Origin of the sequence: Martelella alba, assembly GCF_005217455.1 — a bacterium.
Lineage (GTDB): Bacteria > Pseudomonadota > Gammaproteobacteria > Enterobacterales > Enterobacteriaceae > Acerihabitans.
Map to the genome: position 1 here is coordinate 1 of NZ_SZPQ01000002.1, position 56,647 is coordinate 56,647.

Genomic DNA, 56,647 nt, shown 5'->3' on the forward strand with positions numbered 1-56,647 from the left:
CATCATAAATAATTTTATTTTATAACAAGGAGTTGTGTTCTTAGCGTACGTTTTCGTTCCATTGGCCCTCAGACCCCTAAACTGAGTCATGTGACATTTAGCGTAATTAAATCTGGTAAGGTATTTGATCAAACACTGCATCAGGTTTGATAAGCGCCACAGTGTCCATCCTGACACTGAGCTGAACAGTCTCCCTCAAACCACACAGATTGTTCAAGTACGCAAACACCCATGAGCTAAGGCTGGATCACTAAAGGTGAAACGATAATGGATGATTTTTTGACCAAGGAGCCCCGTGGGTTCATGCGGACTTCCATATGCACACCCGAGCTGATCGCGAGTTCGAGTACGCGGGTGATGGAAGCTATTACTACAGCATAATGGTCATAACCCTCGCTGAGGGCGTCAATCAACCCTATATGGACAGGAATAATCCAACTCACGTTGCGGCAGCCAGTATTCATCCCTGTGGCGTGGACGACCCTGTGACTTCAGTGAGCAAACGCCGTCAACCAAGAAGCCGTTTGCAATATATCGCGTACCAATCGCCATGTATCAAGGCGCCGACCGGGTGAGCAACACGAAGGCCACAGCGAAAAAATCCTCCAGCGGCTGCCGGCAACGGGCGATTTTCATGCGCACTACCGTCCCTTCCCAACTGTTGATAATAAAACGGGCCATTTTTTCCGCATCCAAGGTGGCGACAATGCTGCCGTCGTTCTGGCCTTCGCGCAGCGTTGCGGCGACGGACGCGGTCCATTTTTCCAGGGATTGGTCAATAGCCTGACGCAACAACGGCGTATTATCAGACATTTCGGCGGCCAGATTGGCGATCAGACAGCCTTTTTTATAACCGGATTCAGCGAAATGCGCCGCCATAAATTCGAAATGGCCACGCAGTCGTTCAAGTGGCGGGAGACGTTTATCGGACAGGATTTCCCGCTTGCAGTCATGCCCGTAGATGCCCAGCACTTCCAGCGCCAGTAATTCTTTGGCTTTAAAGTAATTATAAAACGAACCTTTCGGCACCCCGGCGGTATCGACGATATCCTGCACACTGCATGCGCTGAACCCGAGGGTGTGGAACCGCTCCAATGCCGCGCAAACAATCTTATCGCGAACGCTAGGTCTTGCCATGGAAAACACTTCTCTTGCAACCGGAAACGGCTTGATTATAGGAACGTCCCGCCGCATTAATCAAGAGCGGACCGCCCGTTCTGTCACAACCGCTTACCCTCGCCCCGGCTAATGTTCGGCACTCGGGACGGCGCCCTTTGCCGTATTGTGCATCAGCGGCACCAAGATGCACGCCAGGAGAAAGCACAGCATAATATCCATAAAAGTATCGCCGAAGGTCATGGTCAACGCCTCGCGGTAGGTCAGCGACCACAACGTTTTCAGCGCCGCGGTGGCCGCCGTCGCGGTATCGTCGCCAAACGCGATAAAACGCGATTGCAGCGTCTCCAGCAGACCATTCATGGCCTCATTAGGCGCGGTAAGCGATTCCGCCAGACGAAAAAAATGCACATTGGCGCGATCGTTTATCAGTGTGGCGCACCAGGCGATGCCGATGGCGCCGCCAAGATTGCGCATCAGATTAAATAGGCCGGAAGCCATCTTCAGGCGTTCCGGCGGCAAACTGCCCAGGCTCAGCGTCACCACCGGCGCGACGGCGAATTGCTGCGACAGACCGCGAAAGGCCTGCGGCAACAGCAATTCTTTCGCGCCCCAATCATGGGTTATCGGCATAAACGTCCACATGGACAAGGCGAAACCGGCCAAACCGACCAACAGTAACCAGCGTAAATCAATACGGTTGGCGCAATAGGCATAGAGGGGAATAGCCAGCAGTTGAAAAACGCCGGTGGAAAAAATCGCCCAGCCAATCTGCAAGGCGCTAAAACCCCTGACCTGACCGAGAAACAGCGGCGTGAGATAAATGGTGGAAAACATCCCCACCCCGACAATAAACGAAAAGAAACAGCCCAGGGCGAAATTCCGCTCCTTTAGCGCCCGCAAATCCACGATGGGCCTGGCATATGTCAGGGTGCGCCAGATAAACAGGATCCCCGCTACCGCGGAAATCCAGGCGGTGGCGGTGAGAGTCCTGTCGCTGAACCAATTCCAGCGCGGCCCTTCTTCCAACGTGTACTCCAGGCAACCGAGGAATACCGCCAGCAGGACAATACCTAAATAATCGGCGCCGCGCAGCAACGACAAATTGGGCCGGTCTATTTTGACCAACAGCGGAACGGTCACCGCCACCAGCGTGCCCGGCAGCAAATTCACGTAAAACAAGCCGTGCCAGGAATCATTGTCGGTTATCCATCCGCCCACCGTCGGCCCCATGGTCGGCGCCAACGAGGCGATGCCGCCGATAGTGGCGGCGGCGATGACCCGCTGTTTTCCATTGAAAAACACAAACGCGGTGGTAAACACCAGCGGAATCATCGAACCGCCGAGAAACCCTTGCATGGCCCGGAACAGAATCATGCTCTGGATATTCCAGGCCGAGCCGCACAAAAGGCTGGAAAAGGTAAAGCCGACCGCGGAAAAACAAAACAGCCAGCGGGTGGAGAGGACATGCGCCAGCCATCCCGACAGGGGAATAACGATAATTTCAGCGATAAGATACGCGGTCTGCACCCAGACGGTTTCATCGCTGCCCGCCGATAGGCCGCCGCCGATATCCTTCAGCGAAGCGGAAACAATCTGGATATCCAGCAAGGCGATAAACATTCCCAGACACATGGTGGAAAACGCGACGATTTTGCCCGCCAGCGTCAGACCGTCCGGCAGAGCGGCGGGCGGCAACGCCGCGGCCTGAACGCCGGCGCCGCTCACGGCCGCCCCCGCCTACGGCTGTCCACCACCGCGGTCACGGATAATCCCGGCCGCAGCAATCCCAGCGTACCGTCAGCCCTATCCAGAATGATGCGCACCGGCACCCGCTGGACAATCTTGGTGAAATTACCCGTGGCGTTTTCCGTGGGCAGCACGCTGAACTGGGCGCCGGTGGCCGGCGCGAGGCTGGCCACCCGACCATGGAAGACCGTGCCGGGCTGGATGTCGGCCCGAATCATGGCGCGCTGGCCGGGGCGAATGCCCGCCAGTTGATCTTCCTTGAAATTGGCGTCCACCCAGAGCCCGCGGGACGGGATGATATCCAGCAACTGGCTGCCGGCGGCGGCCCAGGCCCCCATCCTGGCCCGTCGATTGCCCACCACGCCGTCAATGGGGGCGCGGATAAGGGTATGCGCCAGATTCAGCCTCGCCAGTTCCCGGCCGGCGACGGCTTCCCCCAGCGCCGCCATAACCTGACCGCGCTGGGTATCAAGGACCGTCAATTGCCGCTGGGCCGCCAATAGCGCCGCTTTGGCCTGCTGGCCGTCGGCGAGCGCCTGGCGATAGTCCGCCTGCGCCTGTTGGAGGCTTTGCACCGATACCGCCGCGCTTGATTGCAATGTCCGGTAGCGGGCCAAATCATCGCGGGTGCGTTCGATTTGCGCCTCGTCGCCGGTAATGGCGGCCCGGGCCTGTTCGATCAGCGCTTCTTTCAAGCCGCGGGTCGCGGCCAGATTCGCCAGCGCGGCCTGTTGGGCGGCGACTTCGCCTTGCGCTTTGGCGAGCGCGGCCCGATAGTCACGGTCATCCAGACGCAACACGATTTCGCCGGTGGTGACGCGCTGGTTGTCCGCAACGTCCACCGCCGTGATGTATCCCGCCACTTTAGCGCTGATGGTGGTGATGTCGCCGCCCACGTAGGCATCGTCGGTGGTCTGTATGAACCGGCCATGGTTCCACCAATAGGCGCCGTAACCGATCATGAGCGCCACGGCCGCCGCCGCCAAGCCCAGCGCCATTGGCCGGCCTTTCCCGCCGGCGCGGCCCCCGGTATTCCGCGATGTCGCCGGCGCGTTCATTGCGCCTCACCGGGGAGACGTTTCGCCGGCGGCGCGAACCGGAAATTCTCGTCCCCCGAGGCGTGTTTCAACCACTGGAAATCCATGCGGTAACGCATCTGTTCGCTGGCCGCCGGCCCCGGTCCGAGACGGTAATCCGTCGGCGACATCCGTTGTCCGGTAACAGCGTCCACCAGCACCGGCTCGGCCGGCGCGCCGGTCTGGCGGTTAATCAGTATCGACGCCGGGCCTTCCGGGGAAAAATACGCGTTGCCCCAGGCCACCAACGCCCAGATTACCGGACGGAAAGCCCAGCCGGCCTCGGTAAGAAGATACTCGTAACGCAACGGCTTGCGGCTATAGGGCCTGCGTTGCAACAGCCCGTTTTTCACCAGGTCGTTCAGACGCCGGCTTAACATGTTGGGCGCGATATCCAGGCTGGCCTCGAACTCGTAAAAACGCGTCAGTCCATAAAACGCATCGCGCAGGATAAGGATGCTCCACCACTCCCCGACCCTGGCCAGGCTGCGGGCCACGGGACAAGACATTTCGGCGAAATCGGTTTTGTTCATCGGTCGCCCCATAGGATACTATCAACGTGATAGTATCCTATGCCACTCACTTGCATCATGCAAGTGAGTTATCTCAAAAGCGGCCTTAATGGCCCGTTGGCAATTCGATATCGCTATCGGTCAGCGTGCCCATATTGTTGTACATGGCGCAGGCGGCATCCACCAGATTCATGCCCAACGCCGCGCCGCTGCCCTCGCCCAGCCGCATCTCCAGATCGAGATAAGGATGAAGATCAAGGTAGGCCAAGGCGGTTTTCGCCCCTTTTTCCGCCGAGAGATGTGAGGGGATCAGATAATCCCGGACCTGCGGCGCCACCCGGCAGGCGACCAACGCGGCGGCATAGGACAGGAAACCGTCCAGCATAACCGGTAACCCTTCGGCGGCGGCCCCTAGCATCGCGCCCGCCATGCCGCCCAGGTCGAAACCGCCGACCTTGGCCAGCGTGTCGATACCATCCCGCGGATCCGGCCGGTTGACGGCGATGGCGCGTTCCACTACGGCGATTTTGTTGCGCAGCAATGCCACCGGAAGATTGGCGCCGCGCCCCACCACATCGCCCGGCGACGCTTCGGTCAAGACGCTGACCAGCGCGGCGGCCGGGGTGGTATTGGCCATCCCCAGCTCGCCCACGCCAAACAGGGTTACGCCCGCCGCCGCCTGTTCCGTCGCCAAATCCGCGCCAATGGCCAGCACCTGTGCCGCTTCGGCGCGGGTCATGGCCGGGCCCACGGCGATATTGCCGCAGCCCCGGCCCATGCGGCGGTCAATCAGCCCCGGCAACGGCCGTTCGCTATCAATGCCCAAGTCCACCGCCGTCACTTTCGCGCCGGCATTGGCCGCCAGCACGCAAACGCCGGTGATCCCCTTGACCATATTGGCCGCCTGGATGGCGGTGACGATACGCGGCGAGACCGCCACGCCTTCCTGGTAAACACCGTGATCGGCAATCATCACCAGGATGCTTTTATGCGCAAACGACAGCGGCCGGCGACCCATGATGCCGGCCAGTTGGACAGCCAGTTGCTCAAGTCGGCCGAGACTGCCCGGCGGCTTGAGCAATCCATCGATACGCCGCGCCGCGGCTGCCATGGCGTCCTGATCCGGCGGCCGGATGGCGTCGATAACCTGCTGGATATTTCTCATTTTTTCTCCTGAAAAGCGTATCAGCGGTCGGGTTGCCGGCCGCCGTCGTTCAAACAGGTCACGACGCAAAACCCGTCGGCGAATCGCAACCGGCTATAGGCGTCCTGACGGAAGGTAAAATGCCACATGCCGGCGGGCGGCAACCCCAATAATACCGCCAGCAACAGGCTCAGCACGCCCTGATGGCCGACCAGTAGCAGCGTTCCGGCCGGGTTTTCGCGCGCAAGCTCGCCGGCGGCGCCGGCCACCCGACGGGAAAACGCCGGAAAACTTTCGCCGCCGGGAGGAACCGTCTGCTGCCAGTCGTCGCACCAGGCGCGGTAACGTATTGCATCCTCCCGGCGCAGATCGCGATGATGGCGCAGTTCCCATTCGCCGAAATCCATTTCATTCCAGATGGGGCGGCACTCGGGCGGGCTATCCGGGCAGAGGATTTGCGCGGTTTCCTGGGTGCGCCGCAGACCGCTGGCCAACACCCGATCGAAGCGCACGCCCGCCAGTTGCCGGGCCACCTGAGCGGCCTGCCGGCGGCCGCGCGCCGTCAAGGGCACATCGCTGACGCCGCAATAGACGCCGTCGCAATTGGCCTGGGTTTCGCCGTGGCGCACCAGGTATAAATTCATGGTACTCTCCCGCGCCGCCGACAAGATGCCGCGGCGTCTGATAACCGAATAGGGCGGGTTGCGACAACCGGCCGCGACCGACGTCATCCCGCGCGGCGACGCTTACCGGCCGATACCGAGCGCTGCCAGCAAAAACAGCCACTCGAACAGCTCCACGCCGCAACCCAGGGTATCGCCGGTCTGGCCACCGAGGGCCCGGTTGATTTTCGCGCGGTAGGCGATGGCCAGAATTGCCGCGACGACAGCCGCCCCCAGGCCCGCCGGTCCGGCGACGAGACCGGTCAGCAGCGCGCCGACCAACAGCGCCAGGGCAAAGGACCGGCCATCGATTTTACCGATATAGACATTGCCGAGACCGTTTTCCCGGGCATAATGCTGGCGATACATCAATAGCGTGATAAGGCTGCGGCTGACCACCGGCGCGACAATAATAAAGGGCAGCGCGCCATTGGGATTGCCGGCCAGTCCGGCCAGCGCCAGCGCGCGAACGACAACGGCGAAAACCAGCGCCAATGCGCCATTGGTGCCGATGCGGCTGTCGCGCATAATCTCCAGCATCCGCTCCCGTTTGCGCGCCGAGAAGATGCCGTCGCAGGTATCCGCTAAACCGTCCAGATGGAAGGCGCCGGTCAGCAGGGCATTGGCCAGTACCGTCAGCGACGCCGCCAGCGGGATGCCCAATACCGATTGGGCCAACGAGAAGACCGCCGCGCACAGTCCGCCGATAATCACTCCCACGATCGGCAGCCATGCCACCCCGCGGGCATAGGCATCCAACGGCAGATTCGCCGTCCAATGCGCCGGGACCGGCAGGCGGGTCATAAACTGGATGGCCGCCAGTAACTGTTTCATGAGGCTGCCCCCGGCGCGGCGGCGTCTTTGATATGCAGCGGAATACCGGAAACCACCAGCCAGACATCGGCGGCGGCGGCGGCCAGCCGCTGGTTGACCCGCCCGGCAATATCCCGGAAGCGGCGGGCCAGCAGGTTTTCCGGCACAATGCCCATACCGAGTTCATTCGTCACCAGAATAACCGGGCACGGCGCCGCGGCGCAGGCGGCCAGCAACCGGTCGATTTGATCCGTTATCGCCCCTTCGGCGAGGGCGAAATCCATCTTTTCCGGCGCCACCAGACCGGTCTCGTCGAACAGTAAATTGGTCACCAGGGTGGTCACGCATTCCAGCAACACCGCGGCCACCTGCCCGCCTTGCCCGGTTATCACCTTATCCAAATCGCGATAACCCTCATGCGTGCGCCAATGACCGGGCCTGTCGCGCCGATGCTGCGCCACCCGCCGCGCCATCTCGTCATCGGTGACCAGCGAAGTGGCGATATACAACACCGGCCCGTTCGCCCGCTGCGCCAGGGTCTCCGCCAGGCGGCTCTTGCCGCTGCGCGCCCCGCCCGTTACCAGGATCATAACGCCGCGCCGCCGGCGCGAATCTCAATCATGAATGTTCCTCCAACGCGGCCGAGGCCGCCATAATGCGATAAATTCGTTCAATATCGATATGCGCCCGCATTTGCCGCGCCAGGGCATCGAATGACTGTTGCTTGCGTTCCCGCCATCCCGCCGGCGCCTCGCCCAGCGGCCCCAACCCGCGCCGTTCACGCAGCGCGTCAAGCAGCGTTCGGGTGAACGACGGCGAGTCGAACAACCCATGGATATAACTGCCGGCCACATCGCCGCGTTCATTGACAGCGCCGTCGTCTTGTTGCAGGTCTTGGCCGTTTTGCCGGGCCAGGCGGGCGAAGGGCCGCGCGCCCGCGCCCAGAGCGGTATGGCCCATGTGGATTTCGTACCCAAAGAGATCCTGTCCGGCGCCGGCGGCGAACACGCCGTGCGGTAGGGCCATGACCTGCGCGGTGACCTGCGTGGTGGTCTTAAGGGGGGCAAAGCGGGTCTCGCAATCCAGTAGACCCAATCCGGCCGCGGCCTCAATACCCGATTCAACGCCATCAACCACCTTGCGTCCCAGCATCTGAAAACCGCCGCAAATCCCGATAATGGGCACGCCGCGCTCATGGGCCGCCAGAATTTCCTGATCGATGCCATGTTCGCGCAGGTAGAGCAAATCCCCCAGCGTGTTCTTGCTGCCGGGAAGAATCAGAAGATCAGGCACGCCCACCGATGTTCCACATTTGACATAACGCAGCCGCACATCGGGCTGGACCGCCAGGGCGTTGAAATCGGAAAAATTGGCGATATGCGGCAGTTGAATCACGGCCGCATCCAGTTCACGGCCCGCATCCCGGCGATACTTATCACCTTGCAGCGCCACGCCGTCCTCGTCTTCCAGCGGTTCGTCGAACCAGGGCATGACGCCGACCACCGGGACGCCGGTCAAGGATTCGATTTGCGCGATGCCCGGTTGCAATAAGGCCGGATCGCCGCGGAATTTATTGATGATGACCCCTTTAACCCGCGCTTTCTCATCCGGTTGCAACAGCGCCAGGGTGCCATAAATGGCGGCGAATACGCCGCCCTTGTCGATATCCGCCACCAACAGCACCGGCGCCTCGGCCTGCCGGGCCATGCCCATGTTCACCAGGTCCCGGTCGCGCAGATTGATCTCGGCCGGGCTACCGGCCCCCTCCAGCACCATGATGTCGTATTGCGCCGCCAGACTACGGTAGATATCGCCAATCCGTCGGCGCAGTTGCGGTTTGTAGTGATGATAATCGGCGGCCCCCATATGGCACAGGGCTTCGCCCATGACGATCACCTGGGCCTGTTGATCGCTGGTGGGTTTGAGCAAAATCGGATTCATGCGGACATCCGGTTCAATGCCCGCCGCCTCGGCCTGAAACACTTGCGCCCGGCCCATTTCCGCCCCATCCCGGGTAATCCAGGAGTTGAGCGCCATATTCTGCGCCTTGAAAGGCGCAACGCGATAGCCGTCCTGGGCGAAGATTCGGCATAATCCCGCCGCCAGGACGCTTTTGCCGACGTCGGAAGCCGTTCCCTGCAACATTATCGATAAAGCCATATATCCCCCTTGGTTCGGCGGCCCCTTTGACTCGCGGGCCGTTTATCGCGGTTGGCGGCCTGGCGTCAGCACCGCCCGGCGCCGTCAGCAATGTGTTTGTTCACCAAAATAGTGGAAAAATAAGGCAGCGGGTGATCGGGCGCCAATGCGTCCAGCGCCCGGAAACATTGTTCCTGCGGCAGCGAGGCATCGGCCATGAGCAATGCCTTGTCCAGCAGGCCCAGGCGGCCGAGCATGTCCCGGATACGGGCAAACCGGCCGTAGACTTTCATTAATACCACGCAGTCATGGGTCAACAGGCCTTGCTCAAGGCGCTGCTCGTCGTCGGTACAGGACATGACCGCCAGCGACTGGTTTTCCATCGCCAGGGGCATGTGCGCGCGGGCGGCGATGCAGGCGAACGATGTGACGCCGGGAATAATTTCCAGCACGGCCCGCCGCTCCAGGCGCGTCAGTAAAAAAACCCAGGTGCTGTAGAGCATGGCGTCTCCCAGGGTGATAAAACCCACCCGCAGGCCAACCGCCGCATCAGCGATCATTTCCTCGGCCACGGCGTCCCAGGCGGCGTCTTTTTCCGCCGTATCGCGGCTCATGGGGAAATGGCGCGATTTGATCGCCGCGTGTTCGGTCAGGTATTCCCGCACGATGCCGAGGGACAGGCTGTCGCCGCCCCTGCGCCCGGCCGGCGCATAGAGCACATCCAGCGTCGCCAGGACGCGGGCGCCGCGCACCGTTATCAAATCGGCGGCCCCCGGGCCGACGCCGATGGCGTAGATGATCCCCCCCATCAGGCCACCTCCTCGGGAACGCGGTCCAACAGATGATCGACGAACATTTGCTGGATCACGCTGTTCTCCCCCAGGCCGCGCAACCAGCAAGTACAGCGATAGCCTTCCCGCTCCAACCGGCTTTTCCAGGACGCCGGCGCGTCGGAGGCCATGTCGTTCACCACATGCTCGCCGGCCACCAGCATGAGCGGCATCAGATGGATGTGGCTGACCGATTGCTTCTTAAGCCTATCGATAACCAGGTCGAGATCGGGATAGCTTTCCACCGCGCCCACCAGCGCCGGGAGCCCTTGGGCGGCCAGCATATGGTCCAGGCAGGCGTAAGCGGCGAAGGCGCGATGCTGTGTGCCGTGCCCCATAAACACCACTCGCTCGTCGTCGCCCAGCGGCGGCATTTGAGCATGCAGGGCGCTGATAAGCCGCGCATAATCCTGCTGGTCATTAAGTAGCGGCGCGCCGATATGCATCGCCGTGTAGCGTCCCCGCCAGAGGGCGGCATGATGCAGGATTTTTTCATACTCGTCGCCGTGAAGAATATGCAGCGACTGGATGGCCACGTCCCGGTAGCCCTGTTGCCAGATACCCTTCAGCGCCTGCTGGAGCGAATCGATAATGACGCCGTCGCGTTCGGCCAGGCGGCGCAGCACCATGCCGGAGGTATAGGCGCGAAACGGCGTTCTGTCGGGAAACGCCGCAGCGAGACGTTGTTCGCAGGCTTCGATATTGCAAAGCCGCGCCTGGCGGTGGGTGGTGCCGAAACTGACGGTCAAAAGTGCTTTTTTCATAACCTGTTAGTCCTCAACGCTGTTATCGGCGCCCTTCAGCCACTGATCCAGATGCCGTTCAAATTCGTCCGTCGTTGAAATCACATCCCGCCAGCGCATCGTCGGCCGACGTATAACCACGCAGGGAATGCCCTCATCGAGACAAGGCAGAACTTTATCGACATATCCCCCTTCCCGTCCCGATTCTTTGGTGATCATCACATCCGGGCGGTATTGGCGGTACAACGCCAGATTCAGTTCCCGGCTGAAAGGGCCGGTCATGGCGATAATCTGGTTAACGCCCAGGCCCAGCGACGCGCATTGGCTAATGACGTCGGGTATCGGCAATACCCGGACAATGGGCGTTTTACCGGGCAGCAAGGTCAGATAGTCGGCCAACTGTTTGCTGCCGGTGGTGAGCAGAACACGGGGGCCAAACCGGCCGGCCAGCCGGCAAGCGCCGGCGATGTCGTCCGCCATCAGTAAGTCGGGGTGTCGGACGGCGTCGATTTCGCTCGGCCGTTCATAGCGGGTCAGCGCCAGGCCCAGCGCCCGGCAAGCATCGGCCAAGGTGCGCGAAGCCTGTTGCGCGTAAGGGTGCGAGGCGTCTATTACCCAGCCGGCGTTCTCCAGCCAGTCCGCCATGCCCGCCTGATCGAGCCGGCCCACCTGGCGGGCGCCGCCCACGCCGGCCGCCAGGGCCTCGCCGGTGGCGGTGGCCACCGACAGACTGTAAGGCACGCCGCGGCGCGTCAGGATCCGACACAACGCCAGGGCGTCCGACGTTCCCCCCAAAATGTGCACCGCCTTCATAACGCGCCCACGTGGGTCATGACAGATAACCCCGAGGCGTAATCATCAACCCGTCCTGGCAATACGTGGCCTGGTTGCCGACAACCACCAAACAGGTCATATCCACGGGGGCGAAATCCATTTCGCCCAAGGTGGTCAGCCAATGCGCCTCTTTTTTACGGCCGGCGGCGCGCACCACCCCCACCGGGGTCTGCGGCGATTTGTGCCGCAAGAGCAGCTCGAAGGCGCGCGCCAGATGATCCGGACGACCATGGCTGCGCGGGTTATAGAAGCAGACGACGAAATCCGCCTGGGCCGCGTGCAAAATCCGGTTTTCGATTACCGGCCAGGGGGTCATCAAATCACTCAGGCTGATATGGCAATAGTCATGCATGAGCGGCGCGCCCAACAGGGCGGCGGCGGCGGTACTGGAGGTCATGCCCGCAATAAGCCTGACCTGGACATCCAACCGCTGCCGGGTGGTCAGTTCCAGAATCAGGCCCGCCATACCGTAGATACCGGCGTCGCCACTGCTGATCAGCGCCACTTTATTGCCGGCCGCCGCCAGATCGAGGGCCGTCTGGCAGCGTTCTATCTCTTTGCACATGCCGGTTTTAATGACCTGTTTGTCGCCGGTGAGGTGCTTTACCAGATGGGTATAGGTTTTGTAACCGACAATAATGTCGGCGTCGCGAATGGCCTCGAGGGCTTCAAGGGTCATGGCGCCCTGATTGCCCGGCCCGATGCCTACCACATACAGCATCAGCAGGATACTCCTAAGGTGATGGTCACGCCCTGGGTGCGCAAGGTATCGCCCACCAGGCGTCCGTTGCTCATCAACCAGGCGACCGGTTGGGAAACGCTGCCGATGCCGGTGATGCGCCGGACGAATTCCGATACCGGGAAACGCGCCGCCACCGGTTTGAGAATATCGACAGAAAAGGTTTCAAAGGGCACGCAGCATCGGTTGGCCAGGTGGCGCAGCGCCGGCTCGTCTCGTTTAATGGAGGCGCTGCCGATGGCGCTCAGGGCTAAGGGGTCGATATGCAGTTTGGCCAACTGCCGCCATAACAGGTCGGCCACAACGGCCGGCGAGGTATCCCGCCGACAGCCGATGCCGGCCACCACGCAGCGGGGCACCAGCTTATAAACCGGTACCGGCAACACCGGTTCGTCATCGCGCAAACTCACCAGCACCAAGGCGTCCAGTTCCGGTAAATCCGCCAAATCGGTAATCAGGATAAAACCCCGGGTATCGCAATATTCTTCCGGCCACTGCATTTTGATGGCGGAAAGCGAATCGCGATCCCAGAACAACCCCACTTTGCCGCCGCTCACCAATAACTGATTAATTTTTTTGGTTTTTTCACGAAAATCCCGCATGGTGGCGTTCAACTGTTGGGCCAGCACATCCAACGCCGCCAGCTGGTTGACATCGGTGGCGGTGGTGATGACCGGTTCGGCGCCCAGCAGCGCGGCGATATAGCGGGTCAGCGCGTTGGCGCCGCCCATATGGCCGGAAAGCAGACTGATGGCATGATGGCCCTGATCATCAATGACCACGACGGCGGGATCGCTGAATTTATCCTTCACCAACGGGGCTATCAGTCGAACGGTCAGTCCCGTGGCGCAGACGAAAATCAAGGCGGAATATTGATGGAACACTTGCGCGACGGTTTGGGCGAATGTGCCGCGAAAAGGCTCGAAACCCGGCTCCAGCAGCGCCTGACTGGTAAAGCAGGTTACCGGTATCCGGTCGGACAGCCTTTTCGCCAGCGTAACGCCGCCGGGCGTCAGGCAAAACAACGCGATCGACTCAGGCTTGACGATATTCATGGGTGAATCCGGCATCGTAAAGTTTGGAATAGTGGTACTCGTCGCCCAAAAAGGCGCCCACCAGGATCAACGCGGTCTTACCGATCCCCGCTTCCCGCGCGCGCCCGGCAATATCGCCGAGGGTGCCGCGCACGTTTTTTTCCTCCGGCCAGGTGGCTTTATAGATCACCGCCGCCGGCGTGTCGGCGGGATACCCCCCCGCCATTAGCTGGCCGACCACCTGTTCAATGGCCTGCACCGACAAAAAAATGGCCATGGAGGTCCGGTGGGCGGCAAAGGCGGCCAGGGATTCCCGCGAGGGCATCGGCGTTCGCCCCGCCATACGGGTAATGATCAGGCTTTGCGATACCTCGGGTACGGTATATTCCACGCCCAATTGCGCCGCCGCGCCGAGAAAGGCGCTGACGCCCGGCACGGTGCGATGGCCGATGCCCCGTTGCGCCAGTTCTTCGATTTGTTCGCGCAGGGAGCCGTACAGGGAAAGATCGCCGGTTTGCAACCGGACCACCAGCCGCCCTTCGCCTATGCCCCGGCACATCATGTCAATGATGTCCTCCAGCGCCATTCCCGCGCTGTCGAAGCATTCCGCCTGCGGCCGGCAATACTCCAGCAACGCGGGGTTGATGAGCGAGCCGGCGTAAATCACCACATCGGCCTGGCTCAGCAGGCGATAGCCTTTAAGGGTAATCAGTTCCCGATCACCCGGCCCGGCGCCCACGAACCATACCAGACCGTGATCAAAAGACTCCGTCATGGGGTTTCTCCTTCTGACAGGAAAGAATATAAGCGGGATTATTGGGTTTGAAATAATGTCCTCCGCCCAGCCCAGCCAGGGCGGAAATTTGCATCTGGATACACTCCAGTTGGTCAAACCTTCCCGCCGTCAGACAATCCAACGCCTCTCGAAGGTTTTCCAGCAAGATCAGATTGACGACCAGCCGGCCGCCCGGCGCCAACAGCGTATCGGCCCAGCGGATGATATCGCCAAGACGGCCGCCGCTGCCGCCGATGAAAACCGCATCGGCTTGCACTGCCAGCGGTAGCGGCGCTTCGCCCGGCAGGATATCCACCCGCTTCAGACCGAACCGTCGGCAGTTGCGGCCGATAAGCGCCAACGCCTCGGGGTCGCGTTCCACCGCCACCACCTTCAGGGCCGGATGCCGGCAAGCGGCTTCCACGCTGATACTGCCGGTGCCGGCGCCGACATCCACCAGCAAGCGCGCATTGTCCAGCGCCAATCGGTCCAGGGCCGCCTGGCGCACCTCGCGCTTGGTCATCGGCACCGATCCGCGAATAAATTCGTCATCCCTCATCCGAAGCTCCTTTGGCCGGCGGCCGGGTTATTGTTCATCAAGGATCACCACCACATTCATGTCATAGGCCCGCGCCACCTGTTCTGGAAGCAGAATATGGATTCGCTCGTTCGGATATGACAGGTTTTCACCCACCACCAGCGTGCGACGCAACGCGCGCGCCAGGATTTGGCGGGCGATTTCGTAGGGCCCGATGCGCCGGTCGGTGACCATGGCCACCTTGGCATGGCGCAAGAGAAAATCAAAATCCGGTTCCCGGCCGTGGCTGCTGGCAAGATACACCTCGTTCATCGCCAGACCCAACCGCGCGAACAAGTACTGCACCGCGCTGATGCCGGGAATGATAGCGAGGGTTCCCGGGGGCATATGCCGGCTGAGATAATCGCCGATGCCATACAGCATCGGATCCCCGGAGGCCAGCACCACTACCCGTCGCTCCCGATGGGATGCCAGCCAGTGGGCCAAATCCCCCAATGTCCGATCGAGGGGGCGTTTCTCGCCGCCGAAGTGGGGAAAACACGCCAACTGGCGCGCGCTGCCGATTAAGACCTCGCACCGTCCAATCAGACGCCGCGCCATCAACGTCAGATAAGCCTCATCTCCCGGCCCCAGCCCCACCACGCTGACCGCGGGAAGGATCTCCGCTGCGCAAACCGGCGCCGTCGCGCATATCGCGGTCGATCGCGCCAATGCCGCACCAGCCGCCGTAGGCGCCGCGGCGTCGTTCAGGGACGTCGCCGCCGTCATGACGCGGTCTGCGGACAACCCGGCCGGCGGCTTCATAGAAACGCGGCCCGCAATTCATCCACCGGCCGGCTGCTGCCCAGCACCCGCAGATCATAGGAAAACAAAATCGCGTCGCAGCGCGGCGGATGGGCGGAAAACCGCAGCAGTTCGGCCGTTCGTTCCGCCACCCGACGGGCGATTACCGGGTAAACCCGTTGCCAGCCGGCCTGGTCGATGAGGCCCATGGCTTCTTCGGTGGTCAGACAGGCCGCCACCTGATGCAGCAGGTCTCGCGGCGCGTCGCATAGCGCCAGCCAGGCCACCAGTGTCTCCATGCGGCCATCGGCGATATGACTGTGGGTATGGAAAATCCCGGCCGCCACTTTGATAAGCTTGCCGAAATGCCCCACCAGCAGTACCCGCCGGAATCCCAGCCGTTCGGTTTCTTTTAGCATATAGCCGACGAAATTACTCATAGTGACAACGTCACTAGAATTCAGCCCCAGTTGTTGCTCGACAAAACGCTCGCCGTGGTTGCCGGGGACCAGAATCACTTGCTCGCGCCCCTCCGCCCGTTTCATGCCCAACTCCAGCGAGAGCGAACTTTTCCAGCTTTCCTCCGACATGGGCGTGACGATGCCGGTGGTGCCGATAATGGAGATACCGCCGAGAATGCCCAACCGGCCGTTATAGGTTTTACGCGACCGCGCTTCGCCTTCCGGCGCGGAAATGACCACATCCGCGCCCCGCTCCGGTCCAATCGCCTCCCGCACCGCCGCCTCGATAGTCTGGCGCGGTGTCTTGTTAATGGCCGCCTCGCCCACGGCCAGGCCGATCCCGTTGCGGGTCACCCGTCCGATACCCTCGCCGCCGTCGATGACAATGGCTGAATCGCCGCGCAGACGGACCCGGGCGAAAATCAGCATGCCGTCGGTGGCGTCCACGTCGTCGCCGCCGTCTTTACGGATAGCCGCAGCGGCTTCCTGCGGGCTTATTAACGGCGATTCCACATTCAGGCGCAAGATTTGCCCGGACGGCGTGACGATGGATACCTGATCGATGATAGCCTGGCGCAACAACATCAACGCCGCCACTTTCGCCGCCGCGGTGGCGCAAGAGCCGGTGGTATAGCCTTTGCGATAGGCCTTGCCGTTATGCCAGACAACCTCTTCCATCATTCCTCCCGCAACCGGTACAATACGGCATTGACGATGGCGGCGGCGATATTGCTGCCGCCCTTACGTCCCAGCGCGGCGATACAAGGCAGATCGCTTTGCGCCAACGCCTGTTTGGCCTCGGCGGCGCCGACAAACCCCACCGGCACGCCGATTACCGCCGCCGGCCGCGCGCCACGGCCTTGCCGGCAATGCTCCAGCAAACGGAACAGCGCGGTAGGCGCATTGCCGAAAACAAACAGACTCGGCCCCGGTTCGTCCACCGCCCGGTCCACCGCCGCCATGGAGCGGGTAATGCCCTCCCGCCGCGCCAGCGCCGCCACCATATCGTCGTCGACATAGCAGCGCACGGTACAACCCAGCCGCCGTAGCTCGCGCTTATTGATGCCGGACAGCGCCATGGTGGTGTCGGTATACAGGGTGCAGCCGCGGCGGAGCGCGTCGCCTATGCGCGGCAATACGCCCTCGGAGAAATGCAAAATTCCGAGCCAGTCGAAATCAGCGCTGGTATGGATCGCGCGGAGGATAACGCTTTCCTGCCCGTCGTCGGCGAAACGAAACGCCGGATAATCGCGGGCGATGATCCGCCGGATAATGTCAAAACTGGTCTGTTCGATTTGCTGCGGCTGTTTAATATAATCCATCTCTCTCTTTCCCTCCGGGCGCGGCCCGTCAAACGACATTGGCCGCGCCGACGCGCAGCAGCAAGAAAAACGCCAGCGCCAGCGCCGACGCCAGGTACATCAACCGGATGGCGGCATTGATATCCTCCAGCGCGATATCGCGCCGCGCGTCGCCAATCCAGGGTTTTTCCACCCGCTGATTGAAGTAGTGGTTGGGGCCGCCCAAACGGATACCCAGGGCGCCGGCCACCGCGGCCTCCGACCAGGCGCAATTCGGACTTTTATGGCAATGGCGATCCCGCCAGCCGATACGCCAGGCCGAACGCCAATCCAGGCCGAGCATTCCCGCCGCCAGCGCCAGCGCCACCCACCCCAGCCGGGCCGGCAGCCAGTTGGCCAGATCGTCCATTTTGGCCGACACATAACCGATAGCGCGGTATTTCGGCGTCAGGTAACCGACCATCGAATCCAGGGTATTAACCGCTTTATAGGCCATGGCCAGCGGCACGCCGCCGACAAACAGCCAGAACAACGGCGCGATAACGCCGTCGACGCTGTTTTCCGCCACGGTTTCCACCACGGCGCGCATGATTTGCGGGCGGGATAATTGCCCGGTGTCGCGACCGACGATAAACGACAAATGATGACGGCTTTCAGCCAGCGTCCCGGTCCGCAAGGCGCGATAAACCGTCATGGCCGCGTCGCGCAGGCAACGGGTGGCAAGCAGGGTATACACCAGCCATGTCTGCACCAGCCAATGCAGCCAGGGAACGAATGACAACAGCCGCAATAACGCATCCGCCGCCAGCCAGGCGCCGCCGACCACCGCCAGCCAAAGCAGGCCGCCTCCCGCGTACAGCGCCGGTTCGCCGCGGCAATAACGGCGGATGAGCCGTTGGATCAGTTCAATGCCGCCGCCTATCCAACGCACCGGATGCGGCCAATGAGGCGGATCGCCAAGCCAAAGATCCAGCAGATAGCCGGCGACAAAAGCGCCGAGGGTGGCCCAAACCCCGCTTTGCAACACCGTCAAGCCTGGCATAATTGCGCGCACCCCGCATCCAGCCACCGCTGTAACAACGCGGGGCGCTGGTAGAATTGCACATGCAGATAGCCCGCCAGGAGCGTGGCGCCGCCATAACCTCCCGGCCAGCGCTTGACGCTGCCGTCGGCTGTGGTTTTCGTTAGGGTGAATAGCGGCGTCTCGTCGGTCAGGTATTCGGAATGATGGAACTCGTGACCGCGCAGCGTTTCGCCGCGGGCGGCCAAAAGCGTGTCCTGCAAGGCCGTGCCCGCGCAATACCCGAAGCGTTTAAGCCCCGGGCTCATGCGGCTCACGCCGCGCAATAATCCGACCATGGCATGTTCGATGCCGTCCTGATCGATAAGCGCGCGGCCCAAATACATCAGACCGCCGCATTCGGCATACATGGCGACGCCGGAAAGGCCGGCCCGCCGTAACGCCTGTCGCATGGGCTCATTGTCGGACAATTGCCGGGCGAACAGCTCGGGAAATCCGCCGCCGAGGTAAATCATCTGGCAAGGCGGCAAATCCCGATCGCGCAGCGGACTAAACGGCGTGATGCGCACCCCTGCCTCGCGCAGCAGCCGTAGATTGTCGGGATAATAAAAATTGAAGGCATCGTCCTGGGCCAGCGCCAGGGTTAACCGCGAATAACGTGTATCGGCGGGCGGGCGCGGCAACGTTCCCACGACGGATTGGCAATGGGATAACGCCAACAGGCCGGCGAGATCGATATGCCGTTCCACACTGTCGGCCAACGCATCCCATTGGCTTTCCCGCCGCTCGATTTCTCCGGCCGGCACCAGGCCCAGATGGCGCGACGGCAGCGACCAATCCGGCAGCGGCGGCAAATAGCCCAGCACCGGAACACCGCAATGACGCGCAATGGCGTTTTTGATTAGCGCGAAATGATTTTCCGACGCCACGCGATTAACAATCACGCCGGCAATCGGCACCCGCGGATCGATATGCTGAAACCCCAGGACCAGGGCGGCGGCGGAAGCCGCGATGGCCTTGCCATCCACCACCAGCACCACCGGAATGCCCAGTTGTTTGGCCAGCGCCGCGCTGCTGCATCTGTCGTCTTCGGAACCCAGCCCATCGTACAGTCCCATTACCCCTTCGACGACACCGATATCGGCGCCGGCCATCTGCCCGTTGAACAAGCCGACCAGCGTCCCGGCATCCAGCATGAACGCATCAAGGTTATAGGAGGGGATTCCGCTGACCGCCTGATGCCAGCCGGTATCGATATAATCGGGGCCGCACTTGAACGGCTGCGCCCGCAATCCACGCCGCGCCAAGGCCCTCAGCAGTCCGAGTGTCACCAGAGTCTTGCCCGTACCGCTTTGTATGCCGCCGATGAGTATCGCTTGCATGATCGTTCCGTTAAACCCGGCGACGGCGCCAGGGATTGTCGCAAGCAACAACGACGGAACGACCGGTTCCGCAGGTATTGCCGGGACAACCCGCTTCCCGCCGAAGGGGTCGTTTCCGGGCCGGTTAAGGCCTATGGCATTCAGGCAGGTTTTCTGGCTTTGCGTCATCCGCCTCCGGACCTTCCCAATCGTGGACGATCAGTGGTTGCTCCAGATTTGTCGGCATTACAGCAGCGGGGGCTGCGGAGGCTTTTCACCTCCTTCCCTGACGGCCTTTCGGCGCGTCGTACCTGAATACGTTGTCCGATGCTTGATTGGCGGCGGCGATAGTCGTCGGCCAATCAGTGTGAACCCGGGTCATGAAACGCGTTGTCGCCTTGCTTCAACGCGTCATGTTTTAGGTTATCCCTACTGTAAAATAACTCTTGGTGAATATACCCCCTTCCGGATCAAAAAAAATGACCGTGACAAGGATTTTTTTATGATTTTATTGACGAGGTATAACACTTTTTAGTGATCATCGCCGCGACACACCCGGTGAAATCGCCATCGCCGGGCTGTTTTTTACTCCATTGGAATAAGAAAAAATTGTGTTGGCTGGATATTAAAAATGCGATAGGGATCGTGAGAAAAAAATGTCGAGACCGAAAAAAGAATTATCGCGGGTTAATTATAAAGCGCGACGATATCTTTATTCTCCGGCGGCAACATATGTTGTTCGCGATAAGCTTGCGGGGTAATGCGATACGTTTGGCGAAACACCTTGCAGAAATAGCTGGCCTGGGAAAACCCCAGATTCCTGGCAATCGTGGCGATGGGCCAATCGCTTTGCTCCAGCATTTGCCGGGCGCTTTCCATACGCAATTGATTAACGTAAGCATTGAAACCGATACCCTGGTATTTTTTGAACAATTTACTGAAATAGTAGGGGCTGAGATACACCAGGGCCGCCACATCTTCCAGACGCAGGTCTTCGGTATAATGGCCCTCAATGTAGCGCAACGCCTTTTTCATTTTGCCATCGTGCTGGCTCGGCACCAGAGCGCGGCGCGGCGGCGCGGCGGCGTGATCTTTGAAAACCACCACTTCCAGCTGTTGTTTCAGATAGTTATCAACAATCATTTTCAACAGTTCGGCGGAAGAAATCAACCGATCGAAATCCACCACCGGTATTTTTTCGAAATGGGTAGTAAACTGATTATCCTTGCGCCAGGCGGAACTGGTACAGTCCTGCACCGAGGGCAGAACGACCGTGTCATGCACCCTGACCTGCCCGCAAAGCACAAATCCCACCAAATGGCCGCTTATCAGTAAGGGAATGGAAAAATCGGTCAAACCCGCATGGCAGCGGTATATACATGGCTGATTGGATTTGGAGGCCTCAAGGCCGCCGCAGCGGTCGCTCATCCGGCAACGCCGGCTCATTTCGGGATCCTGGCGCATCATTTGACAAAAGGGGGTGAAATTATATAACTCCGAGACTTCCTCGCCGTGGATATTCACCACCACGACCGCCAGATTGGTGGCTTTAGCGAAATCCTGCGCGATTTTATTTATCAATTCCGAATCCATGAAGCTGCTGGAATTCATACCGGCCTCTCTCGCGCTTTACTAATGTTTAATAAAATAGTAACAAATTAGACGGGATTCATCTGTTCGTCACTTCCCGTGGAAAGATGAAACGGTCACAACTAAATATCCGGAAGGCAACGGAAGTATGCGCTGATCATCTTCCTGAGTCACTTTTAAAGCTACCCTAGATTAAATCATCTTTCTCCCAGGACAGAATGTGCTCTGCCACACAAATAATATCATTCCCTACCCCCGTACAGTAGAGCAAAATTCCGCCACCCCGTCGGCGCGGCGGAATTTCCGCACGATTCCTCCATCAAGCGCCGGACCCTGCGGCGGGTTTATCGCCTTGCTCCTGACCGGCCGCATAGGGCAGATTGCGGCCGATGCAATAACGGTATATGGCCGCGCCGAGGATGCCGCCGATAACCGGCGCCACAAGGGGCACGATAAAATAAGGAATTTCCCGTCCGCCGGTCATGGCGATAGGCCCCCAGCCGGCCAGAAACGTGAAGAGCTTCGGACCGAAGTCGCGGGCCGGATTCATGGCGAATCCGGTCAGCGGCGCGGTGGCGGCGCCGATCACCGCCACCAGGACGCCGATGAGCAACGGCGCCAATGGCCCTTTGGGCACGCCGTTGCCGTCATCGGTCAACGCCATGATGAGCCCGACAAGGATGGAACTGATGACCATTTCCACCAGCGCCGCCAGCCATACGCTGATGGCCGCCGCCGGATAGGTGGAGAAAATGCTGGCCAGAAACAGGCTGGCCTGACTGCCCCTCACCATCTGGTGTATCTGTTCGACCTGGGCGAACAGATTGTGGTAAAGCAGATAGGTCAACGCCGCGCCGCAAAACGCGCCGGCCATTTGCGCCAAAATGTAGGGCGCGACTTTTCTGACGTCGAAACGGGCGAACAACCACAATGCGATGGTTACCGCCGGATTGAGATGGGCCCCCGATATACCGGCGGTCAGGTAGACCGCCAGGGCGATGCCCAGGCCCCACACCACGCAGATTTCCCACAGACCGAAGCTGGCGCCGGCCACTTTCGCCGCGCACAGGACGCTGGTGCCGAAAAACATGAATAATCCGGTACCCAAAAATTCAGCAAGGCATGGCCCTATCACTGATTCGCGGGATTTTTTCATAGTCTCTTCCTATGTGGATTGATGTATGCCCTTCATCCCTTATACCCGCCATACTTCAGGCTGCTTCTTTGCCGGCCTTGTTCGCCCGCCCTCATCGTAGGGCCGGTCGGGCGTCCAGCGCTGTTCGGGAAATATCCTGTCCGGCCGCGGGTGCACCGTTGGCGGGACGCCTTCATTTTTGACGAAGGCGTCCCTCGCCTGCCGCCGCGATGCAACTTGAAGTATGACGAGTATAAATGCTTAATTGCCCAACCGTGTTAACGTGGCATTATCGACGCGGGACAGGGCGAACACTAAATTAGCGGCAAAACGTCGATGAAGAAAAGATATTTATTGACTAATTGAGATCTGGCTTGCAATTCAATTTCCGGGAGAGAAATGAGAATGGATAAATTCATCTCTTGCATAGTAAAAAACAATTCACCCACATGATTATTAAGAATCACAAAGAATAAAAATCACTATAAATCAGATAATTAAAATTCATTCTTAATAAGATTTTTTTGTCCTCGTCAATCTTCGTCTTGTGCTGAACGTGCATTTTCCGGATCCCGATTATGTTCAAAAATCAAGTGTTCAGTTGCCAATCTGCAAAGGGGAATTGCGCTTTTTAATAGAGCCAGAAATAGCCGAATCAGCGGACTTTCCTTGGCTGAAAGAAAATGAATGACAAAATTTTGCTATGCCAATACCAATTATTTTTGCAATACAATTTGCAACTCAACCATTAATTCTCACCATTTATCCGTATATTGCTGTCCGGACACCCCAAATATCAATGCTTGGTCGAGGTAATGAAAATGCAACAAGAAGCCCTGGGCATGGTTGAAACCAAAGGTCTGACCGCCGCCATTGAAGCGGCCGATACCATGGTGAAATCGGCCAATGTCATGTTGGTCGGTTACGAAAAAATCGGTTCCGGACTGGTGACGGTGATCGTGCGCGGCGATGTGGGCGCGGTCAAGGCCGCCACCGATGCCGGCGCCGTCGCCGCGGCCAATGTCGGCGAAGTGGTGGCGACCCATGTTATTCCGCGTCCCCATGCGGATGTGGAAAAATTTTTGCCTAAAGGTATCCGCGAATGAGCACCGAAAACGTCATCGACCAAATTCTGGCCCGGGTGATGGAAAAAATCGGTGACGACGCCTCCGGGTCCCCTTCTCTCACTTCCTTGGAACGAGGTCGGAATATGTCGGAAAGCACCTGTAATCTGACGGAATTCGTCGGCACGGCGATCGGGGACACCATAGGTCTGGTGATCGCCAACGTCGACAGCAATGTGCTGGCGGCGATGAAACTGGAAAAACATTATCGATCCATCGGTATCCTGGGCGCCCGCACCGGCGCCGGCCCTCATATCATGGCGGCGGACGAAGCGGTGAAAGGCACCAATACCGAGGTCGTGGCCATTGAATTGGCGCGCGACACCAAAGGCGGCGCCGGCCACGGTTCGCTCATCATTTTCGGCGGCGAGGATGTTTCCGATGTGAAGCGCGCCGTGGAAGTGGCGCTGGATAATCTGGAACGCACCTTCGGCGACGTTTACGGCAATGAAGCCGGCCATATCGAGCTTCAATACAGCGCCCGCGCCAGCTTTGCGCTGCAAAAAGCGTTTGGGTCCCCTATCGGTAAAGCCTGCGGCGTAATCGTCGGCGCGCCGGCCGCCATCGGCGTTGTCATGGCCGATACGGCGGTGAAGTCCGCCAATGTGGATGTGGTGGCCTACAGTTCGCCCGCCAAAGGCACCAGCTTTAGCAATGAAGTGATTCTGGTGGTCTCCGGCGATTCCGGCGCGGTCCGCCAGGCGGTGGTCAGCGCCCGGGAAATCGGCAAGACGCTGCTCGGCACGCTCGGCGGGACACCGAAAAACGATCGCCCGTCTTATATCTGATTGCAGGGGGATGGCATGAAATCCAAGCGATTTGAAGCGCTGGCCAAACGGCCGGTGAATCAGGACGGTTTTGTTAAAGAATGGGTCGAGGAAGGCTTTATCGCCATGGAAAGCCCCAACGATCCGAAACCCTCCATTCGTATTGCTGACGGCAGGATTTGCGAACTGGACGGTAAGACCCGTGATCAATTCGATCTGATCGATCATTTTATCGCCAACTACGGCATCAACCTGAATCGGGCCGAAGAAGTGATGGCGATGGATTCGGTGAAGCTGGCCAAAATGCTCTGCGATCCGAATGTGCCGCGGGCCGATATCATTCCGCTGACCACCGCCATGACGCCGGCGAAAATCGTCGAAGTGATGTCGCAGATGAATGTGGTGGAAATGATGATGGCGATGCAGAAAATGCGCGCGCGCCGCACGCCATCGCAACAGGCGCACGTCACCAATATCCAGGATAACCCGGTGCAGATTGCCGCCGATGCCGCCGAAGGCGCGTATCGCGGATTCGATGAACAGGAAACCACCGTGGCGGTGGCGCGCTACGCGCCATTTAACGCCATTGCCCTGCTGGTGGGCTCACAGGTGGGCCGGCCGGGGGTATTGACCCAATGTTCCCTGGAAGAAGCCACTGAGCTCAAGCTCGGCATGCTCGGCCATACTTGCTATGCCGAAACCATTTCGGTCTACGGCACCGAGCCGGTATTCACCGATGGCGACGATACGCCCTGGTCGAAGGGCTTTCTGGCGTCATCCTATGCGTCGCGCGGGCTGAAAATGCGCTTTACTTCCGGCTCCGGCTCGGAAGTACAGATGGGCTATGCGGAGGGCAAATCCATGCTTTATCTGGAAGCCCGCTGCATTTATATCACGCGCGCCGCCGGCGTGCAGGGTTTGCAAAACGGTTCGGTGAGCTGTATCGGCATTCCATCGGCCGTCCCCTCGGGTATTCGGGCCGTGCTGGCGGAAAACCTGATTTGCTCTTCGCTGGATCTGGAATGCGCGTCAAGCAACGACCAGACATTTACCCATTCGGATATGCGTCGAACCGCGCGGCTGTTGATGCAGTTCTTGCCGGGGACCGATTTCATCTCCTCCGGTTATTCGGCGGTCCCCAATTACGACAATATGTTTGCCGGGTCGAATGAGGATGCCGAAGACTTCGACGATTACAACGTCATCCAGCGGGATCTGAAAGTGGATGGCGGCCTGCGGCCGGTCCGCGAGGAAGATGTCGTGGCGATCCGCAACAAAGCGGCGCGCTGTCTGCAGGCGGTATTCGCCGGCATGGGCCTGCCCCCCATCACCGATGAGGAAGTCACCGCGGCCACCTACGCCCATGGTTCGAAAGACATGCCGGCGCGCAACAAGGTGGAGGACATCAAATTCGCCCAGGACATCATCACGCTCAACCGGACCAGCCTGGAAGTGGTAAAGGCCCTGGCCGAACATGGCTTCCCCGACGTGGCGCAACAGGTTCTCAATATGCAAAAAGCCAAGATCGCCGGCGATTACCTGCATACCTCGGCCATCATCATCGACGATGGCCAGGTGCGATCGGCGGTCAACGATGTCAACGATTACGCGGGTCCGGCCACCGGATACCGTTTGCAGGGCGCGCGCTGGGAAGAAATCAAAAACATCCCGAATGCGCTCGATCCCAATGAATTGGGCTAACAAGGCGGCCATGATGGAAATCAATGAAACATTATTGCGGCAAATCATCGGCGAAGTGCTGAGCACCATGCAGACCGGGGACAACCGGGTTTCCTTCGCGCCGGCGCCCGCCGATCCCCCCCATTCCGACGGCAACGGTAAAACCAGCGACTTTCTGTCCGTCGTCGGCGACGCCGCGCCCGGCACCCGTAAAGATGAAGTGGTTATCGCTATCGGCCCGGCGTTTGGCCTATCGCAAACCACCAATATCACCGGCGTGCCGCATAAGCAAATCCTGCGCGAGCTGATCGCCGGGATCGAGGAAGAGGGTATTCACGCCCGGATCATTCGCTGTTTCAAATCCTCCGACGTGGCCTTCGTGGCGGTGGAGGGGAACCGCCTGAGCGGGTCCGGCATCTCGGTCGGCATCCAGTCCAAAGGCACCACGGTGATTCACCAGCGCGGACTGCCGCCGCTGTCAAATCTGGAACTTTTCCCCCAGGCGCCGTTGCTGACCCCGGAAACCTATCGGCTCATCGGCAAAAACGCGGCCCGCTACGCCAAAGGAGAATCCCCCGACCCGGTACCGACCTTAAACGATCAAATGGCCCGGCCGAAATACCAGGCGAAGTCGGCGGTACTGCATATCAAAGAAACCAAATATGTGGTGACCGGTAAACAGCCGCAGGAACTGCGCGCGACATTTTGATTAAGGGAAACATGATGAACGCAGACATTGAAACCCTGGTCCGCGACGTTTTGGCGCGGATGAACGGTCAGGATACCGCCGCCCCTGCTCCGGTCGCCGCCAAACCTGGGCGCGCCGGCGTGGCGGATTATCCGCTGGCCAATAAACATCCCGAATGGGTCAAAACCGCCACCGGCAAAACCCTGGAGGATTTAACCCTGGAAGGCGTGCTGGCCGGCCGCGTCACCGCCCAGGACGTCAGGATTACCCCGGAAATCCTGCGCATACAGGCGGATATCGCCCGCGCCGCGGGCCGGGGACTTCTGGCGATGAATTTCGAACGCGCCGCCGAACTGACCGCGGTGCCGGACGAGCGGATATTGGAAATGTATAACGCCCTGCGCCCCTACCGTTCCAGTAAGCAGGAATTGCTGGCTATCGCCGACGAGCTGGAAAACCGCTATAAGGCCGGAATTTGCGCCGGGTTTGTGCGCGAAGCCGCGGAGCTTTACGTTCAGCGGAAAAAACTCAAGGGCGATGATTAAAAAAGGATACGCGGTATAGGAGCGGTCAATGGCATACATCGTAGGGGTTGATATCGGTAATTCCTCAACCGAAGCGGCGCTGGCCGAAACAGGGCCGTCCGGCGGGTTGCGGTTTCTCGCCGGCGCCCTCACCGACACCACCGGCATCAAGGGCACCCGGCGCAATCTGGCCGGGATCGTGCGGGCCCTGGAACTGGCGACGGCCAAAGCCGGTATCGGCCTGGACGATTTGACGCTCATCCGGCTGAACGAGGCGACGCCGGTTATCGGCGATGTGGCGATGGAAACCATTACCGAAACCGTGATCACCGAATCCACCATGATAGGCCATAATCCGAAAACCCCCGGCGGATTGGGACTGGGGGTCGGCATCACGATTGATTTCACGGAACTGCTTACCCGTTCCGTCGACCAGCCTTATATCGTCATCGCCCCGGCCGAGCTGGATTTCGCCGATATCGCCGCCATGATCAACGCCGCCGTGAAAAACGGCTTTCGCATCACCGCGGCAATATTGCAGCGGGACGACGGCGTGCTGGTCGGCAATCGGCTGGACAAGCCCATCCCTATTGTGGACGAAGTACAGCATATCGACCGGATCCCGCGAGGCATGCCGGCGGCGGTGGAAGTGGCCGCTCCCGGCAAGGTCATTACCCAGCTTGCCAACCCTTACGGCATCGCCACGGTCTTTCATCTCAACGCCGACGAAACCCGCGCCATCGTACCTGTGGCGCGGGCCTTGATCGGCACCCGCTCAGCCGTGGTGGTAAAAACGCCCAAAGGCGACGTCAAAGCCCGGACCATCCCGGCCGGCCATCTGGAATTGCTGGCCGGCAACCGGTCGAGCCGCGTGGATGTCCATCTGGGGGCGGAGAAAATCATGCAGGCCGTCACGGCGCTGGGCCGGCTGGATAATGCCCGGGGCGAGCCAGGCACCCATATTGGCGGCATGTTGGAGCAGGTTCGGCAAACCATGGCGGAACTGACCGGCAAAGAGGCCGCCGGCGTGGCCATTCAGGATCTGCTGGCAGTGGATACCTTTGTTCCGGTGAATGTCAAAGGCGGCTTGGCCGGCGAATTTTTTATGGAACAGGCGGTGGGCATCGCGGCCATGGTGAAATCCGATCGGTTGCAAATGGCCGATATCGCCCAGGCGCTGCAACAGCAGACGGGAATCGAGGTCGCCGTCGGCGGCGCGGAAGCGGAAGCGGCCATTTTGGGCGCGCTGACCACGCCCGGCACCCGGCGGCCGCTGGCCATTCTCGATCTGGGCGCCGGCTCCACCGACGCGTCAATTATCAACGCCGCCGGCCGGATTGTCGCAACGCATTTGGCCGGCGCCGGCGACATGGCGACATTGCTTATCGACTCCGAGCTGGGGCTGGAGCAGCGCCAATTGGCGGAAGACATTAAAAAGTATCCGCTGGCCAAGGTGGAAAGCCTGTTCCATATCCGTCACGAAGACGGCAGCGTGCAATTTTTCAAACATCCCCTGCCCCCGGACGTTTTTGCGCGCGTGGTGGTGGTGAAAGAAGACGGCCTGACGCCGTTGCCCGGCGATCTGGCATTGGAAAAAGTCCGTCTGGTGCGGCGCACCGCCAAGCAACGCGTTTTCGTCACCAATGCCTTGCGCGCCCTGGCGCAGGTCAGTCCCACCGGCAATATCCGCGATATTCCCTTTGTCGTGCTGGTGGGCGGTTCGGCGCTGGATTTCGAAATACCGCAACTGATCACCGACGCGCTGGCCCACTACCATCTGGTGGCCGGCCAAGGCAATGTCCGCGCCATAGAGGGGCCGCGCAACGCGGTCGCCACCGGACTGGTATTGTCCTGGGCAAGCATGGCCGGACACACAACCGGAGGCGCCCTATGAGCGACGAACAAACAGACCGGCCGGCGGTGGTCATCGTCGCCGATCCCGCGCTGCGGCCGACGGACTGGCGGCAATTACTGCTGGGCATGGAGGAAGAAGGCATCCCCTTCGTTATTCGCCGCCCCGATGGCGTTTTACCATTGCACGCACAGGCGTATGAGGCCGCCGCCGCTTCGCCGTTGTCGGTCGGCATCGCCATAGACGCGCGAAAGGCGGTGGTTCACGAACCGCATCTGGCCGTTGATAAACCGCTGTTCGTCATGGAGGACTATCGCGGCCTGCCGGCGGAGGCATTGCGAGGGCTGGGCGGCAATGCGGCGCGCCTGGTCAAGGGATTACCGTTTAAATGATACCGGGCGGCGATTGCGCCTCGCCCTCTACAGGAGAATGAAGATGAATAATGCGTTGGGACTCATCGAAACCAAGGGTCTGGTCGGCGCCATTGTCGCGGCCGACGCCATGGTCAAATCGGCCAATGTGCAGTTGGTGGGCTATGAAAAAATCGGTTCGGGGCTGGTCACTGTGATGGTTCGGGGGGATGTCGGCGCGGTAAAGGCCGCGGTGGAATCCGGTTCGGTCGCCGCCCAAGGCGTCGGTAATGTGATATCCACCCATGTCATCCCCCGCCCCCATTCGGACGTCGAAGGCTTTTTGCCGGCGCCGGCGGCGGATGAATAAGTCCGGGGCCGGCCTATGAATACGTCTTTGGGTTTACTGGAAGTCGCCGGCCTGGCGCTGGCCATCGCGGCGGCGGATGCCATGGTCAAATCGGCCCATGTCCGCCTCGACGGCATCCGTCGCGCCCAGGGTTCCGGCTGGATGATGATAAGCGTGACCGGCGATGTGGCGGCGGTCACCGCGGCCGTCGCCAATGGCGCCGACGTGGCGCGCCGCGCCGGCGGCCTGGTCGCGCAACGGGTTATCCCCAGGCCTGCCGGCGCCCTGGACATCTGGTTTTCCGCGAAAGATTCGGTCGCGGCGACCTTCGCCGGCCGCCCCGCCGTCAAAGCGGCCGCCGGCGATCCCCTGAAAAATAACGACGTCTCGCCGGCGTCCGCGCCGTTACCCGATGATCTCGGCCTGACGCCGGTATCAGCGCCGCCGGCGGCGGATTCGCCCCTGCCCACGACGGACTCGCCCCTGCCGGCGGCGGATTCGCCCCTGCCGGCGACGGATTCGCCCCTGCCGGCGACACCGGAGCCGGACGAATGCAATTTGTGTCACGACCCCGCCTGTCCCCGGCGTAAAGGTGAACCGCGGGCGGCATGTATTCATTATCAGACGAGAGGCACCTTGTAATGGAAACCCTGGAACTCCGGTCCCTGGTGGAAAACGTACTGCTCGATATCCGGCGGCGTCCCGTTCCGCTCGGTATATCGAACCGGCATTTACATTTATCCCTTGAGGATTACGAGCGACTGTTTCCCGGCTGCCCGCTGGTCTTTCGCAAAGATCTCTATCAGCCCGGCCAGTTCGCCGCCGAACAGGTGGTCTCTCTGGTCGGTCCCAAAGGCAGCCTAAAAAACGTGCGCCTGCTCGGCCCGCTACGGGGTCGCTCGCAAGTTGAGATCTCCCGCAGCGATGCCCGCCTGCTGGGCGTCGATGCGCCGTTGCGGCTGTCTGGCGATCTCGATGGTACGCCCGGTATCCGCCTGGTGGCGCATACCGGCGAATTGCAACTGGCCCAGGGCGTGATCGTGGCGCAGCGGCATATTCACATGTCGCCGCTGGATGCGCTGCTATTCGGCGTGCGGCAGGGGGACCGGGTCAGGGTGGCTATCCGGGGTACCCATCGGCGCACGGTCTTCGACGACGTGGCGATACGGGTCGGCGAACATATGCGGCTGGAAATGCATATCGATACCGATGAGGCCAATGCGGCGGATGCCGGCGCCCCCGGCGCGACAGCCATCGTGGAGTATTGAAATGATCCCTTCGCCGGCGCGGCAATCCTGGCTTAGCGAGTGCGTGGCGCGGGTCCTGGCGCGCCTGGAGCAGCGGGCGCGCGCTGAATGGGTTATCGAACTGCGCCACTTGGCGGACCATTGGTCGACGGATATCGCCGCCCACTATGCCCGGTTGCGCGTCACACAGACCACCCCGGCTTTCTGGCGCCGGTTGGCGGCAGGCCAGGACGATGATCCGGCCGTCGCGGTTTTTCGCCAAGCCTGGCATTACGGCCTGGCGATCACCATGGACATCGATCCGGCTTGTTTCGGTCTTCTGCCGGTGGCCGGGCTGGCCGCCCTGCCGGTACGGCTTTGTACCGGGCAAGACATACCGGTTTATCTGCTGGCGCGCCGGGTGGCCGGTTATCGGGATATCGCCCTATTGGCGCCGGGGCATCTGGTACTGGCGCGCGCCGTATTGCTGACCGCGCTGGCGCGGGATGAAATCGACAAACGCCGTATTCAACTCTTCAGGCAGGTATAGCTATGCAACTGGCGCGTGTAATCGGTTCAGTGGTTTCGACACAGAAATCGCCTTCGCTGTTGGGTAAGAAATTGATGGTGGTCGAACCGGTCAATACCAACGGTGCGGTGCCCACCGGCTTGCCGTTACAGGAAGTGGCGGTGGATTCAGTGGGCGCGGGCGTCGGCGAAACAGTGCTACTGGCGCGCGGCGCATCGGCCCGCTGGGTTTTCGCCGAGCCTAACCAGGCTATCGATCTGGCGATCGTGGCCATCGTCGACAGCGTTGATTATTAACCGATGAGTTAAGGGAGGTCGGTATGAGCATCTACACCAAAACCGGCGATAACGGCACCACGGCGCTTATCGGCGGGCAACGGCTGAAGAAGTACCACCCGCGCGTAGAAGCTTACGGCACGGTGGACGAACTCAATGCTTGCCTGGGCGTCGCCGCCCATCAGGCGCGCGACGACCAGAACCGGCAATTGCTGCTGGCAATACAACGCCAACTGTTCTGGCTAGGGGCGGAACTGGCCGATCCCCAGCCATCGGCGCGCAGCGGCCAGGTACGACGTATCGACGAACAGCAGGTGGCGGAACTGGAACAGGCCATCGATCGCTGTATGGCGACGCTACCGCCGGTTACCGGCTTTGTGCTGCCCGGCGATTCCGGGGCCGGCAGCCAGTTACATCTGGCGCGTACCGTAGCCCGTCGCGCCGAGCGCCTGGTGGTGCGGCTGGCGGACGAAACCGCCATTCGGGACATCGTGCTGCGCTATCTCAACCGTTTATCCGATTGTCTCTACGCGTTGGCGCGTAGCGAAGATTGCCGGGCGCGCACCGACGCGCTGGTCGCAGAGGTGACCCGTCGCTATTTGGCGTTATCCAGCGGATTGCCGCGCGATACCGGGGCGTCGGCTACGCAGCGCGAAACGCCGGCAAACGGCAATGCAACGGCGACCCCTGACGAACTGGATTTTCACCTGGCCCATGGCCTGCTATGCGCCGCCCTGTCCGCGGCCGGTGAATTGTCGGTGGCGGTGGTCGTCGCCATTGCCGATGCCCATGGCAATCCGGTCATGACATATCGTATGCCCGACTCGCTGTTGATCGCCCTCGAACTCGCGCCGAAAAAAGCCTTTAGCGCCGTGGCCCTCAAAACCGCCACGCATTGTCTTGGTCCCGTGGTCCAACCCGGTGCCGAACTGTATCAATTGGAAACCTCGTCCGGCGGCAAGATTGTCACCTTCGGCGGCGGTTACCCGCTCTATCGCGCCGGCCGACTGGTAGGCGGCCTGGGCGTTAGCGGCGGGACCGCCGAACAGGATAGGCAAATCGCCGAACGAGCCGTTATGCATTGTCATGTGGGGAAAATACGTCATGAATAGCAATGAATTGGAAACGCTGATCCGCACCATTTTGAGTGAAAAGCTCCAACCCGCCGCACAAACGGATAGCGCCGCGGCGTTATTCGACGATGTGGACCAGGCGATTGGCGCCGCCCACGCCGCGTTTCTGACCTATCAGCAATGCCCGCTGAAAACCCGCGGCGCCATTATCGCCGCGTTGCGGCGCGATCTGGCGCCCCATCTGCAAGTGCTGGCGGAGCGCGGCGCCGAAGAAACCGGTATGGGTAAAGTCGCGGATAAGCTACTGAAAAACCGGGCCGCGCTGGAAAACACCCCCGGGGTGGAAGATTTGGTCACCGACGCGTTTACCGGCGACGAGGGCATGGTGCTGTTCGAATATTCGCCGTTCGGCGTAATTGGCTCGGTGGCGCCCAGCACCAACCCCACGGAAACCATTATCAATAACTGCATCAGCATGCTGGCGGCCGGCAATACCATTTTCTTCAGTCCCCATCCCGGCGCGAAAAACGTGTCCGTCTGGCTGGTCGAGCAAATCGAAGCCATCACGTTCGCCGCCTGCGGCATCCGTAATCTGGTCACCTGCCTAAAAGAACCGAGCGTGGAAGCGACGCAGAAAATGATGGGCCACCCGCTTATCGCCATGCTGGCCATCACCGGCGGCCCGGCCATCGTCAATATGGCCCTGCGCAGCGGCAAGAAAACCATCGGCGCCGGCGCCGGCAATCCGCCAAGCCTGGTGGACGAAACCGCGGTGATTGATAAGGCGGCGCAAGATATCGTCAGCGGCGCCTCCTTTGACTACAACCTGCCCTGCACCGCCGAAAAAAGCGTGATTGTCGTGGAAAGCGTGGCCGACGCCCTCTTGGCCGAAATGCAGAAATGCGGCGCGCTGCTGGTGACCCGGCAGGATGATATCGATAGCCTGCGGCGACTGGCCATCCAGGACGGTCATGCCAACAAGGCCATGGTGGGCAAAAGTCCCCTGGACCTGTTGAAGGCGGCGGGGCTGCCCGAGCCGGACAACACGCCAAGACTGTTGTTGGTGGAAACCACCGCCGAAGACAGCCTGGTGCGGGTGGAACAACTGATGCCGATTCTACCGGTGGTGCGGGTGCCGGATTTCGACGCCGGCCTTCGGATGGCGCTCGCGGTGGAAGGCGGGCTGCACCATACGGCCACCATGCATTCGCAAAATGTTTCGCGCCTGAATAAAGCGGCCCGGCTACTGCAAACCTCGATTTTCGTTAAAAACGGCCCTTCATACGCGGGAATCGGCGTCGGCGCCGAAGGCTTCACGACGTTTACCATCGCCACCCCCACCGGCGAAGGCACCACGTCGGCGCGCAACTTCGCCCGGCATCGCCGTTGCGTGCTGACCAATGCGTTTCAAATCCGTTAACCGGGGGAAAAAGATGAGCGCATCCCCCTATTCAACCTGCGACGTGGAGGCTAAATCATGACCCGCTTCGCCATACCGACCCGGATTTACAGCGGCACCGACAGCTTGCGCCAGCTCGCGGCCTATCGCGACAAAGTGGTATGGATTGTCTGCGATCACTTTCTGGCGCAAAGCGATGCCTTGTCCGGGGTCACGGAACATCTGGACGCCGGCCGGATCGCGCTTTTCAGCGACGTCATGCCGGAACCGCCCGTCGCCACGGTAGTGGCGGGCATCAAAGAACTACAGCGGATCAAACCGCAGGTGGTCATCGGCTTCGGCGGCGGGTCGGCCATTGACGCCGCCAAAGCCATGGTTCTGTTCGGCCGTAAAGTAGGCATCTCCATCGAAACCTTTATCGCCGTGCCCACCACCAGCGGCACGGGTTCGGAAGTGACCGACGCCTGTGTGATAAGCGACCCGGCAACCGGCAGGAAATATCCCCTGTTCGATGACGCCATTTACCCCGATATAGCGTTGCTGGCGCCGCAACTGGTGGTCTCGGCGCCGCCCGTCGTCACGGCCAATACCGGCATGGATGTGTTGACCCATGCCGTGGAGGCCTATGTTTCCACCGGCGCCAGCGATTTTAGCGACGCATTGGCGGAAAAAGCCGCGCAACTGGTCTTCGGCCATTTGGCCGATGCCTGTCGTCACGGCGATCAATTGACGAGCCGGGAAAGAATGCACAACGCCTCGACCCTGGCCGGCATGGCGTTCAGCCAGGCAGGGCTGGGGGTGAATCATGCCATTGCCCATCAGTTGGGCGGCCAGTTACATGTGGCGCACGGTCTTGCCAATGCCTTGCTGTTGACGGAAGTTATCCGGTTCAATAGCCGGCAGCCGCGGGCGGCGGAAAAATACGCCCATCTGGCCAAGGCATGCGGGCTATGCGGCTGGCAAAGCGATGATCGCGCCGGTCTGCGGCAATTGCTCGGACGTATTACGCGGTTGAAACGGGATGTCGGCATTCCCGACTCATTGGCCGCGCTGGTCCCGGATCGTGAAAAAATCCGCCAGGCGACACCCGAAATGGTTCGAGCCGCATTGCACGACGCCACCTTGAGCACCAACCCCAGGCCGGTAACGGAACAGGATGTCGTGGCGATTTTGAACGCCGTAACCCGGCCAAACGGCGGTATTTATGTCGATTGACACCCAATCCGACGGTAAGACCGGGCGCGTTATCCAGGAATACGTGCCGGGCAAACAGATCACCCTGGCGCATCTGATAGCCCATCCCAACAAGGACATTTACAAGAAGCTGGGGTTGAATGCGGACGACGACGCCATCGGTATCCTGACCATCACGCCCAGCGAGGCGTCGATTATCGCCAGCGATATCGCCACCAAATCCGGCGCGGTGAAAATCGGTTTCATCGACCGCTTTACCGGCGCGGTCATTATTTGCGGCGACGTGTCATCGGTGGAATATGCCTTGCGGCAAGTCGTCCATACCCTGGGGGACATCATGAAATTCACCCCCTGCGCGCTGACCCGGACCTGACCGATGAAACGGCTGCTGTTGCTGGGCCCGAGCCGGTCGGGCAAAACCACGTTATTGCAATGTTTGCGGGACGAACCGCTGACTTATTGTAAAACCCAATCGATGGTGTATCTGGATAACGCCATCGACAGTCCGGGGGAATACATCGAAAACCGGCATTTCTACAGCGCGCTGCTCTCCAGCGCCTTTGAGGCGGATGTGGTCGGCCTGGTACAGGGCATTGACGGCGAGACAGGCTATTTCGCGCCCATGTTCGCCATTATGTTCAACAAACCGGTAATCGGCATCATCAGCAAAATCGACATTGCCGTGGACGATACCCAGCGCCTGCGGGTCATCGCGCATCTGGAACAGGCGGGCGCCGCCCCGCTGTTTTGCGTTTCCGCCGCCCAGCGGCTAGGACTGGCGCCATTGTTGAGGTATCTGGAATACCCTTTTTCGGAGTGATACATGACACAGCTTATCCTGGCGGTAAACGCCGGCAGTTCTTCGCTGAAATTCGAATTGTTCGCCATGCCGGAGGAAACCACGCTGGCCAAAGGCGTTTTCGAACGTCTGGGCAGCGGATGCGCCCGGTTTACCCTGCAAAACGGCGAGCGGCAAGTCCAGCAAGACCTGTCCATCGCCACGCATCGGCAGGCGGCGGACGTCCTATTGGATACCCTGCTTGAACAAGGTATTCTGCCCTCGCCGGCGGCCGTCGCCGGCGTCGGCCACCGCATCGCCCATGGGGGCGAGTTTTTCCAGGATTCCGCCTTGATAGACGCGCAGGCCTTGGCGGCAATCGACCAGCTCGGCCTTTTGGCGCCGCTGCATAACCCGGTCAACGCTCTCGGCGTCAGGGCATTCCAGCAACGTCTGCCGGATGCCGTCGCCGTGGGCGTTTTCGATACGGCATTTCACCAGACCATCCGCGAAGCCGGCTATATTTACCCGCTGCCTTACCATTACTACCGGCAATATGGCATTCGCCGCTATGGATTCCACGGCACCAGCCACAAATATGTCGCCCAGACCTGCGCCGGTCTGATGGGCCGCGACTGGCGCGAGCTGCGGATTATCTCCTGCCATCTGGGCAACGGCGCCAGCCTGTGCGCCATCGATCACGGTCGCTCCGCCGCCACCTCCATGGGTTTCACTCCGCTGGCCGGATTGATGATGGGTACCCGCTGCGGCGATATCGATCCCTCGATCCTGCCGTTCATCGCCGATCGGGAAAAAAAATCTGCGCAACAATTGCTTGAGATCATGAATAACCGGTCCGGTTTGCTCGGCATCTCAGGGATCTCGAACGATTGTCGTGATATTGTAAGCGCCATTGCCGCCGGAAACTCCCGCGCCGCGCTGGCGCTGGAGATGTTCACCGACCGGATTCGTACCGGCATCGGCGGTTATGCGGCACAGATGGGCGGCGTCGACGCGGTCATCTTTACCGCCGGTATCGGCGAGCATTCCGTCGAGGTGCGTCGGCAGGTTTGCCGGAACCTGGCGTTTCTCGGCATCCGGCTGGATGAGGATAAAAACCGGCGCCATGACGTTTTCATTCACCAGGACGGGGCGCCAGTGGTCTTGGCGGTCATCCCCACCCATGAAGAATTAATGATCGCCCGGGACGTCATGCGGGTCGGTCTGGGGCAAATGCAAGAGGTGCGACATGTCGGGTAAAGTGTGGCTGGTAGGCGCCGGCCCTGGGGATCCGGAACTGATGACGGTCAAAGGCATGCAATGCCTGCGGCAGGCGGAAGTGCTGGTTTACGATCGGCTGGTCAATCCTTTGTTGTTGCACGAGGCCCCGGCGGAGTGCCGGTTGATGGATGTGGGCAAACGCGCCGACCACCATCCCATCCCCCAGGAGCGGATCAACGCGATCCTCATTGAACAGGCCGGCCTTGGACGGCGGGTCGTGCGGCTAAAAGGCGGCGACCCCTTCGTGTTCGGCCGTGGCGGCGAGGAGGCCGAAGCCCTGATACGCGCCGGTATCGCCTGCGAGGTGGTCCCCGGTATCACTTCGGCCATCGGCGGTCTGGCGCGGGCCGGTATCCCTGTGACACATCGCGACTATGCGTCTTCTTTTCATGTCATCACCGGCCATCTGCGCGACGGTAATGACCCCCACGATTGGCGATTGCTGGCGCAGTTGGAAGGCACATTGATTATCCTGATGGGCATGTCGCGACTGGCGGATATCTGCCGGCAGCTCATTAGCCACGGACGGGATGCCGATACGCCGGCGGCGGTGGTCATGAACGCCAGTCGTCCCGATCAGCGGATGGTGCTGGCGACCCTGGACACATTGCCCGAGCGATCGGCCAGGGCCGGATTGGGCGCGCCGGCGCTGATCGTCATTGGCGCGGTGGCGTCGCTTTCCCTGCTGCAGGCGTTTTGATTCGTTTGCGCCAGACGGTCGCGACATTAGCCGGAAAAGGACGATAACGATGACGGAACCCGGCCAGCACGGCGGCAACACGCTGGAAATGGCGATAAAACTCGGCCTCAACGAAGGGGATCTTCTCGATTTTAGCGCCAATATCAATCCACTGGGCATGCCGGCGTCCTTGGAGCAGGCCCTGGCGGAGAACCTGCGCCTGGCGGAACGTTATCCGGATCCCCATTATCGCCGGTTGCATCAGCGTCTCGCCAGGCAACATAATTGCCCGGAATCCTGGATCCTGGCGGGCAATGGGGCGACCGAGCTCATTTTCGATCTGGCCTGCTTCCTGCGGCGAAAAACCGTGCTGCTGCTGACGCCGGGCTTTGCCGAGTACCGCCGGGCGCTGCAATGGATGGAATGCCGGATAGAAGACTATCCTCTGTCGCAACAGGACGATTTTTGTCCCGATGAGCGCCTGTTGGCGGCCCTGCGGCCCGGCATCGACTGTCTGTTCCTCTGTTCGCCCAATAACCCCACCGGACAGTTGGTGGCCCCTGATCTGCTGGAGCGTATCGCCGATCGCTGCCGGGTGCTGGAGATAATGCTGGTGGTCGACGAAGCCTTTATGGATTTCGTGCCGACGGTCCCCAGTTTGATTGACAGTCTGGCAAACCGGCCACGGGTATTTGTCCTGCGGTCATTAACCAAATTCTATGCCATTGCCGGCCTGCGGCTCGGCTATCTGGTCAGTTCCGACGTTCAGGCCATGGCGCAGTTGCGCCAACGTCGTCCGCCATGGACCATCAATGCGTTCGCCGCGCTGGCCGGGGAGCGGGTGCTCGACGACCAGGCCTATCACCGGCGTACCCTGGCCTGGCTATCGGCGGAACAGGCTTATCTGTTGGCGGGCCTGCGCGCCATGCCGGATTTACGGGTCTGGCCGCCGGCCGCCAACTATCTGTTTTTCCGTTGTCTGCGCCCCGGACGGGATCTCCAGGGGCGGCTCTTGCAACACCGACTGCTCATCCGTAGTTGCGCCAATTATCCCGGACTCGACGGCGATTACTACCGCACGGCCGTGCGCGGCCGCGAGGACAACCGGCGTCTGCTCGCGGCCCTGGAGAGGGTGTTGTCCGATGGCTGACGCCCGTTGCCCCGCATCCTGCGGCGAGCTCATCCAAGGCTGGATCGCCGGCGGCGAAAAACTGGTGTCTTGCCCCATCGATTGGTTTAGCGAAGTGGAGATCGGCGAAGGCTCCCCCGCGCCGGACGAACGCCCGCTCAGCCGCCGCATGCTGCGGGAGGTCATCAGGTATTTTGGTTATCGCGACAAGGACTTACCGCCGCTGCGTATCGATTGCCGCTCCGATATTCCCATCGCCAAGGGACTGGCCAGCAGTACCGCTGATATCGCCGCCACCGCCGTCGCCGCCGCTCGATTTCTGCGGCAATCGCTGGACGAAACACAACTGGCGGATCTTTGCCTGCGTCTGGAGCCGACCGACAGCACGATCTTTCGCGCCTTAACGTTGTTCGACCACCGTCGCGGACAATGTCGCGTCCCCTATCACTGGCTGCCGCCGCTGGAGATTCTCATTTTGGAAAGTCCGGCGGTACTCACCACCGCCGACTTTCATCGGCAGGTCACCGAAGAGCGGCTACGGCGCCAGGCCGCGCGCCTGGATCATGTTTGGGCGTTGTTTCAATCGGCCTGCCGGTCCGCTTCCCTCCGGCAACTGGGGCAGGCCTGCACCCTCAGCGCCATCGCCAGCGATGAACTGTTGCCCAAGCCGGCATTTTCCACCTTGCTGCGATTGATGGAACGGCACGACCTGCTCGGCATCAATGTGGCGCACAGCGGCACCGTGGTGGGATTGCTGCTCGATCCCCGTTACCATGACGCGGAGCGGCTTACCGCCGCGCTGGGGGCCGAGGGCATCCTGCGCAGCTACCCCCGCCAGCATCGCCGCCGCATGGTGGCCGGCGGCGTGCGATGACGGCAATGCGCCGCACTACCGTTTCCCGTCCGCCGATGGGCAAGCCCCGCCGTTATTCCCGGCCGCCGGCCGACACCACCCGGTTGACTTCGCTGATCCGTCCGTCCTGCCAGATAAATTCATAATGGCTGCTCTGCACCACGCGGGTTACCCCCCTGGGGCTGAATAACCCCCAGCAAACGGCGCCGGCATATCGCACCGACCGATAACGGATGGCGGCGCAGCCGTTTTGTTTCAGCACGCCGCCCAGCCTCCGGGCGACGCTGTAGTCATCGGGATCATAAACCGGATGCTCCGGCGGCAGTCCCAGCGCATCGCGGACCGGCGCGGCGTCAAAGGTGAACGCCAGGCCGCGCATGACCAGGCGGTCGTATTTCAGGCCCGCCACCCGCCGCCAATAGCGCCCTTGATGATAACCGACCTCGGCCAGGGCCGTTGGCATATCCTGGGCAAGATACAATACCCCGAATGATCCGTTGGAAAACCGGCTGCCAAGCGGGTTGATATGGGTGAACGGCCCCACCGCGTAAGCGCAACCGGCGATACCGAACGGAATGTCGTCGCGCGACAGATAATTCAGATTACCGGCATCGTTGTTCAAACGGGGGTTGGTCAGCGCCTGCAAGTCATACAGCGCTTTGAAGTCGTGCTCATCGGCGACATCGTCAAATAAGGCGATGGGCGGATATTTCGAGTTGATCAAACGGTAGCCGCGCTGCTGCCGGATTGCCAATTCAGGCAATTCCGGTAATTCGCAAAACGACGCCGTCACCATTGGCCACCACGCAAGGCATCGATATGTTTATGTACTTCATATAACGCGCCGAAATGACCGGAACCGATTATCTCCAACGGCGAACGGCCGTTGAAAAACGGGTTATGGTTTTCCATGGTCATAAATCCGTAAATATTCTCCGGGTTTTCAAACAAAGTGCGCAACGCGGCGTGGATATTGAGCAAATAACTGATCCGCTCCAGTTGATCATGGGTTAATTGCGCCGCGAGAGGCGCTTTACGGAATTTGTAATAAGACGCTTTTGACACCTGTAAAATCGCTTGCGCCTGCTCCGGCGCGCACCCCCATTTGTCCAGGATGGCGAAAGCCGCCTTCAGGCCGGCGGCGGCGTTTTTCTTTTCCGTATCATGGTCGGTTTTTTCGCCGGCCATGCTTGACTCAATGTGTTTTTGCGGTAATGCCATGGCGCCCCCCTATTATTTTCTTAGTGTAGACTAACAACGCAATTAAGTCTATTAAAAGACTCGCCGCCCGAGATGGCGGGCGGCAGATAATCCGTCGCAACGCGGCCGCCGCTGATCCATGAAGATGCGCAAGCCGCTCGGCCGCGACGGCGTATCTGCGGGGAACCCGCCTAGAGCCACAAATCAGGCATGATATTCAGCGACGTGACCATCTTATGGGGAAACAGCTCGCCGGGGCGGTATTCGAAGCCAAGGGTCGACAACGACCGGGAGTAAACCAATTCGTTCTGCCGCGCAATATGCAAAAGAGTGCAAGGCAAAGTACTGGTCTCGTTCATCACGGCGCTTTGCCGAACCAACGCGATATTGTCCAACTGAAAACAGGCGCTTTTGGCGGCATCATCCACCGACAATAACGCCATAAGCTCCCGTAAGCGGCGTATTTCCCGGACAAGCGGCCGCTTGGCGTCCACCCCGGCCCTCACCACCCGGCAAAGATCGGCGCATTCCCGCTCAACCCATTCCAGTGTGGATTTTTGCGGCCGAAAGGTCGCGACGGCCATCACGGCCGAACGTTTGCCCTGGCTATTGCGTAAGCCGCGGGCGGCATAGTCCTCCACCGCCCGGAGAATGTCATAGGCCGTTCGCGCCGTCGAACCCCGCGATTCCGGCGACCCTGTGGCCACGCTCTTGCCCTGCCGGGCCAAAAATTCCCGCAGCGTGGTATTTCTGGTCCAAGGCATCAAGGCCCTGATGATTTTAGCGCCCAGGGAACGTTTCCCTTTATACCGCCGCAGCGAGAGCATCGGCACGGCCTTGGCGCCAAGCATGGCCAAATTCCGTTTGCCGTCGCCCGGCGATAAAACGAAATCGCCAATGCTTTCGCCGGGTTTGACCACCTGATAACTCAGCTCGTCACGCCCCGCCCGTTCCAGCGTGTGACGGATTTCGGCAATAAGGCGCAAGGCGGCGTGAGCATCCGGGACATCGGAATATTCGCCGGCGGTGTTTTTCTTCCCGGTGCGAAACAACGGGGCCTGTTTGAGTTGCAGCAACGCGCCGTCCAGGCGCAAATAACGCATAAGCCGATTGCCGGTTATCGGAAGACGCTGACCCATCTCCTCAATCAACGGCAACGGATAGCAATAAACCTGGCCGCCCGGCGTATCCAGCCCGGACATGGGAATAGGCATGATTTTGGTCTCGCGAAACAGGTTCAGGCTGGTGTTCAGGTAGCTGCCGGTAAAATGGCTTTCCCTGTCGCTGATAAGGCCGGTGTCAAGGCGAACCGTGGTTTCATGTTTACGGATTGCCAGGTCAATCAGGTTTACGCTCCCGGCAAAACCCAGGGCATTGCGGGGAAAGACCATAAAGGTGTTTGGCGACGCCATAAACCCGATTTGTCCCCTGACTTCGCTTTTTGCCTCAATGAGCCCCGTGAGACCCTGGTGTCCGCTTTTTCTCAGCGTCACATTCCGGGCCAGGATTTCAACGGGACTTACGTTGGTGTCGGCATGGAAAAGACCGTGCAAAAAGACATCAATATGTTGCCACTCAATTTCAAAACTGAAATTGCGTTCCCGTTCGCAGTTAAGAACCAAAATGATGTTGGCTTCAAAAGGCAATAGCGTACCGAAGTCCATACCTTTCAACGACAGGAATTTGCCTTTATCCTCCAGTCCCTGCCCGGTGCCGGCCAAACAAATTAATGAGCGGGTATCGTTTTTGATGAACGTAAAATAAATATTGCCATTTTTGCTGCGGGTCAGCGTCAGACTATGATGTTTGCGTAAACGCGCCAGCACCCCGGTGAACCATCCGGCGACCAGAGGAATCCCTGCCGCGGCGATGCCAAAAAAAAATGCGGTATTTTTGACCCGGTTCAATGAAATTGAATCATTCACCGCCAACAATTCCAACACCGATTTCACTTTTTCCGCCAGCGGCGTCGACGCGGTAAAATAATCAGCGGCGCATGAAAAAACATTATCGATTTTGCGATTATCGATAAATTGCCTCAATTGATAAAATTCACGGTCCAGCGTATCCCGATAACGTTTCCCGGCGCGATCGGCGGTTAATCCGGCGATTTTTTCTCCGGCGGTTTGCGCCAGACACCGCAATCCCGGATCCAGCGCGCTGGCCAGCGCCAGTCCGGCAAGACATTTATCACCCTGATGATAATGTTTTTTAGCCCGCTTGACATTCACCCGATAATTATCAATCAATGAAGAAAGCAGCGGTATACGCCTGCTGCTGAAATTACTCCAGCGTTTACTGTCAAACGGCAACCCGGAATGCACTTTTTCATGAGGGTCCGCTCCGGCGCCGGAATAAATTCCTTGCGTGGGCTTGTGACTCAGGTGCCTGACCCCGCCGGTGGCCAAATCCACTTCGTCCGGAGAGAAATACCGCACCAAGGTTTCGCCGTCCTTTTGCACGCAGAGCTTCACCTGATTGCCCGCGCGATCGATTGCTATAATCCTCGCGCTCTTCGGCAATGGGAATTTCAGCGCATAATTCAGCGCATCGAAACCACAATCTGCCTGCCGGTGGTAAATCCGCTTGAGAAATACTTTCCCAGAAAAGAAATAGAATTGAACGGTGATTTTTTTGGCCAGAACAAATAGCAACGAGACGCCATCCCGAGAGGCATAAGGCAGTTTCCTAAAGCCAATCTTCAGATCCCAGGCCGGTTCCACCGCCTGGTCGAACCGGATCTCCCGCGCCGTGTCCTGTGTATCCAGCGTTATCCGGTACTCGCTGCCGGTTTGCAGTTCCCTGGCGATGAGCTGCCCATTGTGATTAACGCTGAGCCGGGTGAAACGCAATTCGGGCATGCCATCTTGTTCGATTTTCGCCGCATAAAGCTTTGTTTCCCCACGCAGGCACAGCCACCCGCTTTTGACCAGATCTTTGCTTTTGCCTTTCAACAACAGAAAACGGCCGTTTTCGTCCAGGGTCATTCCCTGCTGCAATGGGGGACCGTTATTCAGCGATCCGAGATAGATATAGTTCGCCGCATCAAGCCGATGCGGGTGGCTTAAACGTTGGTAGCAAAGCGTGGCGCGTATTTCAAAATAATCCGGGAAAATGCGATGGATATTTGACATGCCGTTTGAACGGCGCAGACTGAATTTGGTCAATCCCGGAATACTGAAATCGCGACATTCCAACATTTCCCGGGACTCCGGCATCGACAGCCACCGTTGCAAAAATGACCTTTCGGTATTATGGACTTTTTCTAAACGCTGATGTATACGGGTAACGGCAAACTGATGCCCCTTGTCATCCACTGAATCCCTTCCATAAATTGTTTTATCCATGACGCCGGCACAGCGATATCCCGTCGGTTTCATATTTCTCCCTTGGTCAAAATAGTGTCACGCTTGTCCACGTTCGAACTGTTTGGTTGTTGGTCTCAGACAATCATCCCGTTACATATCCCCCGCATACTTCATGCCGCCGCTTTATCGGCGGCATGAAGTATGACGAGTATATTGCCTCGCTGATTTCACGATGCAAGGCAACACGATATTGACTATACCGGCAACGGGGTAATGTAATTTAAATTTTTATCCATTTGAACGGGCCTTGGTTATGCCATTAAGCCGCCGTTCAGTTTTTAAGGCGACAGACCTGACGCGACGGGAATAATGGCCAGGCCAGCGGCGACGGCAAAGAGACAACGCGAAGTATGACGGGTTCGCCCTAAATAATTCGTGTTGTATCGCGACGGCAAGCGAGCGGCGAATTCATCGGGAACGAATTTGAAACGCCAACGGCGGGCCGCCGGCAAAGAGACAACGCGAAGTATCAAGCATGACGGACGAAGTCATCCTTTTTTCCGGGCGATGATAAACAACCGGGGGAAAGCCAACAATATGCGCCCGTCCTCGCGCACGGGGTATGCTTGTTCGATGGCGCGCAGGTAGGCTTTGAGGAACGCCGCTTGCTGCCGCCCATCCAGTTGTTCCAGGAATGGCCGCAGGCCGGTGGCTCGCAGCCATTCCACGATGGAGGCCGCCGAGGGCATGACATGGTAGTAGCGGGTTTGCCAGATATCCACTTCGTCTGCTTGGGGAGCCAGCAGATCGTAATATTGCTGGGCGCTTAACATTTTGACCCGGATTTGCGCCGATGAACCGAGGGTATCGCGCCAGGGGCCGGCATCCGCCACTCGCCGCATCTCGCTGTGGGTGGGTTCGTCACGGTTGTCGGGCATCTGGATGGCCAGGGTGCCGCCGGCCGCCACTTGGGAGAATAGCGAAGGGAACAGCGAAGGGTGATCGGCGACCCATTGCAGCGAGGCGTTGGCATAGAGGATGTCCTGGAGCACCGGCGATCGCCAGCGGCGAATATCCTCCTGAACGAACCGGCATTGCGGCAGGCGCTGCCTGGCACTCTCCAGCATGGCGGCCGAGGTGTCCACTCCGGTCACTTTCGCCTGGGGGAAACGCGCCAGCAGCCCTTCGGTGGAATTGCCCGGCCCGCAGCCAAGGTCGGTCACCTGGCGGGGATTGTCGGTTTTGATGCGGGCGATGAGTTCCAGCGCCGGGCGGGTCCTTTCTGCTTCGAATCGGCGATAAAGGGCCGGGTTCCAATCTTGCATGGGTCTATCCTCGGGTCATGTTTACCGGCCGCGCCGGGCAAAACGCTCCCGGTTGGCGTTGCTGGCGATGGGGGATTTTTTCAGTACCACATAACAGGCGCCGCTTCCGCCATGTTTGGGCAGGGCGGCGCAGTAGGCCTGCACCGCCTCGAACTGCGTCAGCCAACGGGCGAGAAAGCTCCTGATGATATTGGCGTGACTGCTGTCATGGCGTCCTTTCCCGTGAATAATCAATAAGGTGCGCAACTGTTCGCGTTGCATGCGCGCGACAAAAGCGAACAGTTGCCGCCGGCACGCCTCCACCGGGGTGCGGGTAAGATTAAGACTGGCTTCGATTCGGTATCCGCCGCTTCGCAATTTGTCCAGCACCCCTTGTTGAATGCCGTCCCGTTTATAAACCAGGGGGCATTCCAGGGGCAGACTGTCGACGAAACCGGCGATAAGGAAGTTGTCCTCGCCGTCATCATCCATCGGCCGGTTTTGGGGACGTGGGGGTTTATGCTGCAAAAAAACCACATTGGTCGGGTCCTTCAGCGGTTTGACATCGTCCATGGCCTCTTTGAACAGCGCTTTATCATCACAGGTCATTGTTTGTCACTCGCGCTTTATCAGGGCGCAACGGGCGGCGCCCTTGTGTTACCCTTTCACTATAACCCGGTCAACCGCCGATTACACGGCAATTCGCCCGCTTCGCTTCGTTGCTTGCCCGGCAAAATTTTGACCAAATGTGCACCCATCGCGTTGGACACTTTATCAACGACGCAAAATGATGTTAAAATTGACCCAAATCAAGTATTGCATGAGCGGCGAAATATGATCATCCAGGAAAAGCGTATTATCAGACGTATCCAGTCTGGCGGTTGTGCCATCCATTGTCAGGATTGCAGTATCAGCCAATTATGTATTCCTTTCACGCTTAACGAGCACGAACTCGATCAGCTCGACAACATCATTGAGCGCAAAAAGCCCATTCAGAAAGGCCAGGCTTTGTTCAAAGCCGGCGATGAACTCAAATCCCTTTATGCGATCCGTTCCGGCACCATCAAAAGCTACACCATCACCGAACAGGGCGACGAGCAAATCACCGGCTTCCACCTGGCCGGGGATCTGGTGGGTTTCGACGCCATCGGCGTCGGCCAGCACCCAAGCTTCGCCCAGGCGCTGGAAACATCAATGGTCTGTGAAATCCCCTTTGAAACCCTGGATGATTTGTCGGGGAAAATGCCCAACCTGCGCCAGCAGATGATGCGCTTGATGAGCGGAGAAATCAAAGGCGACCAGGATATGATTTTGCTGCTGTCGAAAAAGAACGCCGAAGAGCGGCTGGCGGCGTTTATCTATAATCTCTCGCGCCGTTTCGCCCAACGGGGTTTTTCCCCTCGCGAATTCCGCCTGACCATGACCCGGGGCGATATCGGCAACTATCTGGGCCTGACGGTGGAGACCATCAGCCGGCTGCTGGGCCGGTTCCAGAAAAGCGGCATTTTGGCGGTAAAAGGCAAATATATCACCATCGAGGATGGCGAAGCCCTCGCCGAATTGGCCGGTACGCCGCAAAAAGTCGCCTGACCGCCGCCGGATACGTAAATTTCCGAATTTATTGATCCGGCTCTGTTTTTTTTCTGTCCGTGATTGTCTTGATGAGTTACTCTTAGTTTAACATTCTGTCGTACAGCAGAAACCAGGAGACTCTAATGGCCAAGTACAATAGTCTATTGGTCGCAATCGACCCCAATCAGGATGATCAACCAGCGCTGCGCCGGGCTGTTTACTTGTTTCATAAATTGGGCGGCCGCATCAAGGCTTTCCTGCCCATTTACGATTTTTCCTACGAAATGACCACCCTGCTCTCCCCGGACGAGCGCACCGCCATGCGCCAGGGGGTGATAAGCCAGCGCACCGCCTGGATTGAAGAGCAGTGTCAGCATTATTTGCACAGCGGCGTTCCCATCGAAATCAAAGTGGTATGGCATAACCGCCCCTTCGAGGCCATTATCCAGGAAGTGCTGGCGTTCAAACATGACCTGGTCTTAAAGATGGCCCATCAGCATGATCGCTTCGAATCAGTGATATTTACGCCCACCGACTGGCATTTGCTGCGCAAATGCCCCTGCCCGGTCTGGATGGTCAAGGACAAGCCCTGGCCTGAAGACGGTAAAGCCCTGGTGGCGGTCAACCTCTCCGGCGAAGAGCCCTATCATGATCCGCTCAACATCAAGCTGGTCACAGAAGCCATGGAGCTGGCCGAACAAGTGAACCACACCGAGGTCCATCTGGTGGGCGCCTATCCGGTCACCCCTATCAATATCGCCATCGAACTGCCGGATTTCGATCCCAGCGTCTATAACGACGCCATTCGCGGCCAACATCTGATCGCCATGAAAAGCCTGCGGCAGAAATTCCAGCTGGACGAAAAATTCACCCATGTGGAAAAGGGCTTGCCGGAGGAAGTGATACCGGATCTCGCCGAGCATCTCGACGCCGGCGTAGTGGTGCTGGGCAGCATCGGCCGCACCGGATTTTCGGCCGCGTTTATCGGCAATACCACGGAACTGGTGATCGACCATCTCAAATGCGACCTGCTGGCTATCAAACCGGACGAATTCGTCTCGCCGGTAACGCTGGAAACCGGCGATCAATACGAATAACCCTTTCCATCGCCAACAACCGATGACGCGCGTCACCCATGAAACGCAAACACCCGTCGCTATGCGCCATACAGCCAAAGACATCGCGGCGGCATGGGCATCGCCGCCTATTTGTCGCCAGCGGGAGCGAGGATAAAGGCCCCGGATGGGGCCTTTATCCGGCCGGCTTATCGGAACGCAAGGTAAGCCGGCCGGAGTGTGGACCGACGATTTACAGCGCGCGCAGGATCGCTTCCACGCTGGCCTTGGCATCGCCAAACAGCATCTGCGTGTTTTCCTTGTAAAACAGCGGGTTTTGCACCCCGGCATAACCGGTATTCATGGACCGCTTGAAGACAATGACATTCTGGGCCTTCCAGACTTCCAGCACCGGCATTCCGGCGATGGGACTGCGGGGGTCTTCCTGAGCCGCCGGGTTCACGGTATCGTTGGCGCCAATGACCAAAACGGTATCGGTATCGCTGAAATCGTCATTGATCTCATCCATTTCCAACACCACATCATAAGGGACCTTGGCCTCCGCCAGCAACACGTTCATGTGGCCAGGCAAACGACCGGCCACCGGATGAATGCCGAACCGGACTTTTATCCCGCGGGCAACCAGCTTGTCGGTAATGTCGTGTACCGGATACTGTGCCTGGGCCACGGCCATGCCATAGCCCGGCGTGATAATCACCGACGTGGAGTTCTTCAACAGCTCCGCCACTTCCTCGACGGTTGTTTCCCGGTATTCGCCCACTTCGGAGGCATCGCCGAGACTGGAGCCGTCAGTGCCGAAACCGCCGGCGATAACGCTGACGAACGAACGATTCATGGCTCGGCACATGATATACGACAGTATCGCCCCGGAAGACCCCACCAGCGCGCCGGTCACAATCAGCAGGTCGTTGTTGAGCATGAAACCGGCCGCCGCCGCCGCCCACCCGGAATAGGAGTTCAGCATGGACACCACCACCGGCATATCGGCGCCGCCGATGGACGCCACCAGATGAATACCGAACACCAGCGCAATCAGCGTCATCAGCAGCAAGGCGATGGATTGCAACGCGATGCTATCGGTTCTGACAAACAACACCAGCAGCAGGAAAGAAACGATTATGGCCGCCAGATTCATATGATGGCGAAAAGGCAGCATCAGCGGGCGGGACGGAATTTTACCGCGCAGTTTACCGAATGCCACCACCGAGCCGGTAAAGGTTACCGCACCAATAAACACGCCCAAAAAGACTTCGGTCAGATGGATATTGACCATCACCGGACTCACTATTTCGCCGTGGCTGAGGTAGCTGTTATAGCCCACCAATACCGCCGCGAGACCGACGAAACTGTGCAGTATCGCCACCAGTTCGGGCATCTCGGTCATTTCAACCTTGCGCGCCAGATAAACGCCGATACTGCCGCCTATCGCCATTGCGACGATGATCCAGCCGATATTACTGGTATGCGGCCCTAATATGGTCGCCAGCAAAGCGATAAACATCCCGATGATGCCAAACAGATTGCCCTGTTTTGATGTCTCGTGTTTGGACAACCCGGCCAGGCTGAAAATAAACAATATAGCAGCAACAATATATGCCGCCGTCACCAATCCTTCAGACATGGATCAACCCCTTAATTTTTACGGAACATTTTCAGCATGCGCTGAGTCACGGTGAAGCCGCCGAATATATTGATGCTCGCTATCAGCACGGCAATAAACGACAGGAAAGACACCCACCCCCCATGTCCGATTTGTAATAACGCGCCGACCACAATGATCCCGGATATGGCATTAGTGACCGACATCAGCGGGGTATGCAACGCATGGCTGACGTTCCAGACGACGTAATATCCCACTACGCACGCCAGGGCGAAGACCGTGAAATGCGAAAGAAAGTCGCGCGGCGCAACGCTGGCCAGCCAGCCGAACAGCAAAATGGCCACGGCCAAAATGATGTATTTTTTCAGCGGCGAGGCGGGCTTCTTCTCGGCCTTGGCCGCGGCGGGTTCGGCCGGCTTGGCTTGCTGCGGCTGGGCGGAGACTTTGATGGGCGGCGCCGGCCAGGTCAGTTCGCCGTTTTTGACGACGGTAACGCCGCGAATTACGGTATCCTCAAAGTCCACCACGATTTCGCCGTTTTTCTCTTTACAGAGCAGTTTAAGTAAATTAACCAGGTTAGTGCCGTACAATTGGGACGACTGAGTGGGCAGACGGCTGGGCAAATCGGTATAACCGATGATGCGCACGCCGTTCTCGGTCACAGTGACGGTATCGGCCACGGTAAGCTCGCAGTTGCCGCCGTTTTGCGCCGCCAGGTCGACGATAACGCTGCCGGCTTTCATGGACTCGACCATGTCTTTGGTGATAAGCCTCGGCGCCGGTTTACCGGGAATCAGCGCGGTGGTGACAATAATATCGACATCTTTGGCCTGGGCGGCGAACAATTCCATTTCCGCCTTGATGAAAGCCGCCGACATGACCTTGGCGTAACCGTCGCCGCTGCCGGCCTCTTCTTCGAAATCCACCTCCAGGAATTCGGCGCCCATACTTTTGATTTGTTCTTTTACTTCTGGGCGGGTATCGAATGCGCGAACGATGGCGCCCAAGCTGCCGGCCGCGCCGACCGCCGCCAATCCCGCCACGCCCGCGCCGATAACCAGCACCTTGGCCGGCGGCACTTTGCCCGCGGCGGTGATCTGGCCGGTAAAGAAGCGGCCGAATTCGTGCGCGGCTTCCACAATGGCGCGATAACCGGCGATATTGGCCATGGAACTCAAGGCATCCAGGGATTGGGCGCGGGAGATGCGCGGCACGGAATCCATCGCCATGACGGTAATATTTTTAGCGGAAAGCTTTTCCAGCAGAGCGGGGTTTTGCGCCGGCCAGATAAAACTCAACAAAGTCGCGCCGCTCTTGATAAGCGGGATTTCCTCATCGGTGGGCGCGTTGACTTTAAGGATAATATCGGCTTGCCAGACGTCGGCGGTATCTGTGACGGCGGCGCCCGCCGCCTGAAACGCGGCATCCTCGAAACTGGCCGATTTTCCCGCCCCGCTTTCAATCGCCACTGTGAATCCCAGTTTCAGCAATTGTTCCACGGTCTTAGGCGTTGCGGCAACGCGGGCCTCATTGGCCAGACGTTCTTTGGGTACACCAATTCGCATAGCTTTACCTTTTAGCTGTTTTTTATTAGGAAATAACCGTCATCCTGACCCAAATGCCAAATATGCCATACAACAGAGCCAAGGATTACTTCGCCTGTGTCATATACTAACCTACTCAAAATAAAAACCTCGGTCCATCCGGCGCCGCGGTAAACAACTTTTTTGTTGGAAAACCGCCGCTAACCGCCGGTCTCACGCAATTGTTCTCCCTGTTGACATAAATTACTGAGACACTCGCTATTATTACATGCCATAATCGGCAGCTATCTGTTATACATCAACAGTTCAGCATGTTTATACCCTAAATGTGTTGCGTCGCATCGCGACGGCAGTGAGCGACAAATTCGTCGGGAGCGAATTTGACCCGCCAGCGGCGGGCCCCCGGTAAGAGACAGGATGTCTTTGCTTCATCCCCGGCCACATGGCGGGCGATGCGGCCGGGATGCGCGAACGCGGCCGGCAAAGAGGCGATGCGCAATTTGGCGGATATAGCGTGAAAGCGTACGTCGAAAGGACTTTTTATGAAGCTGAAGAACACCATACTGGCCTCAGCGTTACTGACATTGACAACCGTGTCGGTGCAGGCCGCCCAAGAGCTGACACCGGAAAAGGCAGCCAGCCTGCAGCCCTTTGATAGGATCAATATTACCGGCCGATTCATTTCCATCGGCGATGCCTCCGACGCGGTGTCCAAACGCGCCGACCAACTCGGCGCCTACGCCTACTATATTCAGGGCATCAATGACGCCAGCAGCAGCGGCAACTGGCGGGTCACCGCCGACCTGTACCACAAGGACGCGCCGGCCGCCTCCACCGCCACCCAATACCGCGTATTCAACGGTGTCAAGGAATTACCCAAGGCCGAAGCCAATCTGCTTGAGCCGTTCGACACGGTGACCATCAAAGGCCTTTACCACAGCCAGCCCGATGTCAACGACGCAATCAGCAAACTGGCCAGGGAGAAAGGCGCCGCGTCTTTTTATATCGTGCGGCAGATTGACGCCAATGAAGGCGGCAATCAATATGTCACGGCCTTCATTTATAAAGCCAACGCGCCGAAACGGGTCGTGCAGGATCCCGACGCCATACCGGCGGATTCCGATGCCGGCCGCGCGGCTCTGGCTGCCGGCGGCGCCGCGGCCGCCAAGGTGGAAATACCGGGTGTGGCCTCCTCCGCCTCGCCGGCGTCCAATGTCGGTCGTTTCTTCGAAACCCAATCGACCGCTGGTGGCCGTTACACTGTAACGTTGCCGGACGGCACCAAGATCCAGGAAGTCAACAAAATCACCGCCGCGCAGATGGTGCCTTTCGACTCAGTGACCTTCACCGGCCACTATAACAGTATCACCGACATCTCCAATGAAGTGGCGCGACAAGCCGCCAAAAAAGGCGCGAAATATTATCATATCACCCGCCAGTGGGAGCAGAATCAGAGCGGCGGCAACGTCACCGTTTCCGCGGATCTGTTTAAATAAGCGCCGGTTAGACATAGAGAAAGGGCAAGTTCCCCCTTGCCCTCTTTATTACAGCTCAGGCGGCGGGTTGTTCCGATGCGCCCGACAGATGAATGGACAACCGTTCGTCATGCTGACGCAGCGACAGCGATTCGCCATATTCCCGCCGGATAGCGCCAAGCTGTTCATTTTCCAGCGCATAAGGCAAGCGGATATCGATCCGACCGATACCCTGACGCCGCGCCAAGGCAATTAGCCGGATGATATTGGTTTCGTCGTTGACTTGAGTGGAAAGCACCTGGAGCGCCAGCGCCTTGAACCGCTCCTGACGGGTCTGCGTGTGCGCGGACGGCCGTTTGGTGACGATGCCGAAAATCGGCATGACGCCGTAAATGGCGTCGATAAAACTCCAGCGCTTTTTGCAACTGGCCGACAGGTAATGGGTGTAATCAAAGCAAAGCTTCTCGTCAGGAGCCTCAGCATGTAGCCGGTATCTTGCCATTTCGCCGCACCTCCTTCCCGCCGCAGTCATCCGTCCGACAATAAGACACGTTGACACTATACCACAACAGAACAGGCCATGCCGCAACAGACCCCATAAGCGTGAATGCCGCAATGGTAATATTTTGTTTAGCGTCACACCGGAATTTTATTATTTTTGATGTCGGCAAGACTTCTTCATGTTTATCCGATGGCGGATCCCCCCGACAGGCGTTATGCTCATACCGCTTCAAATTTGAAGGCCGGTTTGCCGGCATTTTGAAACGATGGACCCCTATTGTTTCTTTCGCCCTTTGTATGCAGATTACCGTCACGATGAATAAAATAGTCTTTGTGGAAGATGACGCTGATGTCGGCAACCTTATCGCCGCTTGGCTTGCCAAACATGATTTCGAGGTTATTCTCGAAGGGCGGGGAGATCGCGCGCAAGACGTGATCATCCGCGAAAAACCCGATCTGGTGCTGTTGGACATTTTATTGCCTGGCAAGGACGGCATGACCCTGTGCCGGGATTTGCGTCCGCTCTACCACGGTCCCATCGTTCTGCTGACATCCCTTGATAGCGACATGAACCATATTCTGTCATTGGAGATGGGCGCTAACGATTATATTCTCAAAACCACGCCGCCCGCGGTATTACTGGCGCGTCTACGGTTGCATCTTCGCCAGAATTCCGCAACGGCCCGCGAACCGGCCGCCCCGGCCGGCGCCGTCGGCAGTGTTTTGCATTTCGGTCAGCTGAGCATCGATTTAACCAACCGGGAGGTGGTGCTCGGCAATGAAAACATCACGTTGTCCACCTCGGATTTTGAACTGCTTTGGGAGCTGGCCACCCATGCCGGAAAAATCATGGATCGCGAAGCCTTGTTGAAAAATCTGCGCGGGGTGAGCTATGACGGTCTTGATCGCAGTATTGATGTGGCCATATCGCGGCTACGGAAAAAACTTTACGACAACGCGCTGGAGCCGTTTCGCATCAAGACTGTTCGCAATAAAGGCTATTTGTTCGCGCCGAACGCCTGGGAGAGCGCCCGGTTATGAGGAAGTTGTTCATCCAGTTCTATCTGCTGCTCTTCGTGTGTTTTCTGGTCATGACGCTGTTGGTCGGACTGGTCTATAAAGTCACCGCCGAGCGCGCCGGCAGGAAGTCCATGGACGACCTGATGAAAAGCTCGCTGTATCTGATGCGTAACGAGTTGCGCACTATCCCGCCCCGCGACTGGAACAAAACCATCAATAAACTGGATCTGAACCTGTCGTTCAGTTTGCACATTGAACCATTAAAAAAATATCAGCTTTCGCCGCGGGATGATCTGCAATTGCGCCGAGGGGAAATCGTCGCGCTGGATGACGAATATACCTTCATCCAACGGATCCCCCGAAGCAATTATGTGTTGTCGGTGGGTCCCATTCCCTATTTGTTCTTTATTCATGAAATGCGCTTGTTGGACCTGGCGCTGCTGGTTTTCATCGGCTTGTCGTTGGCCCTGCCCGTTTTTATCTGGATGCGGCCGCATTGGCAGGACATGTTGAAGCTGGAGGTGGCGGCGCAACGTTTCGGGGCGGGTTTTCTGGAGGAGCGCATCCATTTCGATAATGCCTCAAGCCTTTACCGGCTTGGGGTGGCTTTCAACCAGATGGCGGACAACGTCAATACCCTGATCGCCAGTAAAAAACAGCTTATCGACAATATCGCCCATGAATTGCGCACGCCGCTGGTGCGGCTGCGTTATCGGCTGGCCATGAGCGAGGGCGTGTCCGCCGAGGAATTGGAACGGCTGAATCACGATGTCACCCAGTTGGAGGGATTGATTGACGAACTGCTGACATTCGCCCGGCTTGACCGGCCGCAAGTCACGTTGAATCTCTCGTCGGTGAATTTGCCCGACTGGCTGCGGGAGAAACTGGCCGATACCCGGCTGGTGCACAGTGAGCGCGTTATTCATCAGGATATTCCCAACGGCGGCGAGTTCGGCCAGGTTGACGCCCGGCTGATGGAGCGGGTCTTGGATAATCTGGTCAACAACGCGCTGCGCTACAGCCAGCAAATGATCAGCGTGAAATTGGGCGCCGACGACGGTTACGGCTTCCTGCAAGTGGACGACGACGGTCCCGGAATCCCGGAAAACGAGCGACAGCGCATCTTTGAGCCTTTTGTGAGGCTTGATCCCAGCCGGGACCGAAGCACCGGCGGTTGCGGATTGGGGCTGGCCATTGTCCGGTCCATCGCCCAGGCCCACGAAGGTCAGGTGATTGCCGACAACAGCCCGTTGGGGGGCGCCCGGTTACTCTACCGCTGGCCCATCAACCGTGCTTCCCTTTCCCATCGGTGAACAAGCGGGTAGCGAACCATTCAATAAACGTGCTGATAAATGTCCCGAACTTAAGGCTTTTATTCCGCGTCAGGGTCAGTCGACGGGCAGCCAGCACTTCCTCGGTCAACGCCATATCGATAGCGCGGATAAGCGCCAAGCGGGTAGGATCGTCCGACGCGGAAATGGCCGCGCGCTTACTGGCGGCCGCATCATAACGTGGCGTTTCAATGCGCCGCATCACCTTCTGCCAAGGCTCCCATTGCGCCAGCCAGGCTGGAAACTGCTGCTCTTCACTGGTCGCCACAACGGCGCGCGCCCGGCGCAGTTCATCCGCCGTCACACCGTTTTGGCTGTATCCTCTTGACCTGCCAGTCAATAAAGAGGATTGCGGCGACTCGCTAATACGTATCTGGTAGGCCAAATAAATGGCGATTTCATCCACCGCGTCACCCTGTTCGGCCAAGGTCGCCAATTTTTGTCGGGCAAACCGTTCCAATTGCTCCATGCGGAACATTTTCCGACCCAGGGCGATTAACTCCGGCAACGCCGTATCATACCGACCGATTTCGATCTCATGTACCACCAGCGCCTTTTGCATTTCGCCGTACATCAGGACTACCACCCGATCGCCGCCTTTCTCGGCTTC

58 protein-coding genes and 1 riboswitch (1 of these 59 cut by a window edge) are annotated in these 56,647 nt (G+C 59.2%); of the genes, 26 read left to right on the forward strand and 32 right to left on the reverse strand.

Going from position 1 to position 56,647, the window contains the following annotated elements; genetic code table 11:
- Nucleotides 1-555 precede the first annotated feature (555 nt).
- From FCN80_RS02385 to FCN80_RS02495, 23 genes are all read right to left on the reverse strand, one after another.
- Nucleotides 556-1,137 (reverse strand): TetR/AcrR family transcriptional regulator, encoded by a 582-nt coding sequence (locus FCN80_RS02385; RefSeq protein ID WP_136988296.1) that lies wholly within the window; start codon nt 1,135-1,137, stop codon nt 556-558.
- Between the two features lie 108 nt (nt 1,138-1,245).
- Nucleotides 1,246-2,844, reverse strand: a complete 1,599-nt coding sequence (locus tag FCN80_RS02390) for a DHA2 family efflux MFS transporter permease subunit (RefSeq protein ID WP_230492448.1) — start codon at nt 2,842-2,844, stop codon at nt 1,246-1,248.
- Nucleotides 2,841-3,923, reverse strand: coding sequence for an HlyD family secretion protein (locus FCN80_RS02395; protein ID WP_230492449.1), 1,083 nt, complete (start codon nt 3,921-3,923; stop codon nt 2,841-2,843). The genes FCN80_RS02390 and FCN80_RS02395 overlap by 4 nt, the downstream gene beginning before the upstream one ends.
- Nucleotides 3,920-4,474, reverse strand: a complete 555-nt coding sequence (locus FCN80_RS02400; RefSeq protein ID WP_136988297.1) for a winged helix-turn-helix transcriptional regulator — start codon at nt 4,472-4,474, stop codon at nt 3,920-3,922. The genes FCN80_RS02395 and FCN80_RS02400 overlap by 4 nt, the downstream gene beginning before the upstream one ends.
- A gap of 85 nt (nt 4,475-4,559) precedes the next feature.
- Nucleotides 4,560-5,618: a nicotinate-nucleotide--dimethylbenzimidazole phosphoribosyltransferase gene (gene cobT / locus FCN80_RS02405; protein WP_136988298.1), complete on the reverse strand. Its 1,059-nt coding sequence runs from the start codon at nt 5,616-5,618 to the stop codon at nt 4,560-4,562.
- A gap of 20 nt (nt 5,619-5,638) precedes the next feature.
- The gene (gene cobC, locus FCN80_RS02410; protein WP_136988299.1) at nt 5,639-6,241 is read right to left on the reverse strand and encodes an alpha-ribazole phosphatase; all 603 of its coding nucleotides are present in this window, start codon (nt 6,239-6,241) and stop codon (nt 5,639-5,641) included.
- 102 nt (nt 6,242-6,343) lie between these two features.
- Complete coding sequence (cobS, locus tag FCN80_RS02415; RefSeq protein ID WP_136988300.1) at nt 6,344-7,093, reverse strand: adenosylcobinamide-GDP ribazoletransferase; 750 nt, start codon at nt 7,091-7,093, stop codon at nt 6,344-6,346.
- A complete protein-coding gene (cobU, locus tag FCN80_RS02420) occupies nt 7,090-7,662 on the reverse strand; it encodes a bifunctional adenosylcobinamide kinase/adenosylcobinamide-phosphate guanylyltransferase (RefSeq protein ID WP_136988301.1) in 573 nt (190 codons plus the stop codon). The genes cobS and cobU overlap by 4 nt, the downstream gene beginning before the upstream one ends.
- A gap of 28 nt (nt 7,663-7,690) precedes the next feature.
- Nucleotides 7,691-9,232, reverse strand: coding sequence for a cobyric acid synthase (locus FCN80_RS02425; RefSeq protein WP_136988302.1), 1,542 nt, complete (start codon nt 9,230-9,232; stop codon nt 7,691-7,693).
- Nucleotides 9,233-9,297: 65 nt separating this feature from the next.
- Nucleotides 9,298-10,020, reverse strand: a complete 723-nt coding sequence (locus FCN80_RS02430; protein ID WP_136988303.1) for a cobalt-factor II C(20)-methyltransferase — start codon at nt 10,018-10,020, stop codon at nt 9,298-9,300.
- Nucleotides 10,020-10,805, reverse strand: coding sequence for a sirohydrochlorin cobaltochelatase (gene cbiK, locus FCN80_RS02435; RefSeq protein ID WP_136988304.1), 786 nt, complete (start codon nt 10,803-10,805; stop codon nt 10,020-10,022). The genes FCN80_RS02430 and cbiK overlap by 1 nt, the downstream gene beginning before the upstream one ends.
- 6 nt (nt 10,806-10,811) lie before the next feature.
- Entirely contained in the window at nt 10,812-11,597 is a 786-nt protein-coding gene (cobK, locus tag FCN80_RS02440) for a precorrin-6A reductase (RefSeq protein ID WP_136988305.1), read from the reverse strand.
- Nucleotides 11,598-11,613: 16 nt separating this feature from the next.
- Entirely contained in the window at nt 11,614-12,339 is a 726-nt protein-coding gene (locus tag FCN80_RS02445) for a precorrin-3B C(17)-methyltransferase (protein ID WP_136988306.1), read from the reverse strand.
- Entirely contained in the window at nt 12,339-13,412 is a 1,074-nt protein-coding gene (gene cbiG, locus FCN80_RS02450; RefSeq protein WP_136988307.1) for a cobalt-precorrin 5A hydrolase, read from the reverse strand. Before cbiG ends, FCN80_RS02445 begins: the two co-directional genes overlap by 1 nt.
- Nucleotides 13,393-14,166, reverse strand: coding sequence for a cobalt-precorrin-4 methyltransferase (locus FCN80_RS02455; RefSeq protein WP_136988308.1), 774 nt, complete (start codon nt 14,164-14,166; stop codon nt 13,393-13,395). Before FCN80_RS02455 ends, cbiG begins: the two co-directional genes overlap by 20 nt.
- On the reverse strand, nt 14,150-14,725 hold the full coding sequence (locus tag FCN80_RS02460) for a decarboxylating cobalt-precorrin-6B (C(15))-methyltransferase (RefSeq protein WP_136988309.1): 576 nt from the start codon (nt 14,723-14,725) through the stop codon (nt 14,150-14,152). Before FCN80_RS02460 ends, FCN80_RS02455 begins: the two co-directional genes overlap by 17 nt.
- Before the next feature lie 27 nt (nt 14,726-14,752).
- The gene (locus FCN80_RS02465) at nt 14,753-15,508 is read right to left on the reverse strand and encodes a cobalt-precorrin-7 (C(5))-methyltransferase (RefSeq protein WP_230492450.1); all 756 of its coding nucleotides are present in this window, start codon (nt 15,506-15,508) and stop codon (nt 14,753-14,755) included.
- Entirely contained in the window at nt 15,505-16,629 is a 1,125-nt protein-coding gene (cbiD, locus tag FCN80_RS02470; RefSeq protein ID WP_136988310.1) for a cobalt-precorrin-5B (C(1))-methyltransferase CbiD, read from the reverse strand. Before cbiD ends, FCN80_RS02465 begins: the two co-directional genes overlap by 4 nt.
- Nucleotides 16,626-17,270, reverse strand: coding sequence for a cobalt-precorrin-8 methylmutase (locus FCN80_RS02475; protein ID WP_136988311.1), 645 nt, complete (start codon nt 17,268-17,270; stop codon nt 16,626-16,628). Before FCN80_RS02475 ends, cbiD begins: the two co-directional genes overlap by 4 nt.
- Nucleotides 17,271-17,298: 28 nt before the next feature.
- A complete protein-coding gene (cbiB, locus tag FCN80_RS02480; protein ID WP_136988312.1) occupies nt 17,299-18,291 on the reverse strand; it encodes an adenosylcobinamide-phosphate synthase CbiB in 993 nt (330 codons plus the stop codon).
- Nucleotides 18,279-19,652 carry a cobyrinic acid a,c-diamide synthase CobB gene (locus tag FCN80_RS02485; RefSeq protein WP_136988313.1) on the reverse strand — a complete coding sequence of 458 codons (1,374 nt, stop codon included), beginning with the start codon at nt 19,650-19,652 and terminating at the stop codon, nt 18,279-18,281. Before FCN80_RS02485 ends, cbiB begins: the two co-directional genes overlap by 13 nt.
- 126 nt (nt 19,653-19,778) lie before the next feature.
- A riboswitch (cobalamin riboswitch) is annotated at nt 19,779-19,961 on the reverse strand.
- Between the two features lie 357 nt (nt 19,962-20,318).
- Nucleotides 20,319-21,242, reverse strand: coding sequence for a transcriptional regulator PocR (gene pocR / locus FCN80_RS02490; RefSeq protein ID WP_136988314.1), 924 nt, complete (start codon nt 21,240-21,242; stop codon nt 20,319-20,321).
- A 298-nt stretch (nt 21,243-21,540) separates the two neighbouring features.
- Nucleotides 21,541-22,377 (reverse strand): MIP/aquaporin family protein, encoded by an 837-nt coding sequence (locus FCN80_RS02495; protein WP_136988315.1) that lies wholly within the window; start codon nt 22,375-22,377, stop codon nt 21,541-21,543.
- Between the two features lie 800 nt (nt 22,378-23,177).
- Here FCN80_RS02495 and pduA point away from each other — a divergent pair.
- From pduA to FCN80_RS02600, 21 genes are read left to right on the forward strand one after another with little or no spacing between them, the layout of a single operon-like run.
- Complete coding sequence (gene pduA / locus FCN80_RS02500; protein WP_136988316.1) at nt 23,178-23,462, forward strand: propanediol utilization microcompartment protein PduA; 285 nt, start codon at nt 23,178-23,180, stop codon at nt 23,460-23,462.
- Nucleotides 23,459-24,268 carry a propanediol utilization microcompartment protein PduB gene (gene pduB / locus FCN80_RS02505; protein ID WP_136988317.1) on the forward strand — a complete coding sequence of 270 codons (810 nt, stop codon included), beginning with the start codon at nt 23,459-23,461 and terminating at the stop codon, nt 24,266-24,268. The genes pduA and pduB overlap by 4 nt, the downstream gene beginning before the upstream one ends.
- Before the next feature lie 15 nt (nt 24,269-24,283).
- On the forward strand, nt 24,284-25,948 hold the full coding sequence (gene pduC / locus FCN80_RS02510; RefSeq protein WP_136988318.1) for a propanediol dehydratase large subunit PduC: 1,665 nt from the start codon (nt 24,284-24,286) through the stop codon (nt 25,946-25,948).
- Between the two features lie 10 nt (nt 25,949-25,958).
- Nucleotides 25,959-26,636, forward strand: a complete 678-nt coding sequence (locus tag FCN80_RS02515; protein WP_136988319.1) for a propanediol/glycerol family dehydratase medium subunit — start codon at nt 25,959-25,961, stop codon at nt 26,634-26,636.
- An 11-nt stretch (nt 26,637-26,647) separates the two neighbouring features.
- A complete protein-coding gene (gene pduE, locus FCN80_RS02520; protein ID WP_230492451.1) occupies nt 26,648-27,160 on the forward strand; it encodes a propanediol dehydratase small subunit PduE in 513 nt (170 codons plus the stop codon).
- 28 nt (nt 27,161-27,188) lie between these two features.
- The gene (locus FCN80_RS02525) at nt 27,189-29,033 is read left to right on the forward strand and encodes a diol dehydratase reactivase subunit alpha (protein WP_136988321.1); all 1,845 of its coding nucleotides are present in this window, start codon (nt 27,189-27,191) and stop codon (nt 29,031-29,033) included.
- Nucleotides 29,030-29,383 carry a glycerol dehydratase reactivase beta/small subunit family protein gene (locus tag FCN80_RS02530; protein WP_136988322.1) on the forward strand — a complete coding sequence of 118 codons (354 nt, stop codon included), beginning with the start codon at nt 29,030-29,032 and terminating at the stop codon, nt 29,381-29,383. The genes FCN80_RS02525 and FCN80_RS02530 overlap by 4 nt, the downstream gene beginning before the upstream one ends.
- Before the next feature lie 43 nt (nt 29,384-29,426).
- Complete coding sequence (locus FCN80_RS02535; protein WP_136988323.1) at nt 29,427-29,711, forward strand: BMC domain-containing protein; 285 nt, start codon at nt 29,427-29,429, stop codon at nt 29,709-29,711.
- A 15-nt stretch (nt 29,712-29,726) separates the two neighbouring features.
- On the forward strand, nt 29,727-30,332 hold the full coding sequence (locus FCN80_RS27190; RefSeq protein WP_306767828.1) for a BMC domain-containing protein: 606 nt from the start codon (nt 29,727-29,729) through the stop codon (nt 30,330-30,332).
- Nucleotides 30,332-30,958, forward strand: coding sequence for a phosphate propanoyltransferase (locus FCN80_RS02545; protein WP_136988324.1), 627 nt, complete (start codon nt 30,332-30,334; stop codon nt 30,956-30,958). Before FCN80_RS27190 ends, FCN80_RS02545 begins: the two co-directional genes overlap by 1 nt.
- Before the next feature lies 1 nt (nt 30,959).
- Entirely contained in the window at nt 30,960-31,466 is a 507-nt protein-coding gene (gene pduM, locus FCN80_RS02550; protein ID WP_170975305.1) for a PduM family microcompartment protein, read from the forward strand.
- Nucleotides 31,467-31,468: 2 nt separating this feature from the next.
- Complete coding sequence (locus FCN80_RS02555; RefSeq protein ID WP_136988326.1) at nt 31,469-31,741, forward strand: EutN/CcmL family microcompartment protein; 273 nt, start codon at nt 31,469-31,471, stop codon at nt 31,739-31,741.
- Nucleotides 31,742-31,764: 23 nt separating this feature from the next.
- Nucleotides 31,765-32,832 (forward strand): cob(I)yrinic acid a,c-diamide adenosyltransferase, encoded by a 1,068-nt coding sequence (locus FCN80_RS27350; protein ID WP_136988327.1) that lies wholly within the window; start codon nt 31,765-31,767, stop codon nt 32,830-32,832.
- Nucleotides 32,825-34,213 carry an aldehyde dehydrogenase family protein gene (locus FCN80_RS02565; RefSeq protein ID WP_136988328.1) on the forward strand — a complete coding sequence of 463 codons (1,389 nt, stop codon included), beginning with the start codon at nt 32,825-32,827 and terminating at the stop codon, nt 34,211-34,213. The genes FCN80_RS27350 and FCN80_RS02565 overlap by 8 nt, the downstream gene beginning before the upstream one ends.
- Before the next feature lie 57 nt (nt 34,214-34,270).
- Nucleotides 34,271-35,407 (forward strand): 1-propanol dehydrogenase PduQ, encoded by a 1,137-nt coding sequence (locus FCN80_RS02570; protein ID WP_136988329.1) that lies wholly within the window; start codon nt 34,271-34,273, stop codon nt 35,405-35,407.
- A complete protein-coding gene (eutS, locus tag FCN80_RS02575; protein ID WP_136988330.1) occupies nt 35,397-35,759 on the forward strand; it encodes an ethanolamine utilization microcompartment protein EutS in 363 nt (120 codons plus the stop codon). The genes FCN80_RS02570 and eutS overlap by 11 nt, the downstream gene beginning before the upstream one ends.
- 3 nt (nt 35,760-35,762) lie before the next feature.
- Nucleotides 35,763-36,206: a EutP/PduV family microcompartment system protein gene (locus tag FCN80_RS02580; protein WP_136988331.1), complete on the forward strand. Its 444-nt coding sequence runs from the start codon at nt 35,763-35,765 to the stop codon at nt 36,204-36,206.
- Nucleotides 36,207-36,209: 3 nt separating this feature from the next.
- Nucleotides 36,210-37,424, forward strand: coding sequence for an acetate/propionate family kinase (locus FCN80_RS02585; RefSeq protein ID WP_136988332.1), 1,215 nt, complete (start codon nt 36,210-36,212; stop codon nt 37,422-37,424).
- Nucleotides 37,414-38,145 carry a uroporphyrinogen-III C-methyltransferase gene (gene cobA, locus FCN80_RS02590; protein ID WP_136988333.1) on the forward strand — a complete coding sequence of 244 codons (732 nt, stop codon included), beginning with the start codon at nt 37,414-37,416 and terminating at the stop codon, nt 38,143-38,145. The genes FCN80_RS02585 and cobA overlap by 11 nt, the downstream gene beginning before the upstream one ends.
- 49 nt (nt 38,146-38,194) lie before the next feature.
- Nucleotides 38,195-39,274 carry a threonine-phosphate decarboxylase CobD gene (cobD, locus tag FCN80_RS02595; protein ID WP_136988334.1) on the forward strand — a complete coding sequence of 360 codons (1,080 nt, stop codon included), beginning with the start codon at nt 38,195-38,197 and terminating at the stop codon, nt 39,272-39,274.
- The gene (locus FCN80_RS02600) at nt 39,267-40,127 is read left to right on the forward strand and encodes a GHMP family kinase ATP-binding protein (protein ID WP_136988335.1); all 861 of its coding nucleotides are present in this window, start codon (nt 39,267-39,269) and stop codon (nt 40,125-40,127) included. The genes cobD and FCN80_RS02600 overlap by 8 nt, the downstream gene beginning before the upstream one ends.
- Nucleotides 40,128-40,179: 52 nt before the next feature.
- On the opposite strand, the gene FCN80_RS02605 is transcribed toward FCN80_RS02600, so the two are convergent.
- The 5 genes from FCN80_RS02605 to smrA form a co-directional block, all read right to left on the reverse strand.
- Nucleotides 40,180-40,902 (reverse strand): RES family NAD+ phosphorylase, encoded by a 723-nt coding sequence (locus tag FCN80_RS02605; protein ID WP_136988336.1) that lies wholly within the window; start codon nt 40,900-40,902, stop codon nt 40,180-40,182.
- A complete protein-coding gene (locus FCN80_RS02610; protein WP_230492452.1) occupies nt 40,896-41,327 on the reverse strand; it encodes an MbcA/ParS/Xre antitoxin family protein in 432 nt (143 codons plus the stop codon). The genes FCN80_RS02605 and FCN80_RS02610 overlap by 7 nt, the downstream gene beginning before the upstream one ends.
- 170 nt (nt 41,328-41,497) lie before the next feature.
- On the reverse strand, nt 41,498-44,506 hold the full coding sequence (locus FCN80_RS02615) for a hypothetical protein (protein WP_136988337.1): 3,009 nt from the start codon (nt 44,504-44,506) through the stop codon (nt 41,498-41,500).
- 656 nt (nt 44,507-45,162) lie between these two features.
- Entirely contained in the window at nt 45,163-45,939 is a 777-nt protein-coding gene (tam, locus tag FCN80_RS02620; protein ID WP_136988338.1) for a trans-aconitate 2-methyltransferase, read from the reverse strand.
- A gap of 21 nt (nt 45,940-45,960) precedes the next feature.
- The gene (smrA, locus tag FCN80_RS02625) at nt 45,961-46,527 is read right to left on the reverse strand and encodes a DNA endonuclease SmrA (RefSeq protein WP_136988339.1); all 567 of its coding nucleotides are present in this window, start codon (nt 46,525-46,527) and stop codon (nt 45,961-45,963) included.
- A 228-nt stretch (nt 46,528-46,755) separates the two neighbouring features.
- Between smrA and fnr the strand changes: the two genes are divergently transcribed.
- On the forward strand, nt 46,756-47,508 hold the full coding sequence (gene fnr / locus FCN80_RS02630) for a fumarate/nitrate reduction transcriptional regulator Fnr (protein WP_136988621.1): 753 nt from the start codon (nt 46,756-46,758) through the stop codon (nt 47,506-47,508).
- A gap of 125 nt (nt 47,509-47,633) precedes the next feature.
- Nucleotides 47,634-48,587 carry a universal stress protein UspE gene (gene uspE / locus FCN80_RS02635; protein ID WP_136988340.1) on the forward strand — a complete coding sequence of 318 codons (954 nt, stop codon included), beginning with the start codon at nt 47,634-47,636 and terminating at the stop codon, nt 48,585-48,587.
- Between the two features lie 211 nt (nt 48,588-48,798).
- Here the strand turns inward: uspE and pntB are convergent, their stop codons facing one another.
- Together pntB and pntA are read right to left on the reverse strand one after the other, a co-directional pair.
- The gene (gene pntB / locus FCN80_RS02640) at nt 48,799-50,187 is read right to left on the reverse strand and encodes a Re/Si-specific NAD(P)(+) transhydrogenase subunit beta (protein WP_136988341.1); all 1,389 of its coding nucleotides are present in this window, start codon (nt 50,185-50,187) and stop codon (nt 48,799-48,801) included.
- A gap of 11 nt (nt 50,188-50,198) precedes the next feature.
- Nucleotides 50,199-51,731, reverse strand: a complete 1,533-nt coding sequence (gene pntA / locus FCN80_RS02645) for a Re/Si-specific NAD(P)(+) transhydrogenase subunit alpha (protein ID WP_136988342.1) — start codon at nt 51,729-51,731, stop codon at nt 50,199-50,201.
- Nucleotides 51,732-52,252: 521 nt separating this feature from the next.
- Between pntA and ydgH the strand changes: the two genes are divergently transcribed.
- Entirely contained in the window at nt 52,253-53,206 is a 954-nt protein-coding gene (gene ydgH, locus FCN80_RS02650) for a DUF1471 family protein YdgH (protein ID WP_136988343.1), read from the forward strand.
- Between the two features lie 55 nt (nt 53,207-53,261).
- Here ydgH and FCN80_RS02655 read toward each other — a convergent pair whose 3' ends face one another.
- Entirely contained in the window at nt 53,262-53,687 is a 426-nt protein-coding gene (locus FCN80_RS02655; RefSeq protein ID WP_136988344.1) for a hypothetical protein, read from the reverse strand.
- Nucleotides 53,688-54,001: 314 nt separating this feature from the next.
- Here FCN80_RS02655 and rstA point away from each other — a divergent pair, with 314 nt between their 5' ends.
- Together rstA and rstB are read left to right on the forward strand one after the other, a co-directional pair.
- On the forward strand, nt 54,002-54,727 hold the full coding sequence (gene rstA / locus FCN80_RS02660; protein ID WP_136988345.1) for a two-component system response regulator RstA: 726 nt from the start codon (nt 54,002-54,004) through the stop codon (nt 54,725-54,727).
- A complete protein-coding gene (rstB, locus tag FCN80_RS02665) occupies nt 54,724-56,019 on the forward strand; it encodes a two-component system sensor histidine kinase RstB (RefSeq protein ID WP_136988346.1) in 1,296 nt (431 codons plus the stop codon). The genes rstA and rstB overlap by 4 nt, the downstream gene beginning before the upstream one ends.
- Here the strand turns inward: rstB and FCN80_RS02670 are convergent.
- Nucleotides 55,991-56,647 carry the 3' end of an NEL-type E3 ubiquitin ligase domain-containing protein gene (locus tag FCN80_RS02670; protein WP_136988347.1) on the reverse strand. Its footprint extends 2,418 nt past the window's final position, so only the last 657 of its 3,075 coding nucleotides appear in the window; its start codon lies beyond the right edge, outside the window; its stop codon occupies nt 55,991-55,993. The genes rstB and FCN80_RS02670 overlap by 29 nt on opposite strands.

Excerpts from the sequence above, each read along its gene's own strand:
- FCN80_RS02385 (WP_136988296.1), bottom strand. The coding sequence starts at position 1,137 with ATGGCAAGACCTAGCGTTCGCGATAAGATTGTTTGCGCGGCATTGGAG.
- FCN80_RS02395 (WP_230492449.1), bottom strand. The coding sequence starts at position 3,923 with ATGAACGCGCCGGCGACATCGCGGAATACCGGGGGCCGCGCCGGCGGG.
- FCN80_RS02400 (WP_136988297.1), bottom strand. The coding sequence starts at position 4,474 with ATGAACAAAACCGATTTCGCCGAAATGTCTTGTCCCGTGGCCCGCAGC.
- cobT (WP_136988298.1), bottom strand. The coding sequence starts at position 5,618 with ATGAGAAATATCCAGCAGGTTATCGACGCCATCCGGCCGCCGGATCAG.
- cobC (WP_136988299.1), bottom strand. The coding sequence starts at position 6,241 with ATGAATTTATACCTGGTGCGCCACGGCGAAACCCAGGCCAATTGCGAC.
- cobS (WP_136988300.1), bottom strand. The coding sequence starts at position 7,093 with ATGAAACAGTTACTGGCGGCCATCCAGTTTATGACCCGCCTGCCGGTC.
- cobU (WP_136988301.1), bottom strand. The coding sequence starts at position 7,662 with ATGATCCTGGTAACGGGCGGGGCGCGCAGCGGCAAGAGCCGCCTGGCG.
- FCN80_RS02425 (WP_136988302.1), bottom strand. The coding sequence starts at position 9,232 with ATGGCTTTATCGATAATGTTGCAGGGAACGGCTTCCGACGTCGGCAAA.
- FCN80_RS02430 (WP_136988303.1), bottom strand. The coding sequence starts at position 10,020 with ATGGGGGGGATCATCTACGCCATCGGCGTCGGCCCGGGGGCCGCCGAT.
- cbiK (WP_136988304.1), bottom strand. The coding sequence starts at position 10,805 with ATGAAAAAAGCACTTTTGACCGTCAGTTTCGGCACCACCCACCGCCAG.
- cobK (WP_136988305.1), bottom strand. The coding sequence starts at position 11,597 with ATGAAGGCGGTGCACATTTTGGGGGGAACGTCGGACGCCCTGGCGTTG.
- FCN80_RS02445 (WP_136988306.1), bottom strand. The coding sequence starts at position 12,339 with ATGCTGTATGTGGTAGGCATCGGGCCGGGCAATCAGGGCGCCATGACC.
- cbiG (WP_136988307.1), bottom strand. The coding sequence starts at position 13,412 with ATGAATATCGTCAAGCCTGAGTCGATCGCGTTGTTTTGCCTGACGCCC.
- FCN80_RS02455 (WP_136988308.1), bottom strand. The coding sequence starts at position 14,166 with ATGACGGAGTCTTTTGATCACGGTCTGGTATGGTTCGTGGGCGCCGGG.
- FCN80_RS02460 (WP_136988309.1), bottom strand. The coding sequence starts at position 14,725 with ATGAGGGATGACGAATTTATTCGCGGATCGGTGCCGATGACCAAGCGC.
- FCN80_RS02465 (WP_230492450.1), bottom strand. The coding sequence starts at position 15,508 with ATGAAGCCGCCGGCCGGGTTGTCCGCAGACCGCGTCATGACGGCGGCG.
- cbiD (WP_136988310.1), bottom strand. The coding sequence starts at position 16,629 with ATGATGGAAGAGGTTGTCTGGCATAACGGCAAGGCCTATCGCAAAGGC.
- FCN80_RS02475 (WP_136988311.1), bottom strand. The coding sequence starts at position 17,270 with ATGGATTATATTAAACAGCCGCAGCAAATCGAACAGACCAGTTTTGAC.
- cbiB (WP_136988312.1), bottom strand. The coding sequence starts at position 18,291 with ATGCCAGGCTTGACGGTGTTGCAAAGCGGGGTTTGGGCCACCCTCGGC.
- FCN80_RS02485 (WP_136988313.1), bottom strand. The coding sequence starts at position 19,652 with ATGCAAGCGATACTCATCGGCGGCATACAAAGCGGTACGGGCAAGACT.
- pocR (WP_136988314.1), bottom strand. The coding sequence starts at position 21,242 with ATGAATTCCAGCAGCTTCATGGATTCGGAATTGATAAATAAAATCGCG.
- FCN80_RS02495 (WP_136988315.1), bottom strand. The coding sequence starts at position 22,377 with ATGAAAAAATCCCGCGAATCAGTGATAGGGCCATGCCTTGCTGAATTT.
- pduA (WP_136988316.1), top strand. The coding sequence starts at position 23,178 with ATGCAACAAGAAGCCCTGGGCATGGTTGAAACCAAAGGTCTGACCGCC.
- pduB (WP_136988317.1), top strand. The coding sequence starts at position 23,459 with ATGAGCACCGAAAACGTCATCGACCAAATTCTGGCCCGGGTGATGGAA.
- pduC (WP_136988318.1), top strand. The coding sequence starts at position 24,284 with ATGAAATCCAAGCGATTTGAAGCGCTGGCCAAACGGCCGGTGAATCAG.
- FCN80_RS02515 (WP_136988319.1), top strand. The coding sequence starts at position 25,959 with ATGATGGAAATCAATGAAACATTATTGCGGCAAATCATCGGCGAAGTG.
- pduE (WP_230492451.1), top strand. The coding sequence starts at position 26,648 with ATGATGAACGCAGACATTGAAACCCTGGTCCGCGACGTTTTGGCGCGG.
- FCN80_RS02525 (WP_136988321.1), top strand. The coding sequence starts at position 27,189 with ATGGCATACATCGTAGGGGTTGATATCGGTAATTCCTCAACCGAAGCG.
- FCN80_RS02530 (WP_136988322.1), top strand. The coding sequence starts at position 29,030 with ATGAGCGACGAACAAACAGACCGGCCGGCGGTGGTCATCGTCGCCGAT.
- FCN80_RS02535 (WP_136988323.1), top strand. The coding sequence starts at position 29,427 with ATGAATAATGCGTTGGGACTCATCGAAACCAAGGGTCTGGTCGGCGCC.
- FCN80_RS27190 (WP_306767828.1), top strand. The coding sequence starts at position 29,727 with ATGAATACGTCTTTGGGTTTACTGGAAGTCGCCGGCCTGGCGCTGGCC.
- FCN80_RS02545 (WP_136988324.1), top strand. The coding sequence starts at position 30,332 with ATGGAAACCCTGGAACTCCGGTCCCTGGTGGAAAACGTACTGCTCGAT.
- pduM (WP_170975305.1), top strand. The coding sequence starts at position 30,960 with ATGATCCCTTCGCCGGCGCGGCAATCCTGGCTTAGCGAGTGCGTGGCG.
- FCN80_RS02555 (WP_136988326.1), top strand. The coding sequence starts at position 31,469 with ATGCAACTGGCGCGTGTAATCGGTTCAGTGGTTTCGACACAGAAATCG.
- FCN80_RS27350 (WP_136988327.1), top strand. The coding sequence starts at position 31,765 with ATGAGCATCTACACCAAAACCGGCGATAACGGCACCACGGCGCTTATC.
- FCN80_RS02565 (WP_136988328.1), top strand. The coding sequence starts at position 32,825 with ATGAATAGCAATGAATTGGAAACGCTGATCCGCACCATTTTGAGTGAA.
- FCN80_RS02570 (WP_136988329.1), top strand. The coding sequence starts at position 34,271 with ATGACCCGCTTCGCCATACCGACCCGGATTTACAGCGGCACCGACAGC.
- eutS (WP_136988330.1), top strand. The coding sequence starts at position 35,397 with ATGTCGATTGACACCCAATCCGACGGTAAGACCGGGCGCGTTATCCAG.
- FCN80_RS02580 (WP_136988331.1), top strand. The coding sequence starts at position 35,763 with ATGAAACGGCTGCTGTTGCTGGGCCCGAGCCGGTCGGGCAAAACCACG.
- FCN80_RS02585 (WP_136988332.1), top strand. The coding sequence starts at position 36,210 with ATGACACAGCTTATCCTGGCGGTAAACGCCGGCAGTTCTTCGCTGAAA.
- cobA (WP_136988333.1), top strand. The coding sequence starts at position 37,414 with ATGTCGGGTAAAGTGTGGCTGGTAGGCGCCGGCCCTGGGGATCCGGAA.
- cobD (WP_136988334.1), top strand. The coding sequence starts at position 38,195 with ATGACGGAACCCGGCCAGCACGGCGGCAACACGCTGGAAATGGCGATA.
- FCN80_RS02600 (WP_136988335.1), top strand. The coding sequence starts at position 39,267 with ATGGCTGACGCCCGTTGCCCCGCATCCTGCGGCGAGCTCATCCAAGGC.
- FCN80_RS02605 (WP_136988336.1), bottom strand. The coding sequence starts at position 40,902 with ATGGTGACGGCGTCGTTTTGCGAATTACCGGAATTGCCTGAATTGGCA.
- FCN80_RS02610 (WP_230492452.1), bottom strand. The coding sequence starts at position 41,327 with ATGGCATTACCGCAAAAACACATTGAGTCAAGCATGGCCGGCGAAAAA.
- FCN80_RS02615 (WP_136988337.1), bottom strand. The coding sequence starts at position 44,506 with ATGTTGGAATGTCGCGATTTCAGTATTCCGGGATTGACCAAATTCAGT.
- tam (WP_136988338.1), bottom strand. The coding sequence starts at position 45,939 with ATGCAAGATTGGAACCCGGCCCTTTATCGCCGATTCGAAGCAGAAAGG.
- smrA (WP_136988339.1), bottom strand. The coding sequence starts at position 46,527 with ATGACCTGTGATGATAAAGCGCTGTTCAAAGAGGCCATGGACGATGTC.
- uspE (WP_136988340.1), top strand. The coding sequence starts at position 47,634 with ATGGCCAAGTACAATAGTCTATTGGTCGCAATCGACCCCAATCAGGAT.
- pntB (WP_136988341.1), bottom strand. The coding sequence starts at position 50,187 with ATGTCTGAAGGATTGGTGACGGCGGCATATATTGTTGCTGCTATATTG.
- pntA (WP_136988342.1), bottom strand. The coding sequence starts at position 51,731 with ATGCGAATTGGTGTACCCAAAGAACGTCTGGCCAATGAGGCCCGCGTT.
- ydgH (WP_136988343.1), top strand. The coding sequence starts at position 52,253 with ATGAAGCTGAAGAACACCATACTGGCCTCAGCGTTACTGACATTGACA.
- FCN80_RS02655 (WP_136988344.1), bottom strand. The coding sequence starts at position 53,687 with ATGGCAAGATACCGGCTACATGCTGAGGCTCCTGACGAGAAGCTTTGC.
- rstA (WP_136988345.1), top strand. The coding sequence starts at position 54,002 with ATGAATAAAATAGTCTTTGTGGAAGATGACGCTGATGTCGGCAACCTT.
- rstB (WP_136988346.1), top strand. The coding sequence starts at position 54,724 with ATGAGGAAGTTGTTCATCCAGTTCTATCTGCTGCTCTTCGTGTGTTTT.